General features: G+C 51.2%; 58 protein-coding genes, 1 tRNA gene and 1 pseudogene. 34 read left to right on the top strand and 26 right to left on the bottom strand.

From position 1 onward, the window contains the following. The 3 genes and pseudogenes from Q397_RS0116125 to Q397_RS0116110 all read right to left on the bottom strand — a co-directional run. Positions 1-940 (bottom strand): annotated as a pseudogene (locus tag Q397_RS0116125) (IS3 family transposase); the annotation flags it as partial. 422 nt (positions 941-1,362) lie between these two features. Further along, on the bottom strand, positions 1,363-2,568 hold the full coding sequence (locus Q397_RS0116115) for a tyrosine-type recombinase/integrase (protein WP_028880296.1): 1,206 nt from the start codon (positions 2,566-2,568) through the stop codon (positions 1,363-1,365). A gap of 186 nt (positions 2,569-2,754) precedes the next feature. Next, positions 2,755-3,645 (bottom strand): YicC/YloC family endoribonuclease, encoded by an 891-nt coding sequence (locus Q397_RS0116110; RefSeq protein ID WP_028880295.1) that lies wholly within the window; start codon positions 3,643-3,645, stop codon positions 2,755-2,757. A gap of 69 nt (positions 3,646-3,714) precedes the next feature. Here Q397_RS0116110 and Q397_RS0116105 point away from each other — a divergent pair, with 69 nt between their 5' ends. Both Q397_RS0116105 and Q397_RS25045 read left to right on the top strand, forming a co-directional pair. Beyond that, complete coding sequence (locus tag Q397_RS0116105) at positions 3,715-4,467, top strand: SDR family NAD(P)-dependent oxidoreductase (protein WP_038014389.1); 753 nt, start codon at positions 3,715-3,717, stop codon at positions 4,465-4,467. 2 nt (positions 4,468-4,469) lie between these two features. Continuing rightward, positions 4,470-4,838 (top strand): cereblon family protein, encoded by a 369-nt coding sequence (locus Q397_RS25045; RefSeq protein ID WP_038014356.1) that lies wholly within the window; start codon positions 4,470-4,472, stop codon positions 4,836-4,838. On the opposite strand, the gene Q397_RS0116095 is transcribed toward Q397_RS25045, so the two are convergent. The 9 genes from Q397_RS0116095 to Q397_RS0116055 all read right to left on the bottom strand — a co-directional run bounded on the left by Q397_RS0116095 (position 4,799) and on the right by Q397_RS0116055 (position 13,152). Further along, the gene (locus Q397_RS0116095; RefSeq protein ID WP_028880293.1) at positions 4,799-5,626 is read right to left on the bottom strand and encodes a metallophosphoesterase family protein; all 828 of its coding nucleotides are present in this window, start codon (positions 5,624-5,626) and stop codon (positions 4,799-4,801) included. The genes Q397_RS25045 and Q397_RS0116095 overlap by 40 nt on opposite strands. Then, positions 5,623-7,005 carry a sodium:solute symporter family transporter gene (locus tag Q397_RS22995; RefSeq protein WP_038014353.1) on the bottom strand — a complete coding sequence of 461 codons (1,383 nt, stop codon included), beginning with the start codon at positions 7,003-7,005 and terminating at the stop codon, positions 5,623-5,625. The genes Q397_RS0116095 and Q397_RS22995 overlap by 4 nt, the downstream gene beginning before the upstream one ends. A gap of 119 nt (positions 7,006-7,124) precedes the next feature. Beyond that, a complete protein-coding gene (gene mltG, locus Q397_RS0116085; RefSeq protein ID WP_084149090.1) occupies positions 7,125-8,165 on the bottom strand; it encodes an endolytic transglycosylase MltG in 1,041 nt (346 codons plus the stop codon). Between the two features lie 9 nt (positions 8,166-8,174). Beyond that, on the bottom strand, positions 8,175-9,434 hold the full coding sequence (fabF, locus tag Q397_RS0116080; protein WP_028880291.1) for a beta-ketoacyl-ACP synthase II: 1,260 nt from the start codon (positions 9,432-9,434) through the stop codon (positions 8,175-8,177). A gap of 107 nt (positions 9,435-9,541) precedes the next feature. Continuing rightward, positions 9,542-9,775 carry an acyl carrier protein gene (locus tag Q397_RS0116075; protein ID WP_028880290.1) on the bottom strand — a complete coding sequence of 78 codons (234 nt, stop codon included), beginning with the start codon at positions 9,773-9,775 and terminating at the stop codon, positions 9,542-9,544. 156 nt (positions 9,776-9,931) lie between these two features. Next, positions 9,932-10,672: a 3-oxoacyl-[acyl-carrier-protein] reductase gene (gene fabG, locus Q397_RS0116070; protein WP_028880289.1), complete on the bottom strand. Its 741-nt coding sequence runs from the start codon at positions 10,670-10,672 to the stop codon at positions 9,932-9,934. A 24-nt stretch (positions 10,673-10,696) separates the two neighbouring features. Continuing rightward, positions 10,697-11,638: an ACP S-malonyltransferase gene (fabD, locus tag Q397_RS0116065; RefSeq protein ID WP_028880288.1), complete on the bottom strand. Its 942-nt coding sequence runs from the start codon at positions 11,636-11,638 to the stop codon at positions 10,697-10,699. 111 nt (positions 11,639-11,749) lie between these two features. After that, positions 11,750-12,544 (bottom strand): ABC transporter permease, encoded by a 795-nt coding sequence (locus Q397_RS0116060; protein ID WP_028880287.1) that lies wholly within the window; start codon positions 12,542-12,544, stop codon positions 11,750-11,752. Further along, complete coding sequence (locus tag Q397_RS0116055) at positions 12,541-13,152, bottom strand: ABC transporter ATP-binding protein (RefSeq protein ID WP_028880286.1); 612 nt, start codon at positions 13,150-13,152, stop codon at positions 12,541-12,543. Before Q397_RS0116055 ends, Q397_RS0116060 begins: the two co-directional genes overlap by 4 nt. Positions 13,153-13,259: 107 nt before the next feature. Between Q397_RS0116055 and Q397_RS0116050 the strand changes: the two genes are divergently transcribed. Then, positions 13,260-13,448, top strand: coding sequence for a hypothetical protein (locus Q397_RS0116050; RefSeq protein WP_028880285.1), 189 nt, complete (start codon positions 13,260-13,262; stop codon positions 13,446-13,448). 16 nt (positions 13,449-13,464) lie between these two features. Here Q397_RS0116050 and Q397_RS0116045 read toward each other — a convergent pair whose 3' ends face one another. Then, on the bottom strand, positions 13,465-13,953 hold the full coding sequence (locus tag Q397_RS0116045) for an Lrp/AsnC family transcriptional regulator (protein WP_038014349.1): 489 nt from the start codon (positions 13,951-13,953) through the stop codon (positions 13,465-13,467). 110 nt (positions 13,954-14,063) lie between these two features. On the opposite strand from Q397_RS0116045, the gene Q397_RS0116040 reads away from it, so the two are divergent. Further along, positions 14,064-14,681 (top strand): LysE family translocator, encoded by a 618-nt coding sequence (locus Q397_RS0116040; protein WP_028880283.1) that lies wholly within the window; start codon positions 14,064-14,066, stop codon positions 14,679-14,681. 93 nt (positions 14,682-14,774) lie between these two features. Then, positions 14,775-15,248 (top strand): PaaI family thioesterase, encoded by a 474-nt coding sequence (locus Q397_RS0116035; RefSeq protein ID WP_028880282.1) that lies wholly within the window; start codon positions 14,775-14,777, stop codon positions 15,246-15,248. Between the two features lie 15 nt (positions 15,249-15,263). Here Q397_RS0116035 and Q397_RS22990 read toward each other — a convergent pair whose 3' ends face one another. Both Q397_RS22990 and Q397_RS0116025 read right to left on the bottom strand, forming a co-directional pair. Then, positions 15,264-16,409: a methyl-accepting chemotaxis protein gene (locus tag Q397_RS22990; RefSeq protein WP_038014346.1), complete on the bottom strand. Its 1,146-nt coding sequence runs from the start codon at positions 16,407-16,409 to the stop codon at positions 15,264-15,266. A gap of 2 nt (positions 16,410-16,411) precedes the next feature. Then, positions 16,412-16,984 carry a PAS domain-containing protein gene (locus tag Q397_RS0116025; protein ID WP_240475091.1) on the bottom strand — a complete coding sequence of 191 codons (573 nt, stop codon included), beginning with the start codon at positions 16,982-16,984 and terminating at the stop codon, positions 16,412-16,414. Positions 16,985-17,394: 410 nt separating this feature from the next. Here Q397_RS0116025 and rpsF point away from each other — a divergent pair, with 410 nt between their 5' ends. From rpsF to rplI, 4 genes are read left to right on the top strand one after another with little or no spacing between them, the layout of a single operon-like run. After that, complete coding sequence (gene rpsF, locus Q397_RS0116020) at positions 17,395-17,808, top strand: 30S ribosomal protein S6 (protein ID WP_028880280.1); 414 nt, start codon at positions 17,395-17,397, stop codon at positions 17,806-17,808. Next, positions 17,808-18,041 (top strand): 30S ribosomal protein S18, encoded by a 234-nt coding sequence (gene rpsR / locus Q397_RS0116015; RefSeq protein ID WP_028880279.1) that lies wholly within the window; start codon positions 17,808-17,810, stop codon positions 18,039-18,041. Before rpsF ends, rpsR begins: the two co-directional genes overlap by 1 nt. Positions 18,042-18,089: 48 nt before the next feature. Next, positions 18,090-19,037 carry a DUF2232 domain-containing protein gene (locus Q397_RS0116010; protein ID WP_028880278.1) on the top strand — a complete coding sequence of 316 codons (948 nt, stop codon included), beginning with the start codon at positions 18,090-18,092 and terminating at the stop codon, positions 19,035-19,037. Between the two features lie 21 nt (positions 19,038-19,058). Next, a complete protein-coding gene (gene rplI / locus Q397_RS0116005) occupies positions 19,059-19,643 on the top strand; it encodes a 50S ribosomal protein L9 (protein WP_028880277.1) in 585 nt (194 codons plus the stop codon). Between the two features lie 101 nt (positions 19,644-19,744). Here rplI and Q397_RS24405 read toward each other — a convergent pair whose 3' ends face one another. Beyond that, the gene (locus Q397_RS24405; protein ID WP_051610173.1) at positions 19,745-20,224 is read right to left on the bottom strand and encodes a carboxypeptidase-like regulatory domain-containing protein; all 480 of its coding nucleotides are present in this window, start codon (positions 20,222-20,224) and stop codon (positions 19,745-19,747) included. Beyond that, entirely contained in the window at positions 20,221-21,006 is a 786-nt protein-coding gene (locus Q397_RS0115995; protein ID WP_051610171.1) for a DUF4198 domain-containing protein, read from the bottom strand. The genes Q397_RS24405 and Q397_RS0115995 overlap by 4 nt, the downstream gene beginning before the upstream one ends. A gap of 408 nt (positions 21,007-21,414) precedes the next feature. On the opposite strand from Q397_RS0115995, the gene Q397_RS22980 reads away from it, so the two are divergent. The 14 genes from Q397_RS22980 to Q397_RS0115925 all read left to right on the top strand — a co-directional run bounded on the left by Q397_RS22980 (position 21,415) and on the right by Q397_RS0115925 (position 35,427). Then, the gene (locus Q397_RS22980; protein ID WP_038014343.1) at positions 21,415-21,951 is read left to right on the top strand and encodes a sugar dehydrogenase complex small subunit; all 537 of its coding nucleotides are present in this window, start codon (positions 21,415-21,417) and stop codon (positions 21,949-21,951) included. 2 nt (positions 21,952-21,953) lie between these two features. Beyond that, positions 21,954-23,705 carry a GMC oxidoreductase gene (locus Q397_RS0115985; protein WP_051610169.1) on the top strand — a complete coding sequence of 584 codons (1,752 nt, stop codon included), beginning with the start codon at positions 21,954-21,956 and terminating at the stop codon, positions 23,703-23,705. A 4-nt stretch (positions 23,706-23,709) separates the two neighbouring features. Beyond that, a complete protein-coding gene (locus Q397_RS22975; protein ID WP_051610167.1) occupies positions 23,710-25,197 on the top strand; it encodes a multicopper oxidase family protein in 1,488 nt (495 codons plus the stop codon). A 64-nt stretch (positions 25,198-25,261) separates the two neighbouring features. Continuing rightward, a complete protein-coding gene (locus tag Q397_RS0115975; RefSeq protein WP_276202114.1) occupies positions 25,262-26,929 on the top strand; it encodes a replicative DNA helicase in 1,668 nt (555 codons plus the stop codon). Further along, positions 26,913-27,977 carry an alanine racemase gene (gene alr, locus Q397_RS0115970; RefSeq protein WP_028880273.1) on the top strand — a complete coding sequence of 355 codons (1,065 nt, stop codon included), beginning with the start codon at positions 26,913-26,915 and terminating at the stop codon, positions 27,975-27,977. The genes Q397_RS0115975 and alr overlap by 17 nt, the downstream gene beginning before the upstream one ends. 5 nt (positions 27,978-27,982) lie before the next feature. Beyond that, positions 27,983-28,756, top strand: a complete 774-nt coding sequence (locus Q397_RS0115965; protein ID WP_028880272.1) for an MlaE family ABC transporter permease — start codon at positions 27,983-27,985, stop codon at positions 28,754-28,756. Then, positions 28,753-29,526: an ABC transporter ATP-binding protein gene (locus Q397_RS0115960; protein WP_028880271.1), complete on the top strand. Its 774-nt coding sequence runs from the start codon at positions 28,753-28,755 to the stop codon at positions 29,524-29,526. Before Q397_RS0115965 ends, Q397_RS0115960 begins: the two co-directional genes overlap by 4 nt. A 90-nt stretch (positions 29,527-29,616) precedes the next feature. Further along, positions 29,617-30,165 (top strand): hypothetical protein, encoded by a 549-nt coding sequence (locus tag Q397_RS0115955; protein ID WP_028880270.1) that lies wholly within the window; start codon positions 29,617-29,619, stop codon positions 30,163-30,165. 38 nt (positions 30,166-30,203) lie between these two features. Then, the gene (locus Q397_RS25040) at positions 30,204-30,368 is read left to right on the top strand and encodes a hypothetical protein (protein ID WP_156950751.1); all 165 of its coding nucleotides are present in this window, start codon (positions 30,204-30,206) and stop codon (positions 30,366-30,368) included. A gap of 104 nt (positions 30,369-30,472) precedes the next feature. Next, positions 30,473-31,099 carry a hypothetical protein gene (locus tag Q397_RS25035; protein ID WP_051610164.1) on the top strand — a complete coding sequence of 209 codons (627 nt, stop codon included), beginning with the start codon at positions 30,473-30,475 and terminating at the stop codon, positions 31,097-31,099. A 22-nt stretch (positions 31,100-31,121) separates the two neighbouring features. Beyond that, a complete protein-coding gene (gene radA, locus Q397_RS0115940; RefSeq protein WP_028880269.1) occupies positions 31,122-32,507 on the top strand; it encodes a DNA repair protein RadA in 1,386 nt (461 codons plus the stop codon). Between the two features lie 32 nt (positions 32,508-32,539). Further along, a complete protein-coding gene (locus tag Q397_RS0115935; RefSeq protein ID WP_028880268.1) occupies positions 32,540-33,217 on the top strand; it encodes a CvpA family protein in 678 nt (225 codons plus the stop codon). Between the two features lie 15 nt (positions 33,218-33,232). Beyond that, positions 33,233-34,714, top strand: a complete 1,482-nt coding sequence (gene purF / locus Q397_RS0115930; protein WP_038014340.1) for an amidophosphoribosyltransferase — start codon at positions 33,233-33,235, stop codon at positions 34,712-34,714. 5 nt (positions 34,715-34,719) lie between these two features. Next, complete coding sequence (locus Q397_RS0115925; RefSeq protein WP_028880266.1) at positions 34,720-35,427, top strand: SDR family NAD(P)-dependent oxidoreductase; 708 nt, start codon at positions 34,720-34,722, stop codon at positions 35,425-35,427. Positions 35,428-35,499: 72 nt separating this feature from the next. Here Q397_RS0115925 and Q397_RS0115920 read toward each other — a convergent pair whose 3' ends face one another. Together Q397_RS0115920 and Q397_RS22965 are read right to left on the bottom strand one after the other, a co-directional pair. Continuing rightward, positions 35,500-35,775: a hypothetical protein gene (locus tag Q397_RS0115920; RefSeq protein WP_028880265.1), complete on the bottom strand. Its 276-nt coding sequence runs from the start codon at positions 35,773-35,775 to the stop codon at positions 35,500-35,502. A 181-nt stretch (positions 35,776-35,956) separates the two neighbouring features. Continuing rightward, positions 35,957-36,706: a FadR/GntR family transcriptional regulator gene (locus Q397_RS22965; RefSeq protein ID WP_051610163.1), complete on the bottom strand. Its 750-nt coding sequence runs from the start codon at positions 36,704-36,706 to the stop codon at positions 35,957-35,959. A gap of 130 nt (positions 36,707-36,836) precedes the next feature. Between Q397_RS22965 and Q397_RS0115910 the strand changes: the two genes are divergently transcribed. Together Q397_RS0115910 and Q397_RS0115905 are read left to right on the top strand one after the other, a co-directional pair. After that, positions 36,837-37,649 carry an N-formylglutamate amidohydrolase gene (locus Q397_RS0115910; protein ID WP_028880264.1) on the top strand — a complete coding sequence of 271 codons (813 nt, stop codon included), beginning with the start codon at positions 36,837-36,839 and terminating at the stop codon, positions 37,647-37,649. Positions 37,650-37,657: 8 nt separating this feature from the next. Further along, positions 37,658-38,794 (top strand): carboxylate-amine ligase, encoded by a 1,137-nt coding sequence (locus Q397_RS0115905; protein ID WP_028880263.1) that lies wholly within the window; start codon positions 37,658-37,660, stop codon positions 38,792-38,794. A 3-nt stretch (positions 38,795-38,797) separates the two neighbouring features. On the opposite strand, the gene Q397_RS22960 is transcribed toward Q397_RS0115905, so the two are convergent. Beyond that, a complete protein-coding gene (locus Q397_RS22960; protein ID WP_156950750.1) occupies positions 38,798-39,883 on the bottom strand; it encodes a response regulator in 1,086 nt (361 codons plus the stop codon). Positions 39,884-40,071: 188 nt separating this feature from the next. On the opposite strand from Q397_RS22960, the gene Q397_RS0115895 reads away from it, so the two are divergent. Further along, positions 40,072-40,317 (top strand): DUF2312 domain-containing protein, encoded by a 246-nt coding sequence (locus Q397_RS0115895; RefSeq protein ID WP_028880262.1) that lies wholly within the window; start codon positions 40,072-40,074, stop codon positions 40,315-40,317. Between the two features lie 73 nt (positions 40,318-40,390). Here the strand turns inward: Q397_RS0115895 and Q397_RS0115890 are convergent, their stop codons facing one another. The 4 genes from Q397_RS0115890 to Q397_RS0115875 form a co-directional block, all read right to left on the bottom strand. Then, a complete protein-coding gene (locus tag Q397_RS0115890) occupies positions 40,391-41,677 on the bottom strand; it encodes an MFS transporter (RefSeq protein ID WP_051610160.1) in 1,287 nt (428 codons plus the stop codon). A gap of 140 nt (positions 41,678-41,817) precedes the next feature. Next, positions 41,818-42,753, bottom strand: coding sequence for a proline dehydrogenase family protein (locus tag Q397_RS0115885; RefSeq protein WP_028880260.1), 936 nt, complete (start codon positions 42,751-42,753; stop codon positions 41,818-41,820). A gap of 180 nt (positions 42,754-42,933) precedes the next feature. Beyond that, on the bottom strand, positions 42,934-43,059 hold the full coding sequence (gene ykgO, locus Q397_RS0115880) for a type B 50S ribosomal protein L36 (protein ID WP_028880259.1): 126 nt from the start codon (positions 43,057-43,059) through the stop codon (positions 42,934-42,936). Positions 43,060-43,168: 109 nt separating this feature from the next. Beyond that, positions 43,169-43,245, bottom strand: a tRNA-Val gene (locus Q397_RS0115875). A 222-nt stretch (positions 43,246-43,467) separates the two neighbouring features. Between Q397_RS0115875 and Q397_RS0115870 the strand changes: the two genes are divergently transcribed. The 5 genes from Q397_RS0115870 to Q397_RS24390 all read left to right on the top strand — a co-directional run bounded on the left by Q397_RS0115870 (position 43,468) and on the right by Q397_RS24390 (position 49,213). Next, the gene (locus Q397_RS0115870) at positions 43,468-44,367 is read left to right on the top strand and encodes an N-formylglutamate amidohydrolase (protein WP_051610159.1); all 900 of its coding nucleotides are present in this window, start codon (positions 43,468-43,470) and stop codon (positions 44,365-44,367) included. Between the two features lie 3 nt (positions 44,368-44,370). Then, entirely contained in the window at positions 44,371-44,925 is a 555-nt protein-coding gene (locus Q397_RS0115865; RefSeq protein WP_028880257.1) for a GNAT family N-acetyltransferase, read from the top strand. Positions 44,926-45,020: 95 nt separating this feature from the next. Next, complete coding sequence (locus Q397_RS0115860) at positions 45,021-45,884, top strand: phosphate/phosphite/phosphonate ABC transporter substrate-binding protein (RefSeq protein ID WP_051610157.1); 864 nt, start codon at positions 45,021-45,023, stop codon at positions 45,882-45,884. Then, complete coding sequence (locus Q397_RS24395) at positions 45,869-47,755, top strand: ATP-binding protein (RefSeq protein ID WP_051610152.1); 1,887 nt, start codon at positions 45,869-45,871, stop codon at positions 47,753-47,755. Before Q397_RS0115860 ends, Q397_RS24395 begins: the two co-directional genes overlap by 16 nt. Before the next feature lie 84 nt (positions 47,756-47,839). Continuing rightward, the gene (locus Q397_RS24390; RefSeq protein ID WP_051610149.1) at positions 47,840-49,213 is read left to right on the top strand and encodes an ATP-binding protein; all 1,374 of its coding nucleotides are present in this window, start codon (positions 47,840-47,842) and stop codon (positions 49,211-49,213) included. Between the two features lie 94 nt (positions 49,214-49,307). On the opposite strand, the gene Q397_RS24385 is transcribed toward Q397_RS24390, so the two are convergent. Continuing rightward, a complete protein-coding gene (locus Q397_RS24385; RefSeq protein ID WP_028880255.1) occupies positions 49,308-50,291 on the bottom strand; it encodes a DNA-binding response regulator in 984 nt (327 codons plus the stop codon). Positions 50,292-50,428: 137 nt separating this feature from the next. On the opposite strand from Q397_RS24385, the gene Q397_RS0115840 reads away from it, so the two are divergent. Genes Q397_RS0115840 through Q397_RS0115830 form a run of 3 tightly spaced genes read left to right on the top strand, consistent with a single transcriptional unit; the run spans position 50,429 to position 53,372 of the window. Then, complete coding sequence (locus Q397_RS0115840; protein WP_028880254.1) at positions 50,429-50,974, top strand: response regulator; 546 nt, start codon at positions 50,429-50,431, stop codon at positions 50,972-50,974. 42 nt (positions 50,975-51,016) lie between these two features. Continuing rightward, a complete protein-coding gene (locus tag Q397_RS0115835; protein WP_028880253.1) occupies positions 51,017-52,222 on the top strand; it encodes an HDOD domain-containing protein in 1,206 nt (401 codons plus the stop codon). A 16-nt stretch (positions 52,223-52,238) separates the two neighbouring features. Continuing rightward, a complete protein-coding gene (locus Q397_RS0115830) occupies positions 52,239-53,372 on the top strand; it encodes a response regulator (RefSeq protein ID WP_028880252.1) in 1,134 nt (377 codons plus the stop codon). Positions 53,373-53,567: 195 nt separating this feature from the next. On the opposite strand, the gene Q397_RS24760 is transcribed toward Q397_RS0115830, so the two are convergent. Beyond that, positions 53,568-53,757 (bottom strand): transposase (locus tag Q397_RS24760; RefSeq protein ID WP_205618845.1); only part of this gene is annotated, 190 nt, incomplete at its 5' end.

The following is a 53,757-nucleotide window of genomic DNA, read 5'->3' as shown; positions in this document are numbered from 1 at the left end:
CAATTGCCACGGCGGCTCATAGAATGTTCTAAATTGTGTGCTTTTAGAAATGATGCCCATTCAATGCTGGTAAACTGTGAACCTTGATCTGAATGTATGACAACTTTATCCGCAGGTTTTCGCCGCCACACAGCCATCAATAATGCCTGCAAAACAAGTTCTGTTGGTTGCCTGCTTTGCATAGACCAACCGACAACTTTTCTTGAATAAAGATCAATAACGACAGCGAGATAAGAATACCCCTCTGTCGTCTTAATATACGTAATGTCCGTTACCCAAAATCGATTGGGTTCCTGCACATCAAATTGGCGATCAAGTGTATTGTCAACCACGACAGATGGCTTGCCACCACATTGACCTGGCCGACGTTTATAACCAATCTGGGCGGATATCCCAGCCATACGGGCCAGACGAGCAACACGATTGGGACTTATGCATTCGCCCAGATCACACAGGTCATCATGTAATTTACGATAGCCGTAAACTTTGCCACTTTCTTCCCAAGCTTGCTTGAGTAATGCCGTTTGGCGTTGATCTTCAAGGGCTCTTTTGCTCAGTGGTGATCTTAACCACGCATAAAACCCGCTTGGGTGGACATGCAACATTCGGCACATGCTTCGAACCATAAAATCGCAGCTATGAACCTTGATAAAGGCGTACTTCACTTGGCATCTTTTGCGAAGAACGCCGTGGCCTTTTTTAAAATGTCACGTTCCTCAGTAACGCGAGCCAATTCTTTCTTTAGGCGGCTAATCTCAAGGGATTGATCTACAACTTCTTTGATGACAGGGGGGGATTTGGAAAAACGCTTACGCCACTGATAGAGCGAGTGCGTACTGACACCTAAGCGCTTAGAAACTTCCGCAACTGAATAGCCACGTTCTGTAATCTGCTTTACAGCGTCAATTTTAAAGTCATCGGTGAAATGGGATTTAGACATTAATAAACTCCTTGCCTCATTTTGTAACCGACAAGGTGTCTAGAAATCTAGGGGCTATTCATGTTTTCTAGTTTCATATCCCCCCCACCACAAACACGACTTTAGCAGGTGTGATATTACTAGTATCACCTCTCAATGGAAACACCTTAAAGAAGAAAATGAAAATACTATTTCCTCCTTAATAAACAGAATGGCATTACCCCTATTTTCAAGGAGCTACAGAAATAGACCGTTATGCAGCGATTTGTTTTGCTTGCTGCAATTTTGTTTTGGCGTTATAACGCCGTTAGCCATATTGCCCTATCAAATGTCAACTGACGCCAAAAGCTCCTCGAGAAATTCTTTCTTGATAACCATCTTCTGACACCTCCAAATTGGAGTTTACAGGATGGCCACTTACACAGGAAACCGGACAGGCTCGGTTAAAACTCAAACCCCTTAGTAATGATCAGCTCCAGCTTCGCACTAATCCGCGATAACGCCTCTCTTCGTTCATCCAAATAGTCATAGCGATCATAAATACCCTCAACCCCTTTTAATTTATGGTTCAGGCAGCGTTCGGCGATGTGACCGGGGATGCCTTCGCTTGCGAGTAAGCTGCGGAAGGTCCGTCGTAGATCGTGGACGGTGAAATGATCGACGGACAGCTTACCTTCTTTGAACAGCTTTTGAATGGCGGCATTGAGGGTGTCGTGGCTGATGTGTTGTGCGCTTTTGGTTGTTCTGCGGTTGGGGAAGACATATTCAGAACCGAAAGAACGGACCTTTAATTCTTCAAGCCACTGAACCACAGGGTCAGCCAGCGGAATGGTGATCGCTGCTTCTGTTTTGCTGCGCGCTTCCGGGATTTTCCAAAGCTTGTTCTGAAAGTCGAATTCATCCCATTTGGCGGCAATGAGTTCGCCTTTACGCACACCAAGGCAAAGCAACAGTGCAGTTGCCAGATAGTTTTCACGGGTGAACTGCACAGAGTTTTCGCGAAATGTGGTGAAAACGGATTTGAGTTCATTCAGAGTGAGGGCACGACTACGGCTTTTTTCAAACCCACCTGCATCATTGACGCTGAAAGGCTCCGCAGGGTTATGGGTGAGCAGGTCAAGTTTAATGCCGTGGCGGAAAAGCTGTTTACAATACATCAGGGCATCGTTCGCAATACTTGGTCTGTCACTTTTGGCAATTTTATTGAGAACGGCGCGAATATCGCGGGGCGTCACTTGGTTTAGGGAGAGACTGCCGATCAGAGGCTTAACCTCCTTGTGATACACTCTCTCTGGGATTTTAGGGTGTTTTAAGCGTCTTGCGCAATCTTCCAGCCAATCTTTCGCCAGATCATCCACCGTATTGAACGTACCGATTTCAGCCCGATGGCGTTCAGCTAAGGGGTCAACATCGTTTTTGCAATCTTCTTTGATCTGTGCGGCACGGGCATAGGCGTCTGCTAGCGACATTGTGGGGTAATTGCCAAGGGTCATCTCTCGGCGTTTACCAAAGACGGTGTAGCGAACGATCCAGCTTGAGGTGCCGACACTGCTGATACGAAAGTAGAGACCTGCCCCCGCAGCATGCCTTCCGGGCTTTCCAGACTTTGAAAGAGATTTGATTTTCGCTGCTGTGATCTGCATCGCCATGACAACACCTATTCAAAATTGGTGACAAGAATAGATATTATAAGGACGATACGATATTTTGTCACCGATCTTGTCACCACTTTATCGAAACATGGTGACAAACGATGAAACAGAATGAACAGGTGAAATTTAGTTAAATCGTTGTTTTATATATACTTATAAAACTTCGTGACCCACCATGAACGATCACTCTATATTCTGCACCTGCTCTCTAAACTGTTCGATGACCGCTTTCAGATCCAAGCCGATGCGGGTGAGGTCTACGTCTTGGGCTTTAGAGCAGAGTGTGTTGGCTTCGCGGTTGAATTCTTGACAGAGGAAATCGAGTTTGCGGCCGCACGGGCTGCCTTTAGCAAGCAAATCGCGCGCGCCATCGATATGGGCGCGCAGGCGGTCGAGTTCTTCGCGCACATCAGCTTTGGTCATCAGAACCGCGGCTTCTTGGGCGATGCGTTCTTCATCCAGTTCCGGCAAGTCTGCCATGACGTCTTTGAGTTGGCGTACCAAACGCGCTTTAATCGCGGCGGGTTGGGCGGCGGCGCAGGCTTCCACCTTGGTGCATAAGTCTGCAATCTCACTTAAGTGTGTATCCAACACTTCTTGCATGCGCGCCCCTTCACTGCCGCGATGTTCCAACAAGCTTTGCAGCGCATTTTCTAACGAGGACAGGATCACTTTTAAGACATCGGCGCGTTCTTCTTCGCTCTCGCTTTCCTCAATCGGTTCGATCACACCGCGCAGGCCCATCAGGCCATCAACGGAAGGCGCAGATACTGTTGGGATATCTTTCTGAATGTCCTGCATCACCCCGACCAGTTGCTTTAACAGTTCATGGTTGACGCGATAGCCCGCCTGTTCCTGATTATGGCTGACATTTAAGCTCACCGACATATTGCCGCGCGTGAAAAGTTTGCCAAACGCATTGCGCACCGGCAGGTCCAAGGCATCAAAGCCGGACGGCAGGCGCATGCGGATGTCCAATCCTTTGCCATTTACGCTGCGGACTTCCCATGTCCAACTATAATTCCCATACTGTCCGCTGGTGCGGGCAAATCCGGTCATTGAATGGATGGACATGTGCTTAATGCTCCTGTGTGGAAGATAAGATTTGACTTTGCTTATACCTTTCTTGCTAAGCTGTTGTCCATGAAACATATCCTGATTACCGGCGCTTCAAGCGGAATTGGTCATGCCCTCGCCCTTGAATATGCAGAACCGGACACAAAGCTCTCCCTGACCGGGCGCAACAAAGACCGATTGGACGAGATCGCAACCCTCTGTCGCGCCAAAGGGGCACTGGTTGAAACCAAACTCATCGATGTCATGGACCGTGCCGCCATGACAGACTGGTTACTGGCCATTGATGGCGCGGAGCCGCTGGACCTTGTCATCTCCAACGCCGGAATTTCCGGAGGCTCAAACGGAGTGGAAAACTGGGAAGAAAGCACCCGCGATATCTTCGCAGTCAATCTAGCTGGCACCCTCAATACCATTTTGCCGCTCATCCCGATCATGATCAATCGCAATCAGGGGCAAATCGCGCTCATGAGTTCGTTGGCCGGCTTTCGGGGGCTTGGCAGCTCCCCGGCTTATAGTGCCAGTAAAGTTGCGGTCAAAGCCTATGGGGAGGCCCTGCGCCTGCGCTATCAGGAGACAGGGCTAAAGGTAAATGTCATCTGTCCGGGCTTTGTGGAAAGCCGCATAACAGAAAAAAACAATTTTAAGATGCCTTTTTTGATGAAAGGTGATAAGGCTGCGCGTATAATTAGAAAAGGTATCGCCCAAAACAAGGCGATTATCGCTTTTCCCTTCCCTATGGCGACTGCTGTCCGACTGTTTAGTCTGATGCCCTTGGGATTGGTTCAGCTATTGTCCAAATATTTACCGTCTAAAGAATAGCCATGCCCTTTGATGCCCAAATAAAACGCGAAAATGAAACAGACCAGAAAAATGGCAACCATTCTCTGTTCTGTAAGACCTGTCAGTGCAAAATCACCCACCCCAATCAGCAGATTAGTATGCGTGGCGACCATGAGCATACGGTCTTTAACCGGGCGGGCGAGTTGTTTACCATTGGGTGCTTTAAAACGGCATCCGGCTGTATCGAGACGGGTCGCGCCAGCAGTGAATTTTCGTGGTTTCCGGGCTACAGTTGGAAAATCGCGCGGTGTACAAATTGCGGCATCCAGATGGGCTGGCATTTTGCGGGTGATGGCCCGATCAACAGCTTTTACGGATTAATCCTCAACCGATTGACCGACAGCCGCTGACCTGTCTGTGCTTTTTCCTTTTCCGGCAACACATCCAGACTGGGCCATAGCCCTGTAGATAGCGCCTGGGCGTACCCTTGCGCCAACCCTTGATCACGCATCTTGTCAGCGGCTTTTGCATACTCGTACTCAAGCTGATGAAAGCTCACGTCCAGCCCCTGTTCATCCGGGGTCAGGATCGCATACCATGTGCGCGGTTGCCCGTCATTGGCGGGCATGCCGATAACACCGGCATTGATCCAATATTGACCGTTCGCTTGATGCACAAAGGGCACCCCGCAATGTCCGGCGAGGATAACATCCACATCCGCGTTATAAAGCTCCTCCTCAATCTCTTGCTTTTGGGAGGCAAAGAGAAACCGATTGATCCGATCCACCCCGCCATGAATGGCCCGCAGCTTAAACGGTGTGTAACGCACCTCAATCAAGCGCGGGAGCTGGCGCATCCAGACCCGGTCGTCTTCGGTTAACTGAGCTTGGGCATGAGTAAACCATTGCTTGGATAGCAGGTCACACGTCGTCCCTTCTTCAAACCCGCAGCCACAGTCGTCTGCCCCAAGGCCCAGACTTTCCTCACAGTTGCCCATCACCACGGGGACCCCCCAGTCGCGAATTTCATCCACACAGGCTTTCGCATCGGCGCAATAGGCCACCACATCTCCGGTACAGAGGCAATGATCCGGCGCAATGCCGCGCACCGCCGCCATATCGCGCAGGGCTTTTAAGGCTTCAAGGTTGGAATAGGGACCGCCGAAGACCAGCAGCGGCCCTTTGAGTCTAAGGATCATGCGTTACCTGCTTTTACCCGTTGGAGGGAGCCAAGCGCAAAGCTTGTCATAGCCACCCCGAGAACGCAAAGGCAGATCATCAGAAGCTTGGCATATTTATGCTCCAAGCCCAGCAAAGGTGTGATCAGCGACAGATGACCGCCTGCCTCCATCATATAAAGCGCGCCACCGGCAAGGGCGGTAAAGAAGCTGAGGACATAGGCCCATAAGGCCGTTTCACGCTTCCACATAATGTTGAAGAAGATCACCGGCGTTAAGAACATAGAGGCCGTGCCGCTGACCGCAACAGCCGCAAACAGATCTTTCTGCCCCAAAAACAGGAAGAACAGACCGCCTAATAAAAACAGCGCCATTACGATGCGCCCGTTGCGCACGGTCTTGTCCATAAAGCCCATCTGATCGACAACCAGTTTGGAGGAACTGGAGAACGTCGAGTCGAGCGTGGAAACCGCCGAGACAATCAAAGCGACATTAAAAATAATCATCGCAGGTTCCCCCAACAATCGGGTCAGGGCGACGACCATGGCTTCACCACTTTCTTTGTTCAATCCCGCAAAGATACCCAACAGGCCAAACAGGATAATCGCAACAACCGAAATCGCACAGGCGTATTGGAAGCTTTTGCGTGTGGTCACCCGATCTGCCAAGAAACCACGATCCATCATCACCGGATCGTGCATGGGATAGCTCCAGACCTGCAACAAGGCCACCGCCAGCAAAATCCAGCCGGGTGCGGAAAAGTCTGGGCTGGAGGATAAGATCGCCCCCACATCAAACGTGCTTTCCACACTCATCACCCCGACCAGAACAATCAAGCTCGCGATCAACAAAAGCGTTTGAAAAACATCGGTACGCAAGGAGGCCCGCAAGCCGCCCATCATGGAATATACCAAGGTCAGCACAGCAAGCGCGATGATGGACAGCGTATAGCCCGTACTGCCCGCCACGCCAAAAATGATGCCGATCACCAAGAGGTTGGCAAAGACCTCGCTCAGCAGGCGCACGCCGACCAGAATGTTATAGCTCAGAGTCCCCACGCGCCCGTACCGGTCAAACAAACAGGCCTGAATGCTATCGTAGCCATGTTCAAAGCGCACCCGATCAACGATGTAGCCGCCCGTTAAAAAGCTCAGATAATAGGCCGCATAGGCCAAGGTGCCCGCGATCCCATAGTAAAAACCGAGGATCGCCGCATTCATCAGTGAACGGGCAAAAATCCACGTGGTCACCTGGGACAACGTCAGGGTCCACAAGCCTGGAGCCTGGCCAAACTCATCAAAGCCTTTAAAAAAGCCATCGGTTGTTTTCACCCGTGGTGACAGGATAAAACTGATCACCGCCATCGCAACGACTAACGCTATTAATACGGTTTCTGACATAGGACCCTCTTGTAGATGTATCTGCGCTCAGCTTATCTATCAGCGTGATCAAAAACCAATCACAAGCCCGTGAACAAAAAAGGGAGACGCTGATGCCTCTCCCTTAAATCTGTTTGCCCCTACTTGCGCGACCGTTCGATCCGCCGCCATTTTGCGACATTGCGATTATGTTCCTGCAAACTATTGGCAAAGGCGTGCCCGCCCGTACCGTCTGCTACAAAATAGAGCGCCTTGGTTTCCAGCGGGTTCAAAACCGCCTCAATCGAGGCGCGGCCTGGATTACTGATCGGGGTCGGGGGCAAACCGTAGATCGTGTAGGTGTTATAGGCTGTGGGGGTTTTTAAATCCTTTTTTGATAAAGGGCGGCCCAAGTCCGATTGCCCCAAGGTAATCCCATACGCCACCGTCGGGTCAGTCTGCAACCGCATGCGTTTGTTCAACCGATTGATAAAGACCCCTGCCACCATGCCGCGCTCTGAACTGATCGCCGTTTCTTTTTCAACAATAGAGGCCAAGATCAAGGCCTCCTGCTTTGTTGCTAACGGTAATCCCTCTTTGCGGTTTGACCATAACGCATCCAGCGTCGCCTGCATGGCATCCTGCATATGGTCCAATATATCGGCACGCTTGGCCCCACGGGCATACGTATAGGTTTCCGGCAGCAAGCTGCCTTCTGGCGGGATGTTCGTAATCACCCCGTCCAGACCGTCATGGGCATTCAACAAAGCCACGATCTCAGCCGAGGTGAGGCCTTCCGGCAAGGTGATACGGTGAAGCACCGTCTTACCTTCTTCCAGAATATGGGCGGCTTGCTCTGGTGTAACTTGGGCCGGGAACAGAAATTCACCCGCCTTCAAACGTTTATCCAGCTTGGCAACCCGCAAGGCAAGGCGAAAGGCCAAGGGGTTCTCAATCACCCCTTCCCCATGCAAGAGGTTGGCAATCTTGGCAACGCCACTCCCTTGCGGAATGACCACCACTTTATCTTCCTGCAACACCCACGACTGGGTGAAGTTTTTCTTCAACCAATACGCCCCGCCGCCTGCGGCAAGACCTATGATAACCAGAAACCCCACAAGAAAAGCCGAAACCTTCTTAATCGAAGATTTCGGCTTTTTTGTCTGTTTCTGTTTCTTAGGAGCTTCTTCAGCTTCAGACATGAAACATCCTTAGTCCACGGACTTGAACACCAATGAAGCGTTTGTGCCACCAAACCCGAAGGAGTTGGACAACGCAATATTAACTTTGCGCTCTTTTGCCTGCAGCGGCGCCAGATCCATGTCACAGCCCTCAGACGGGTTGTTCAGGTTCAGGGTTGGCGGCACGACATTGTCGCGGATGGACAGCAGAGAGAAAATGGCTTCAACCGCACCGGCTGCACCCAACAGGTGACCGATGGCAGATTTCGTCGAAGACATTGTCGGATTCTTGTAGTGAGCGCCCAACATACGCTTAACCGCACCATGCTCAATCTCGTCACCCAACGGTGTGGATGTGCCGTGTGCGTTGATGTAGTCGATATCTTCCGGATTGATGCCCGCGCGTTTGATAGAGGCCTGCATCGCACGGAAACCACCGTTCCCGTCAGACGCTGGTGCGGTGATGTGATACGCATCGCCAGACATGCCGTAGCCAATGACTTCGCCATAGATCTTGGCACCACGGGCTTTCGCACGCTCATATTCTTCCAAAACAACAACGCCAGCACCTTCGCCCATGACAAAACCGTCACGACCTTCGTCCCACGGACGAGACCCCGCAGTCGGATCATCATTGTAAGATGTAGAGAGCGCTTTTGCCTGCGCAAAACCAGCCATGCCCAAACGGCAACAGGCAGCTTCTGCCCCACCGGCAACCATTACGTCCGCGTCATCCAAGGCGATGATACGTGCCGCATCACCGATCGCATGCGCCCCTGTTGCACAGGCCGTCACAACTGCGTGGTTCGGACCTTTAAAACCGTACTTGATGGACACATGACCAGACACAAGATTGATCAAACTTGCCGGAATAAAGAACGGTGATAAACGACGAACACTGTTGGTTTCGACCGTCACTGCGCCTTTAGAAATTTCAGGCAGACCACCGATACCAGAACCGATCATGACACCTGTGCGACACAATGTTTCTTCATCGTCAGATTGAACACCCGCATCTTCAACAGCTTCAATTGCGGCTGCCAGACCATAGACAATAAAGTCGTCCATGCGACGTCGTTCTTTCGGCGTTACATAATCGTCGAAATTAAACAGACCTGCGCCTTCACCGAGTGGTACTTGACCGGCAATTTTGGCTGGAATGTCGGAAACATCGAAAGATTCGATGGCATTAATACCTGATTCGGCATTCAAAAGTTTTTCCCAAGTCGGTTTAACACCATTTGCCAATGGTGACACCATACCCAGGCCTGTAATGACAACACGTCTCATGTCAGATCATAATCCCTAACGTCTGGATTGATAGGCTTATAAACAAGAATGAGCGCAAACCGAACAACGGCCGACGCTCACATCTCGTTTTAACGCACTTGAAGGAATTAGCCGTTTGCTTCGATGAAGTCGATGGCGTCCTTAACAGTCAAGATTTTTTCAGCAGCATCGTCCGGAATTTCACAACCGAATTCTTCTTCGAACGCCATTACCAGCTCAACAGTGTCCAAGCTGTCAGCGCCCAGATCGTCGATGAAAGAAGCGTTTTCAGTTACTTTAGCTTCTTCAACGCCGAGGTGTTCAACTACGATTTTCTTTACGCGCTCTGCGACATCGCTCATCTTAATAATTCCCTTAACGGTATTGGTACTAGGTCCGGCCCTTTGCCCGACCTCTCTATAAAACTGTTCCCCGACTCCTTAAAAGAGTCAGGATTGTGGTTTCGTAGCACACTTTTTAAGCAGGTGAAAGCCCTAATTGAGAGGCTTTCGACCCATTTAAATCATCGCCATGCCACCGTTGATATGCAAGGTCTGACCTGTAACATATTGCGCTTCATTACTTGCCAGATACACAACACCGGATGCAATCTCGTCCGCTTGGCCCATACGCCCTGCCGGAATCATGCCCAACATGGCTTCTTTAACACCATCAGACAGCTCGTCCGTCATGGCTGTTGCGATATAGCCCGGTGCCACACAATTAACGGTTACACCACGGGACGCCACTTCTGCCGCCAATGATTTGGAATAGCCAATCATGCCCGCTTTAGACGCTGCATAGTTTGCCTGACCTGCATTCCCCGTTACCCCAACGATGGAGGTAATGCCGATGATACGGCCCCAACGTTTTTTCATCATGCCGCGCAAAACCGCCTTGGACAGTTTAAAAGCGGCTGTAAGGTTAACGTTAAGCACAGAATCCCAATCTTCGTCTTTCAGACGCATCGCAAGGTTATCACGTGTCAGACCTGCGTTATTAACCAGAATGTCCAGCGATCCCATAGCTTCTTCAGCTTGTTTCGGCAAAGCCGCCAAGGCTTCGTCATCAGACAGGTTGCACGGCAGAATATGCACACGCTCGCCACCGATTTCTGCCGCTACTTTTTCCAACGCTTCAACGCGTGTGCCGGTCAGGCCAACGGTTGCGCCTTGGGCATGCAGTGCTTTTGCAATCTCGGCACCAATACCGCCGGATGCACCTGTCACCAATGCGCACTTACCTGTTAAATCAAACATATCTATTCACCCTATTCTTTATAATTACAGAGACGCCAAGAAAGACTCGATATCCGCCGGACCGTTCACCGCAACCCCTGTCAGGGAACGATCAATACGACGCGCCAGACCGGACAGGACTTTCCCTGTCCCCAATTCGACCAATTGCTCAACACCTTGGTCTTTCATGTAAAGGACACCTTCGCGCCAACGAACGGAACCACAGACCTGCTCGACCAGCAGTTTGCGGATTTCTTCCGGGTCCGTCACTTGTTCCGCCGCCACGTTTGCTACAACCGGCACGCTTGGCGCGTTGATGATGACATCCGCCAAAGCTTCCGCCATCGCATCTGCGGCAGGCTGCATCAAGGCACAATGGAACGGTGCTGAAACAGGCAACAGAACGGAGCGTTTCGCGCCCTTTTCTTTGGCAATTTCAATGGCACGATCAATCGCAGCCTTAGCACCGGACAAAACCACTTGGCCCGGTGCGTTGTCGTTTGCTGCTGTACAGACTTCACCTTGCGCCGCTTCTTCAGCAACCGCTTGCGCATCTTCCAAAGAAAGACCGAGGCAAGCTGCCATCGCGCCTTCACCAACCGGCACAGCCGCTTGCATGGCTTTACCACGTACTTTCAGCAAACGTGCCGTATCCGCGATAGAGAAAGCGCCCATTGCTGCCAGCGCCGAATATTCACCCAAAGAGTGACCGGCGACCATGGCGCAGTGGTCTGCCAGATTGATATTGCCTTCTTTTTCCAGAACGCGAGACACGGCAAGGGACACCGCCATCAAGGCCGGTTGCGCATTTTCGGTCAGGACCAACTGATCGTCCGGGCCTTCGAACATGATTTTTGACAGGTTCTGGGACAGAGCCTCATCAACTTCTTCAAAAACTTCACGTGCGACCGAGAATGCTTCAGCCAAATCTTTACCCATGCCAACAGCTTGAGAACCTTGACCGGGAAATACAAATGCGCGGGTCATATATGAAACGCCTTCTAGAATGCAAATACAAATTGTTTGGACCAACAAATAAAGCCTTGCCGCTATCTGTCAAGCAACAACACACGATATGACGACTTTTTTGCCCTTCTTTTACATTTTTATGGACAGCCGTTCCAAGCGCAAGCGATGACGCTCATCTGTCAGACGGTAAACGCCCAGAATAACCGCGCTGACCGTGCCAATCGCCGTGCCCCCTGCGATGAGAAACATAATCAGGGCTTGGTATTTTGCCGCCTCGATCGGGTCGGCCCCGGCCATCAACTGTCCGGTCATCATACCGGGTATAAACACAAGGCCCGCCGCCGACATGGAATTAACGATTCCGATCAAGCCCGTATGGAGGGATTGGCGAATGACCGCCTGGCAGGCTTGGGTGCGGGTATGCCCCAAGGCAAGGCGAGCTTCAATCGCATCGCTATTTTGTTTCAGGGCATTTGCCAAGGTGGACAGGCCAATGCTGATCCCCGTCATGGTATTGCCCAGCACCATCCCCAGCAACGGTATGGTGTAGCGCGCATCATACCAAGGGTCCGGCTTTAACTGCACAAACAGGGAAAAAACGGTAACAATCCCTGCCGCCATACAGATACTACCCGTTGCGATCCCATAGCCCCACCAGCCTTCCATGGGGCGGGTCTGTCGGGCCACCACTTCATAGCCGGCAAATGCAACCATGACCAACACAGCCAAAAGCGTCCAAAGCGGCATATCGGCGGCAAACAAAAACCGCAACACATAGGCCATCAGACTAAGCTGAACGGCCATACGCACGCCAGCGATCAACAGACTAAAGGGGGAGCCTGCTTTATATATAAGTGTCACTGCCCCATGCACCAGCAACAACAGGCTGCCGAGCGCCAATTCCATATAGCCGATCTCGATCACGACCGTACCTCCGACACGCGACGGTTATAGATTTGCCACTGCCGTTTGGCAAAACGATCCACCTGACGCTCATCATGGCTCACAAACAAAACCGCAACCAGTCCGGCCTTTAAATAGCTGGACAACACCTCTTCCACCATGATCTGGTGGGCCTGATCCAGCGCGGCGGTTGGCTCGTCCAAGAGCAGATATCGCACACGGCCTTCCGTCACATCTTCCAGCGCCCGGATCAAGGCAAGCCGTTGCGACTCACCTGTTGAAAGCCGTGCCACCGGCGCATCAATCAATTTTTCATCCAGATCAAACAGGGGCAGAATATCGCGCAACCAATCCAGATCGTTAAAATGATCCACCACGCGATCTTCCCACCATGCGGGTTTAGCACCAACGAAGGTGATTTGTCGCCGCCAGTCCGGTGCCGCCATGTCATTACGCTCACACCCGTCCAGCACCAAACGCCCCTGATTGGGCAGTAAATCCGCAAGGGCTTTCAAAAATAAGGATTTGCCCATCCCTGATGCGGCAGTCAGAGATACACAGTCGCCCGCTTGCAGGCATAAGCCCTGTGCAGAAATCCCTTTGACCTCCAGATTTTCAATCATCAGCATCGTATCTTCCTGCCTTCGCAAAGACTTGCATTTATCCTATCACATGAATACTTTAGTATTAGTACATATATTTTTAAATAAGTAAGCAAAATCAACTGGAGAGCGCTATGAAATTCTTACCCCTGTCAGCACTGCTTGGGGCAGCCGTTTTGGTATCAGCCTGTCAAACAACCGTCAGCTCACCAAGCGTCAAAGTCAAAAGCCCGTCTGGTGTAGAGATTGAAGTGAAAGATTCCGACAAATCCGGCGATGGCAAATTCTGTCCACCGGGACAGGCGAAAAAAGGCAACTGCTAATCAGCCCCCTTCCTTTCTACCTGCCCAACGGCAAACTTGAGGTTTCTTTCACCTCATTGACGGAAATCTGGGACTGGATCGCATTCACACCGGGGATAAGACGCAAAGCATTTATCCGTTCGCCAAATTCATCAAGGTCGGACGCAACCATTTGCACTAAATAATCCACACTCCCCGTGATGCAGTGACACATAACGATCCAGTCCAATTCCTGCATTTTTTTTTCAAATTCCATGGTCGGGTCCATATTGTGCGTTTGAAATGTGACATTCACAAACGCCACCACCCCAAACCCGAGCTTGCGCCGATCCAAGACCGCCCGATAGCTCGAAATCAGCCCATTTTCTTCCAGCCGCTTCCAACGCCGCCAGCACGGTGTCTCACTCAGGTTCACCGCTTGAGCAAGCTTGGTATTACTGATCCGGGAATCTTCCTGCAAGATGCGCAGGATCTTCAGATCGACCTCATCCAGCTCTATAGGGGTTTCTTTTTCTTTATGTATCATTTTTAGAGACTTCTTTCAAAAATCCTAAAATATAGGGCAATATAAAAAGGATATTCCTGCTTATAGAAAATAAAATCAATATCTCTTTTGATTTTACAGGAAGACAGATCATGGAACTCCTTCACGGCCTGCTGGTTATCACGACCCTCCATGTGTTTGCCATTGTCTCGCCCGGGCCCGAATTTTTACTCATCTCACGCCAGACGTTGGAACACGGCAAAAAGATCGGGCTTTTTTGTGTTCTCGGCAGCTTGCTCGGCAGCATTATCCATATCGGCTATTCCTCGTTCGGATTGGCACAAGTCCTCTCCCAATCAAAAAACGCCCTCCTGTTCATCCAACTGGCAGGCGGGGGCTACCTGATCTATCTAGGCCTTGGCGCCATGCGTGCACGCCCCAAACAATGCACAGATTCCCAACTCCCCTTGCTTTTAGAGAACTCACGTAAATCCCTGAGAAAAGGTTTTCTGTGCAACCTGCTTAACCCAAAGGCTATTCTGTATTATCCAGCCGTCTTCACCTTTGTTCTATCAAGCGATATTTCCAACGGGGAGATCACCATCTATGGCTTATGGATGATGTCCATCCATGCTCTCTGGTTCACCTTTGTCGTGCTGATCCTGTCCAAACCACGTATCAACCAGCTGTATGGACAATATAGCCATTGGATCGACCGTATTTTAGGCGTCGCCATGGTCCTTTTAGGGCTAAAAGTGATCTTCCTTTAAACATTAGGGACTTGCGATATATCAATGCAAGCCTTATGGATGACTGTCATCTTTTGACTTTAAAACCTTATAAAAAACAGAACAGGAAACCTCATGTCACAGATTGCCTTTCAAGATGCCTACCCCGACGATTTCAGCCATTGTTATGGCTGCGGAAAAAACAACCCGATGGGCCATCAACTAAAAAGCTATTGGGAGGGGGAGGAAACGGTTGCGACCTTCACACCAAACGAAGAACACACAGCGCTGCCCGGCTTCGTCTATGGGGGCTTGCTTGCCTCTCTGATTGACTGTCACGGCACAGGTTCAGCCTCTGCTGCGGCTTACAAGGCTGAAGGTCGTCCCTTGGGGAGCGAGCCTGCGTTACGTTTTGTCACAGGTAATCTCAATGTTGATTTTCTCGCGCCCACACCTTTAGGCGTCCCCCTCCAGCTAAGAGGGACGATCCGAGAAGTCAAAGAAAAGAAAGTGATTGTGGATATTACCATCTACGCGAACGACAAAGCCTGTGTCAAAGGCTCTGTCATCGCTGTAAAAATGCCGGCCTCAATGTTGCCGAGCGCCTAACGAAGGCAAAAGGCGTTAGACGACTTTACGTGCCATTTCCATAAAGCGTTCGACGCCTTTTTCCAACTCTGCCGCTTTCGCACCCAAGTCAGCGGCGACCTCTTCCACCTGTTGTGAAGCTGCTTTTGTCTGCTGGGCCCCTGCTGACACATCATTGATATTGTAGGTCACTTCCTTAGTGGCTTCCGATGCCTCAATAATATTGCGTGCAATTTCACCGGTCGCGGCGGTCTGTTCTTCCACAGCGGAAGAGACCGAGGCATTGGCAGAGGTCACATAGTCAATTTCCTTGCCGATTTGCGTAAAGCCGTTGCGCGTGATTTCCGTCGCCGACTGAATTTCTTTTACTTGCAAGGCAATTGTATCTGTGGCCTTCACGGTCTGATTTGCCAACTCTTTGACTTCAGTCGCAACAACCGCAAAACCTTTACCGGCTTCGCCTGCGCGCGCGGCCTCGATGGTCGCGTTCAAGGCCAGCATGTTTGTTTGGTCCGAAATTTCGTTGATCAATCCGACCACATGACCAATTTCTTCCGTCAAGCCCATCAAACGGGCCACATGCCCGCTCATCTCATCCGAACTTTCCTTGGTCTTTGACATGGATTGCGCGGTTGAGGACACTTGCGCGCTGATCTCATTAATCGATGCGGACAATTGTTCAGATGCCGACGAGACGGTTTGCACGTTCACGCTGGCTTCTTCAGATGCAGCGGCGACCGTCATCGCTTTCTCCGACGTTTCCGTCGCAATCCGCCCCATGCCACGGGCAAAATCCTGTAATTGCTGGGAAATATTGGCAACCGCACCAACGATGGTATTCAGATCACCTTCAAAATCGTCCAGCACTTCCTTAAAGCTGACGACTTTACCCGCCATCGTATCAACCGCCCTGTTCACCTTTTCGCTGGCTGTCTTATAGTTACCCAACATGCCATCCATCACGATCTTGCGCCAATATTCGTTATTCGCCACATGTTCCGTACAGGCTGCTGCTTCGCGCAGGTAAGCGTCATTTCGATCAATAACATCGTTGATAAGAGTGAGAAGTCGATCCAGATCCGACCCATTTCGAATATCGGAAATTCGAACCTCGAAATCTCCCTTCAAAACCTGTTCTAGCTCCACAATTGCATTCTTGATTTGCTGTGATTGACCGAACATCGCTATTCTCCCAAAGTCATGATGAAATGATTGTACTTCTTCCCACTCGCGCGGATAACTTCCTCAAGTCTTTGAGAGGACTTTTCCAGCCCTTCCTTTTTTGTTGGCGCATTGCGCTCAATTTCCAGCAACTCTTTGTAGAGGGGGCGAATAACCCCATCCAAGACGTCCCGATTCGGAACCCTTCGGTTGCTATGATAGCCCACAATATTTCCAGATGTATCAAAACTGGGGGTCACATGGGCCAAAACCCAGTATTCATTCCCCTTTGATGACCGATTGACCACATAAGCAAAAATCTCTTTTCCACTGCTAATCATACTCCAGAGCAGTTGAAAAATACATTTTGGCATATGGGGGTGACGAATGAAGTTATGGGGCTTGCCCAGCGCCTCACTTCTTTTAATCTCCGCCATTTTTGCGAACGTCTCGTTCGCATAGGTGATAATGCCCTTCAGATCTGTCTTGGAAACAATAACCTCATCAGACGTAAAAAACAATTCCTTCCCCGTAATGACCGAACCCGCTTCTGTCATTCCATCCTCCACACTTTCTACCAATACGATCACACTCATAAACGCTTACCCCTCGCAAAGCGTGACCTTTTACTTCAATCGTCTCGTATCTTACAGTAATCTAAATCAACCTGCAATTTAAACCATCTAAAGAATATTAATTATAGGTAATTACCCTTATTCATCTTTCAAGATGAAAAACGCATTAAATATGAATTAAATAAAATTTTACAAAAAAACCTTTTAATCAAACAACTTCATCGCCTTATGGTGGCGCGAGCTGGGTTTTGTGACAATTTGATGAACCTGTCCAGCTTTATTTAATCTCCTTGCATTTGCGCAAAATAAATGTATATTCCCGCCTTTCGAACTGCCTCCTTGCCGGGTCCGCTTAGGACTTGGCTATGCCACAAGGGATGATCGTGGTGATCCATCTCAAAGGCTGAGACAATCCATAGGGAGTTAAAACTATGGCGTTATACGAAAGCGTATTTATTGCGCGTCAAGACGCTTCAGCTGCCCAAGTTGAGGGTTTGCAAGACACACTCGCTACTCTAATTGAAGAGAACGGCGGGAAAGTCACGAAGCGTGAATATTGGGGCCTGCGGAACATTGCTTATCGCATGAAGAAAAACCGCAAAGGTCACTACGTACTGTTCAACATCGATGCACCGGCTGCTGCCTTGAACGAATTTGATCGTCAGCTTCGTCTGAACGAAGACGTTCTGCGTCACCTCGTTATCCGCGTTGAAGAACACGACGAAGAGCCGTCAATCATGATGCAAAAAGGTCGCGATCGCGATGACCGTCCGCGTCGTGGTGGTGATCGCCCTCAGCGTGATGATCGTCCGCAACGTGATTTCAAAAAAGGGGGAGATGAATAATGGCTGGTCGTCGTCCGTTTTTCCGTCGCCGCAAATCCTGCCCGTTCACGGGTGAAGGTGCGCCGAAGATTGACTATAAAGATGTGAAGCTGCTGTCACGCTACACATCAGAACGCGGTAAAATCGTTCCGAGCCGTATTACTGCTGTTTCTGCAAAGAAACAACGTGAACTGTCCCGTGCGATCAAACGCGCCCGTTTCCTGGGCCTGATGCCGTACGTCAGCAGCAACTAAGTTTGACTTGGTTTATGGGGGTTTCCCCATGAATAAGGAGCGTCAAAGATGCAACTCGGTGAAGGTGATAACCTCTCTTTAAATATGAAGGTCATTCTCTTCGCCGTGGGAAGCGGTGCCTTAAGTGCCCTGTTGGCTTTATCGCTGATTACAGGGTCCGGTCTGGCTCTCCTTCTCGCATACTTGGCTCCCTTCCCGTTATTTTTGACGGGATTGGGTAACGGAGGCAAACCGGCAGCCATTGCCGGTTTTGCAGGAATTGTATTTGCCACATTGATCGGTGGTCCCTACGCGGGCTCGATCTTTGCGATTATGAATGCCTTTCCCTGCTGGCTGTTTGTTCGGCTGGTTCTCACGTCCCGCACCCGAAACGGTGTTGAAGAATGGTTTCCGATCGGAAGCGCTCTTGTGACACTGTCGGGATACGGTAGCGCTCTGTTCGTTCTTGCTTTGGCATTTTTGCCAGTGGGGACGGACGGAATTGCACAGATGGTCAAAGATTTCCTGACTTTGGTGCTCAATACCGTCGCAGCTTCGCTTGATGCGGAGCAAAAAGAAGGGTTCGTCACTCAGATGGCACACTTCTTCCCCGCGATGGTCCTGATCTCCTGGAAATTAATGACCGTCATCAACGCAATACTGGCACAAGGTGTTTTGTCCAAATCGAACAAAGCGCTGCGTCCCTCTCCGGTTTACGGCGAGTTGACTTTGCCGGATTTTGCGTCCTGGGCCTTTATCGGCTGTGCAGCCTTGACGGTATTGACAAGCGGAGACATCGCGTATGTCTTTCGCAACATAACCGTCGTCATGGCAATACCGTTTCTGGCGTTGGGCCTGACTGTGGTCCATCAGCTTGTGCGACTGACACGTTTTGCCGGGGCATTGTTGTCTGCTTTTTATTTGCTGTTACTATTATCCATATGGGTCGCAATACCTGTTATTGGATTAGGATTAATTGAACAATGGATCGGTTTGCGTAAGAAATTCTTGCGCTAACACCATCACAGGAGAAGACTAATGCAAGTTATCCTGCTTGAACGCGTGGAAAAACTGGGCCAGATGGGTGACCTCGTCAACGTCAAGCCTGGCTACGCTCGTAACTATCTGCTGCCGCAGAAAAAAGCGATGCGTGCTTCCTCTGAGAACGTAAAGTTCTTTGAAGCACAAAAAGCTCAACTCGAAGCCGCTAACCTGAAAGCCAAAGACGAAGCTGCCGCTGTTGCAGCTAAGATGGAAGGCCTGAAGGTTGCCATCATCCGTCAGGCTGGTGACATGGGTCAGCTTTACGGGTCTGTATCTACACGCGATATCGCTGATGCAGCTACTAAAGCCGGTTTCACAATCTCTCGTCAGCAAGTTAACCTTGACCGTGCACTGAAAAACATCGGTTTGCACGACGTCTCTGTTAAACTTCACCCAGAAGTAATTGTAACAATCGTTGCAAACATCGCTCGTACTGAAGAAGAAGCTGAGATCCAGGCTCAAACCGGGTCTGCTATGGTTGCTTCTGACGAAGAAGACGATCTGGTTGAAGAAGTTGCTGAAGACGCTGCTGAAGAAGTAGCGGTAGAAGAAGTGACTGAAGAAGAAGTTTCTGAATAAGATCTTCCCTTCTTACCGATAAAAAAGGCACATCCGTAACCATGTGGATGTGCCTTTTTTTTATGAGCGGACCAGTCTGTCAATTTAGGTAGAATGTGCCCTCAGACCTGTGCACTGCGACGGCGTTTTGAAAGCCATAGCGCCACAATCGTTAGGTTCGCAATCAAGCTCAGACCGAACAAAGCACGCGGCCACACGCCGATTTCCGATCGCGCCGGTGCAGGCGCGACCGTTACCGTCTGCTGGTCGCTGATCTGGAGAGGGACCCGCATCACGTGCCCCTGTCCATCATTGACCGAAACAACCCACTCTCCGGCCGGTTTCAGGTTGTGACCAGCCAGCGCGAAACGCCCCCGGCGATCCGTGCGCGCTGATTGAAAAGTGCGATTATCCGGATCGCTCACCTTGACCGTTGCAAAGGCCATTTGTGTGCCGTCAGAATATTCAAAGGCGAGCACAATTACCCCATCCGGGCCATCCTGTGTCCAGTTGACACCGTGAGCATGCGCCGTCGAAACAACGCCTCCCCACAAAATCCCAAGCACCCCTAACAGGCGCAAACACGCGCTGTAGTGGCTCATTTTTCAACGTTGAACGACAGGATGGAGCGCAGCACGTCACGATCAACGCCGTCCACTTTGCTCTGAGGGTTATGTTCAACGCGCACAAACCAAAGGCCCGGTGCCGAAATACGGACTTTCGCCATGCCCTGTGCACTTTCATCACCATAGGTTTCCGTCGCATACGCATAACTGCTCGGCGTGTCGGTAAACCCTGCGTAAGTCGCAAGAACCTGCGTCGCAATCGGACGTCCCTCATGCAACACCTGAACGCGCAGGTCTTCCCCCACCCGAATATCGGACGGCGAGTCCAGTGGCACGATTTCCAAAGTATGGTTCAGGGGTTTGTCGAACGACGCCCCTTGCGTCGAGGTGCCAACAAAATGTTTGACGAATTTTTCATAGCGATTGGCAAAAACTGCATCAGGATAATCCGCGCGCGTCCCTTCTTTCATCCCTTCCGGTGTGTTGGACCAGATCTGCCCCAATCGGTGAGCAACCAGCCAGCCCCAAGACTCAGGGGCGTCCACCTTCCCCTTCAGGCTGAGACCGTCAAGCGCAAGCGCGATATCTTTCCGTTGATCTGCACCTGTCAACAAATAGGTGTCAACATTGGCAGGGGTCTCCGCTTCCTCCGGCTTCGCATATACATGGGTCGATTCAACAGAAAAAGCGAGTGTGCCGTTTTCAACCTTTTCAGGGACGATCACAACCTCATGAGCAGACGCCGAAGTGGCCCCCGCAAAGGCAGCGACAACGCCCAGCATCAGCGAGAGAGATTTAAGGTGGCGGGAAAATTTCATTTTTATCAATTCCTTATCCGATTGAGAGATGTTTACTTTTCATACTTAAAAGAAAGTATTACGAATTTTAAAAACATCATACTTTTTTAAAAAAGGAAGACAAGCCCAAAATGACACCCTGATTTCAATTATCCAGACTTCTGCACATTCAATGGATTTCAGTCTTGCAACGCTCCCCGGAGTGTCAGAAAATTTGACGCTTTTGGGAGGCCTCATCTCCAATTCTATTCAAAAGCACACTCGGCTATGGCTTTATACTCTTATTACGAGATATTAGAGGTTAATTATCTAAATTTTAAATTTAAAAAAACTTGCCTTTATTTGATTAAACCATACCATTACCCCAATAAGAATAATAAAGCTTCCCACCGAGAAGCAAAAAACAATTGAAGGGGAAAGGGGACTGATATGACAGAGCACTCCCGTCAAAAATTCAAGGTGACACGTCGTCATGTGATTGGTGGTTTAGCTTCAATACCGTTTGCGGCATCGTTTACACCCACTTTCGCATTGGCGGATGCACCGGAAATCAACAAATTCATCTACGCCTCTTCCATCTTGTGTGGCATCAAGTTGGATAAAAGCTTCATCGCTTTGGCACATCAGATTTGGGGCGCGCTTACGTTAGGCGCAACCGACAAAGAAAAACGTAGCTGGCGACGGATGATCAACCAGATCAGCACGTTACCCGCAAACGCCAATTCGCAAAAAATCAACAAGGCTTTACGCATGGCTGGCCGCGGCGCAAAAGAACAAGCCCGCCTGCTGGCAAAAGTCTGGTACACCGGCCGGATCAAACGCAAAATCGGCCCCAAACAGTCAACCTTTGAAGTGATAAACTATGACGACGCCCTTGTCTGGCTCGCTTGCGATTTCACCAAACCACCTGTGACCTGTGGCGGTCACTTTGGCTATTGGCAGCATCCATTCACGGGGAAGGTCTGATTATGTTTTACGATAAAGACACATATACCGAAACGCATACAAAAGAAATTGAAGCCGATGTGGTCATCATCGGTGCGGGCCTGTTCGGTGGATTGATGGCCTATGAACTTTCCAAAGCAGGCTTCAGCGTCGCCATGCTCGATTCCGGTTCCGTCGTGGACCGTGCGGAATCGATCCGTCGTTTCAAGGCCAGCCCGCTGAAAAACGGCAACTCCGCCTACAAGCATGAGCCCTATGCCCCGATCCCGCCGGAAACCGATCCGTTTGAATATTACATTCAAGACGGCGAAGGCATCACGGACCCGCTAAAACGCGTTGAGTTTGGCGCGTTATACCTGCGCAATGTGGGGGGTACATCCTGGCACTTTACCGGTCATGCCGAACGCATGTACCCCGAAGATTTCCGCCTGAAAACCGCCTATGGACGCGGGGAAGATTGGCCGATTTCTTACTCTATGCTGGAACCTTACTATGCCAAGGTGGAGCAAGAATGGGGCGTCTCCGGAAATGATACGGTCGTTGCCCCGACCAAACACCCCTACCCGCTGCCCTATACGCCGCTGACCTATCTGGACCAACAGGTCAATGTCGCCGCCGAAAAACTGGGCGATTCCATTGGCCCGATGCCGCACTGTCGCAATGCGGTGCCCTATGATGGGCGTCCGCAATGCTGTGGCAACGCAAGCTGTCGCTTCATCTGTCCGGTTGGGGCAAAATATGATGGCAGCGTGCATGTATTTAAAGCCGTGGATGAAGGCGCAGACCTTTATTCCAGCCATGTGGTCCGTCATATCGAAGTCAATGCCGACCAAAAGATCGACCATATCCAGTTTAGAAACTATACCGACCCCGACAATCCGGTTGACGGGATCGCACGGGGCAAGACGTATATCCTTGCCGCCCACGGGATCGAAAGTGCGCGCCTGCTGCTCATGTCCAAAAATGACAATGTGCCCAATGGTGTCGCCAACTCCAGTGATCAGGTTGGGCGTAACCTCATGAGCATGGTGGGCATGAACATGGGCGGCTATGCGCCGATGCCAGTCTACCCTTATCGGGGTCCAGTCAACGCCACCGGATCTTTCTGGCAATTGCGTAACGGCGATTTCCGTAAAGATTTTGCCGGAATTGCAACCATCATTATCAATGGCGGTTTCGACCCGACCAACGGCCCACTGGACGAAGCCGACACTGCGGTGGATAAAGACGATCTCTTTGGCCCGGAACTGCGCGATCGCGTCCATACCAACACAGCCGCGCAAGTTTACTTCGACAACTCTGTGGAAGTTCTGCCTAATCCTGAAAACCGGGTGACCGTGGATTACGATCATCTGGATGCGACGGGCCTGCCGCGTCCCAAGATCGACTATAAGATCGACGATTACACCCTTGAAGGCGTCTATGTCTCGTGGAAGCGGGGCTGGGATGTCCTGCATGCCATGGATGCGCGACAGGATAAACCCAACGGCAAAAAATTGCCCAAGCCAACCCGTAAATACTTTAACGAACTGGTCAAAAAAGACGGCATTAAAAGTGGTGCCGCTATGATCGCTGGGACAACCCGTATGGGTCTGGACCCTGCCTCTTCCGTTGTCGACACCTACTGTCGCAGTCACGACCATGACAACCTGTTCATTGTCGGGACCGGCTGTTACGTCACCAGCGGGTCGGTTTCACCTTCTCTGACGGCTGCGGCCATCAGTGTGCGTGCCGCCGAATTTATTGCCAACACCTATACGGGAAGCAAGGGGTAAGATCATGTCAAAAATCAAAAACACCTTTCTAAACATGCCCCGTCGGCGTTTCCTGCAAACCATGGGTGGGGCAGGTGCAACGGCCTTTGGCCTTGGCGCTTGCGCCATGCCCGGTGGGTTTCGCACCTCTGGGCAAGACCTGATCGACCCGCCTGTGGAAAAATCCCACGATGGCTTCCTCGACACACGGGTCACAGCGCAATATGGCTCCTACCAACTTGGTGGGAAAGATGTTTACCTGCGATCCTACAACGGCAACCCCTGTGGCAATACGCTGGACTTTAAAGCGGGGGACACGGTTCGACTAAAGCTCGTCAACAATCTGCCGTTTGAACCCTTTTCTGATGTATGTATCGTAGAGCCGGGGCAAGAAAATACGCCGCGCAGCTTCAACGCCACCAACATGCATGTGCATGGGCTGCATGTCTCCCCCAAATCACCAGCGGATAACATCTTGCTGACGGTGAATACAGGCGAAGACTATCAGTATGAATATAACATCCCGCCGAACCATCCGCCGGGGACATATTTCTACCATGCTCACGTCCATGGTTCGACCGCTATTCAGGTCGCCAGTGGCATGGCAGGCTGTATCATCGTGCGCGGGGATTTAGACGAAACCCCGGAGATCAAGGCCGCAAAAGAACGCGTGCTGATGATCCAGACCCAGCGCTTTGATGATAACGGGCGCTGCGAAAGCTTCGGTATCCTGAACAATGAAGACAAGACCTTCATCAACGGGCAGGACAAGCCGACCATCCGCATCAAAAAAGGCGAAGTGCAACGCTGGCGCATCGTCAATGCCAGCCATATGATGCCATTTGATCTGCGCATTGAAAGCTTCCGTTACACCACTTCCATGCCCATGACGCTGTTGTGTCGTGATGGCAACCCGCTGCCCCACACCACAGAGATTGAACATCTCCAGATGGTTGCGGGGAACCGGGCGGATGTGTTGGTGAAAGGCTTTGATCCGGGCACCTATTTCCTCAGCGGGGGCGATTCCAGCGGGATCATTGCAACCGTGATTGTGGAAGATGACGCCGTGCCGGATATGAGCCTTTATGCTGGTCCTTTACCACAAGTCCCGGAACTGACCCCGATTGCAGAATCGGAAGTCACCTATGGTCGTCGTCTGGAATTTGGATTTGCCTATGGCGAACAACCCAAATTCACCATCAACGACGAACCCTTCTCCTGCGAAACACCGTGGCGTATTCCGCTGAACAGTGTGGAAGAATGGGAAGTCTATAACCATACGGCCTACCCCCACCCCTTCCACATCCACGTCAACCCGTTTCAGGTCATCTCCGGCGGGAATGTCGCGCCGGGCACATGGATGGATACCCTTGAATTCCCTGCCTTTGAACGGATCAAATTCCGCACCCGTTTCTTGGACTTTACAGGGACATTTGTCTTCCATTGCCACAACCTCATGCACGAAGATATGGGCATGATGCAAGCGGTGGAGGTCTTTGATCCAAAGGCCTAATTATTGTGGTGGGAGAGATGACAAAGATATTCCCTAAACGGACATTCATGTTATAAATCCCACCATGACAAATTCTGATGACGATATCCCGTTTGGCGGGGCAGACGAACCGCCACTCGCTAACCCTGATGACTATGCGGCAGGCCCTGAAGATATGGGGCCTGACGCGCCTCCTATGATGGACGATGACATGGGCCCGCCACCGCCAGCTGTTGCGGATATCCCGTCTGAAGCGCCCAAATCCTCGACTCATTGGTTACCGGCTAAAAGCCCCAGCACCATTGATCTGGGTGGCATCCGCACACCGCCCTGTAACTTCGAGGCGGAAAAAGCCCTAATCGGTGCCTTGATGGCAAACAACAAGGCTTACGATAAGGTATCGGAATTTTTGCGGCCTGAACATTTTGCCGACCCGATCCATACCAAAGTTTTTGCCGCCTGTATCGCCTTGATGGAACGCGGACAGATCGCGGACCCGATTACGCTCTCCAACTTCTTCGAACGTGATGAACAACTGGCGGAGATCGGCGGGAATGAATATCTCGTGGAACTCGCAGCCTCCGCGGTGACCATTATCAACGCGGCAGAATACGGGCGTATTATCTATGACCTGTATATCAAGCGTGAACTGATCCACCTCGGCACGGAAATTGTCAATAACGCCCATAGCGGCGAGATTGAAGCCACTGCCCACGACCAGATCCAGTCTGCGGAACAATCGCTCTTTAACCTCGCCTCCATGGGGGAAGTTGAAGGCGGGTTTATTAGTTTCCGCGACAGTTTGATGGAAGCCATCCACCAAGCCCAGATCGCGCACCAGCGCGGCGGCGGCCTTGCCGGTGTAACCACGGGCCTGCGTGACCTTGACCGCGCCCTTGGTGGTCTGCACCGTTCTGACCTTTTGATCCTTGCGGGTCGTCCCTCCATGGGGAAGACCGCACTTGTCACCTGTATCGCCTATAACGCAGCCTATGCCCACAAACGCTCCCAAGGTAAAGAAGGCGGCGTTGTCGGCTTCTTCTCCCTTGAGATGTCGGCTGAACAGCTGGCGGGTCGTATTTTGTCACAAGCTTGCGCGGTCAACTCGTCTGCCATGCGAAAAGGCGAAATGTCTAACGAGGAATTTGAGCGCACGATTGCCGCCTCTCAGGAACTGTTAGACACGCCCCTTTATATAGATGATACACCGGGCCTGACCATTTCCGCCCTTCGCACACGGGCACGCCGTCTCAAGCGCCAACACGGCCTTGATCTCATCATCGTTGACTATTTGCAGCTTGTGCAAGGTAGCCCGGAAACCAAGAACAACCGTGTAAACGAAATCTCGGAAATTACCCGGGGCATGAAGATGCTGGCGAAGGAACTGGACGTGCCGGTGATTGCCCTGTCTCAGCTGTCGCGTGCCGTGGAACAACGTGAAGATAAACGCCCGCAGCTGTCTGACTTGCGGGAATCAGGCTCTATTGAGCAGGATGCCGACGTGGTTATGTTTATTTATCGTGAATTTTACTACCTTGACCGATCCGAGCCCACAAAACGTGACAGTGAAGGCGATGATAAATTTGCCGAACGCTATCAGGACTGGGAGCGCCGCTGCGAAGAAATGGTCAACCGGTCCGAAGTGGTCATCGGTAAACAGCGTCACGGTCCCCTAGCCAACATCCCGCTTTACTTCCGCGGGGAATTCACTCAGTTCGGCGATTTGGATATTGAACATGTCCCAGATTACTAATTCGGTTCACACCGCCGGTGCCATCCTCAGCATTGATCTGGATGTCATCAAGTCAAACTATCAACGTCTCTGTCAGGAACTGGGCGATGTGCCCTGTGCGGCGGTGGTCAAAGCCAATGGGTATGGCCTTGGGGTTGGCCCTGTGGCAACGGCCCTGTGGCAAGCAGGCGCACGCACCTTCTTCGTTGCCCAAATTGACGAAGGGATCGAGCTGCGCGCCGTGTTGCCGGATGCGGATATCCATATCCTCGTCGGGTTCCTGCATGGCAGTGACGACGCCTTTAGCCAGTTTAACCTGATCCCTGTGCTCAACAGCCTTGATCAAATTGATCGCTGGAAGGGGCGCGGGCGCTGTGATGTACATGTCGATACGGGCATGACCCGCTTAGGTCTGGCCCCTGATGAGGTCGATCAAATCCCGAACGGGCTGGATATTGACGTCTTGATGACCCATTTGGCCTGCGCGGATGATAAGGACCATCCGCTGACCCATCAGCAAATCCGCACCTTCCGACAGGTGCGCGATGTGGTTGCGCATAAACGCGCCAGCCTCGCCAATTCCTCCGGTGTGTTTATCGGGCCCGAAGCGCATTTTGATCTGGGACGCCCGGGCTGTGCCCTTTACGGCATCAACCCGACCCCACATCAGGAAAATCCCATGCAGAATCCGGTACGCTTGCAAGGCAAGATCGTACAAGTGCATGAGATTGACACCCAATCAAGCGTTGGATATGGTGCAACCCATGCCTTAAAAGCAGGACAGAAACTGGCAACCATTGCGGTTGGCTATGCGGATGGATATTTGCGCAGCCTCAGTTCCAAAGGGGTTGTCTATATCGGGGAACAAGAAGTTCCCGTGGTGGGTCGAGTCTCCATGGACCTGATTTCCATCGATATCACCGGACTGGACTGTGAAGCAGGGCAATTGGTTGACTTAATCGGGCCACATAACCCGCCGGACTGTTTGGCGGACCTATGCGGCACCATCGGCTACGAAATTTTGACCAATCTGGGCAGTCGGTACAAGCGGATTTATAAAGGCGAATAGGCGACATGAACTTCCTTCAACATATCGGGCACTATGTCCTGAAGTTTTTTAAATCCGTCGGCGCGCTTGTGCTGTTTACGTTTACAGCCCTGTCCCACTGTCTGCGCCCGCCGTTTTATCCGCGCCAAATCCTGCGCCAGATGATCGAGATCGGTTATTTCTCTCTGCCCGTTGTCGGTCTGACCACGGTCTTTGCAGGCATGGTGTTGGCGCTGCAAAGCTACACCGGTTTTTCGCGCTTTTCCGCGGAAGGGGCAATTGCCAACGTGGTCATCATCTCCATTACCCGCGAACTGGGCCCCGTTCTTGCGGGCCTGATGGTGACAGGCCGCATCGGTGCCTCCATGGCAGCGGAACTGGGGACCATGCGCGTCACGGAACAGGTGGATGCCCTGACGACCCTTTCAACCAACCCCTTTAAATACCTCATCGCCCCGCGCCTGATTGCAGGCGTCTTGATGCTGCCCTTCCTCGTATTTATCGGGGATATTATCGGGGTCTTTGGCGGCTATCTGGTGGCGGTCTATCAGCTGGGCTTCAACGCCTCCAACTATATCCAAAGCTCATGGGAAGCCATGGTTGCAATGGACGTGATCTCCGGTCTGGTGAAAGCAACGGTCTTCGGCTTTATCATTTCACTGATGGGCTGCTATCATGGCTATACGTCCAAAGGTGGTGCGCAAGGCGTGGGGAAAGCAACGACAGACTCCGTTGTCTCTGCCTCCATTCTGATCCTGTGTTTCAACTTCATTCTAACCGTACTGTTCTTTGAAAAATGACCGATACACCGAAGATTAAAATCCGCGATCTACATAAAGCCTTCGGCTCCAAAGTGGTGCTGGACGGCCTTGACCTTGATGTCATGCCCGGTGAGTCTGTTGTCATCATCGGCGGATCAGGCACAGGTAAATCCGTGACCCTAAAATGTACGCTCGGCCTGTTAGAACTCGACAGCGGCAACATTGAGGTGGACGGCGAAAGTGTCGTCGGCCTAAGCGCACGAGATCGTGAACGCGTGAACCATAAATTCTCCATGCTGTTTCAAAGTGCCGCCCTGTTTGACTCCCTGCCCGTCTGGGAAAATGTCGCTTTTGGCCCCATAGCGGATAAAACCATTACCCGCAAACAAGGCAAAGAACTAGCGATTGAAAAACTTGCCCAAGTCGGCATGCCGCCGGAAGTCAGCGACCTTTTCCCCAGCGAATTGTCCGGCGGGATGCAAAAACGCGTCGGTCTAGCCCGCGCCATCGCCGGTGATCCTGAGATTATCTTTTTTGACGAACCCACAACCGGTCTTGACCCCATCATGGCAGATGTCATCAATGACCTGATCGTCAAAGTCACCAAAGAACTAGGCGCAACAGCGCTGTCCATCACCCACGATATGGCAAGTGCGCGCAAAATCGCGGACCGCATCGCCATGCTTTATCAAGGCAAGATCATCTGGCAAGGCCCCGCTGCCACCATTGATGACTGTGACAACGACTATGTCCAACAATTCATCAACGGACGCGCTGATGGACCCATCGAAATGGCTGTGCGAAAGTAAGCATACATCACAACCAATGCAATGAATACTTGTGCAATGAGTACGACCTAAGCTAGTTTCCCTGAAACTAAAATCAACTTGGGTCGTCTTATGAAAAAAATACTTAGCTTACTCGTTTTAATCTTTCCGCTGTCTGGCTGTATCCATCAAGTCGGACAAGCCTTGGAAAAACCATTCGTCGGCGTGTTCTCGCCCGAACTCCAAAATATTTCTCTGGAGTCCAACACACCAGTTCCCCCTGAAAAAGCGGTCATTCTCGTCGGGACAAAATATACATTCTTCTTTGACCCCTTAATTGGCCCCTCCGGCTATCATCATATTCCGGGCGAATTTCGCTTTTTAAAAGACAAAATCCTCACCGGGTCAACCGACAGCCAAATCAACATTTGGACGACCCACAGCAATGACACCGACAACTTTTACTACGACATATATGTGGTCGATCCCGGCGAATATCATTTATCTAAAATGAAATTCAAACGACACCGCAGCATGACGACAGTAGAAGCCCAACACCACGGCTTAAACCAGTCCACAAACCTCCCTGAATATCTCAGCTTTAAAGTTGCCGCTGGTGATGTGGCCTATATTGGCAATATAGAAGCCAAGTTCCATACCCCATTGCGGGCTTTGATTTAAAAAGATCCGTCGCGTACAAGCAGTTCTTGAATATTCAAGTGACAGACAATTATGAAGGTGCGGTTGCTTATCTTAAGAAACTCCACCCCAAATTCACCTCCAAAGTTGCAAAGAAACTCGCCATTCGCGGCCCACATACAGCCTATTCCATGGCCATGAAGGTCAAAGAGGCACTGCTCCTAAAAAAAGAAGCTGAAAAATAGATCCCTTCTATAGAATTGATTTAAGGCTGCTTTTTCCTCATACTCCTGAAAAGTTATATCCCTGTGAAAGCAGGGATCTTTTTCTCAAAAGGAGGAATAAAATCGTGAAAAAGGTCGCCCCTCTTGCCCTCGCCGGCCTCCTGTTTGGCCTCTCCGGCTGCATGACCACGTATCCGCTTGGCTTTTCGGAAAATGAATGGCTGGCCCTTACTCCGCAACAGCAGTTAGACGCACGTCAAGAACAAGCCCGTCTTGATGCGGACAAGCGCCGCGAAGAACAGGCACGCAAAGAGCGCGAAGCCGAGGCGAAGCGTCACTATCAAGCAAACATTCAAAAACGTTATCAAACCGCGCGCTACGGCGATGTCGTACAGTGTATTTTAAAAGACACCGTGGTCGATTTTAAACCCGGCTGGCGCGAAGCTGAACCCGTTGCCTTCAACCTTGTGAAAGGGGAGCAAAAGGAAATCCAGCTGCACTCCCGCCCCCGTGGTAAAAAAACGGATCTATGGGTCCACCTTGATGGCCAAGGATTAAACTTGTCGCTCTGTCGCGATCAATCCAACAATCGCCGCGACACATGCAGTACCATCGTCGCCACCACCCAGCAATTCAGCCGTGGTTACACCACACAAATACAGGTTTCTGATTATCTGCGCACAAACATCTATTGCTCTTTGGCCCCCACACGTGATTTAAACCGTATTCTGCTTCTCAACACCAACGACTGACAGACCAAAGGCCCAAGCTTCCATGGCAAAACAAAAAACCACCTTCGCCTGCCAATCCTGTGGGGCGACCTACAACAAATGGCAGGGGCAATGCACCGCCTGTAACGAATGGAACACCTTGTCAGAAGAAGTCGTGCCGGAATCCGTGCCCAAAGGCATGGGCGCGACCAAGGGACGCCGCATTGAATTTGTCCCCCTTGAAGGCGAAGAAAAAACACCCCCGCGCAAAGTCACCGGCATCAGCGAATTTGATCGCGTGTGCGGGGGCGGCCTTGTGCCGGGGTCCGTCATTCTGGTGGGCGGTGATCCGGGGATCGGGAAATCCACCATCCTGCTGCAAGTCATGGCATCGCTCTCGAAAAAATACGACTGCGCCTATATTTCTGGGGAGGAAGCCATCGACCAAGTCCGCCTGCGTGCGCGCCGTCTGGGCCAAGAAAAATCTAAAGTACAACTGGCCTCAGCCACCAATGTGCGCAACATCCTGACCACCTTGGCCGAAGATAAACCCGACGTGGTGGTTATCGATTCCATCCAGACCCTTTATATCGATACACTGGACAGTGCACCGGGCACAGTTTCACAAGTGCGATCTTCCTCCAATGAATTGATCCGCGAAGCCAAAAAACATGGCTATGTGCTGTTTCTCGTCGGCCACGTGACAAAGGAAGGCACCATCGCAGGCCCGCGCGTCCTGGAACATATGGTCGATACCGTTCTTTACTTTGAAGGCGATCGCGGACACCAGTTCCGTATCCTGCGCGGGGTGAAAAACCGTTTTGGCGCCACCGACGAAATCGGCGTCTTTGAAATGACCGAAGCTGGCTTACAAGAAGTCCCTAACCCGTCGGCCCTGTTTTTATCGGACCGCAAGGGCGATGTGACCGGATCGTGCGTTTTTGCGGGAATCGAGGGCTCACGCCCCATGTTGGTGGAAGTCCAAGCCCTGTTGGCCCCTTCTGCCCTTGCCACCCCCCGCCGTGCAGTTGTGGGGTGGGACTCATCGCGCCTTGCCATGATTATGGCGGTCTTTGATACCCGCTGCGGCCTTGGAATGGGCGGCCATGATGTCTACCTCAACATAGCAGGCGGCTTGAAAATTAATGAACCGGCTGCGGATTTGGCCGTTGCTGCCGCGCTTGCCTCCTCCCTAAGTGGGGTCGCTGTGCCGCAGGAAACAGTCATTTTTGGTGAAATCGGGCTCTCCGGCGAAGTCCGTGCCGTAGGCCAGACGGAATTGCGCTTGAAAGAAGCCGCCAAACTCGGTTTCACCCGCGCGATTATCCCAGAACGTCAGAAACGCGGTAAAAAAGAGTCGGATAAGAGCCTAAAAGACCTTGGTATCGAAGTTTGGGAGATCGGACATGTACAAGAACTGTTGTCTTTCTTCCCAATGAAGGATAAATAAGTCCTAGATTTTTGGAGCGGAATATAACTTTTATGGAAAACCTCCCGATCAGCATCACCGACATCGCCGTTGGCGTGATACTGCTTTTATCTGGCCTCTTGGCGTTATCGCGCGGGTTTGTGCACGAAACACTTTCAATCGGGTCATGGGTGGGTGCGGCTTTTGCCGGTCTATATGGCTTTCCTCATGTCCGCCCCCTTGCACGCGATCTGATCTCGAACGAACTGATGGCAGATATCGTTGCTGGCGCAGGCACATTTATTGTCGCCTTGATCATCCTGACCATCGTCACCAAATTAGTTGCAGAACAAGTGCAAGGCAGCGCCCTTAATCCGCTGGATCGCAGCCTTGGCTTTGTATTTGGACTGCTGCGCGGGATTTTTATCGTTTGTCTGCTCTATACCGCCATTGAATGGATGATGCCCGCAAACAAGCAACCAACCTGGCTGCGTGACGCCAAATCCATGCCACTGATTGAACAGGGATCGGCGTTCCTGAAAGGCCTTGTGCCTTCCGATGCCAGTGACAAAATCGCCAATGAAGCCGAAGACCTGCGGGATAAATCAAATAATGCGCTCGAATTGAAAAAAACCTTCGATAAGATGCTGACCCCCGATGCGAAATCGGATAAAAGCACCACCAGTGACCCCCAAGGATACGATCAACAGGAACGTAAAGACCTCGATCGCCTTATCCGCAACGCCCAGTAATGAGCTTTGAGAAACATGACCGATATTGACCATATGACTACCAACCCCTTCGACGACGACAAACTGCACGAAGAGTGCGGCGTCTTTGGCATCTTCGGGCATAAGGAAGCTGCTGCCCACGTTGCACTGGGCCTACACGCCCTGCAACACCGCGGACAAGAAGCCTGCGGGATTTTCTCTTACGATGGCGCGCAGTTCCATTCCCATAAAGCCATGGGTCTTGTGGGGGATAACTTCTCCGACAGTGCGGTGATGAGCCAGCTTAAAGGTTCCTCCTCCATCGGGCATGTCCGTTATGCGACAACAGGCGGCACCGTCATTCGTAACGTCCAGCCGCTGTTTGCTGAATTTGAATTTGGCGGCCTGTCCATCGCCCACAACGGCAACCTGACCAACACACAAGCCGTGCGCCGCACACTGGTGCGCCGTGGCTGTATCTTCCAATCCGACATGGATACGGAAGTCATTGTTCATCTGGTCGCTGTCAGCCTGTATGCCACCGTTGAAGATCGCCTGATCGATGCCCTGCGTCAGATCGAAGGGGCCTATTCACTGGTTGCGATGACCAAAAACACCATGATCGGTGTACGTGATCCCCACGGTGTGCGCCCGCTTTGCTTGGGTAAACTGGATGACAGCTATATTCTCGCCTCTGAATCCTGTGCCTTTGACATCATCGGTGCGGAATTTGTGCGCGATGTGGAACCGGGTGAAGTCATCATCATCAATCAGGACGGCGTCAAATCCATCAAGCCGTTTGGCGACAACCCCAGCCGCTTCTGCGTCTTCGAATATATCTATTTCGCCCGTCCCGATTCACAGATTGAAAACCGCAGCGTCTATGAAGTGCGTAAAGCCATCGGCGCAGAACTCGCCCGTGAAAGTGGTGTGGATGCGGATATGGTTGTCCCGGTCCCCGACTCCGGCGTCCCGTCTGCTATTGGTTATGCCGCTGAAGCCTCTATGGCATTTGAGCTGGGCATTATCCGTAACCATTACGTCGGTCGTACCTTTATTGAGCCGACACAGGATATCCGCCACCTTGGTGTGCGCCTGAAACACAATGCCAACATCCGTAGCGTCAAAGGCAAACGGATCATTCTGGTCGACGACTCCATCGTGCGCGGCACCACCTCCAAGAAAATCGTTGATATGATGCGCCAAGCCGGTGCTGCGGAAGTCCATATGCGGATTTCCAGCCCACCAACAGCCTGGCCTTGTTTCTACGGGATTGATACCCCACGCCGTGAAAAACTGCTGGCTGGTACCCATAGCGTTGAACAAATGGCTGAAATCATTGGTGCTGACAGCTTGGCCTTTATCTCCATCGATGGCATGTACCGTGCTGTTGGCGAAGCCAAACGCAATGACGCCAACCCGCAATTCTGCGATGCCTGCTTCACCGGTGAATATCCGACGCGCCTGCAGGATCACGAAGACGATGTTGCCGCCCAGCGCGAACCGTCTTTGCCATTGCTTGCTGAACAAGGGAAATAATCCATATGACGAAAGCACTTGAAGGCCGCGTTGCGCTGATCACAGGCGCATCACGCGGCATCGGTCGCGCCGTTGCCTTGCGTTTTGCCCAAGAAGGCGCGCATGTTATTCTGGTTGCCAGAACCATTGCTGCCCTTGAAGAAGTCGATGACGAAATTCAGGCCCTCGGCGGTTCCGCCACATTGGTCCCCATGAACCTGCGTGAATTTGACAAGATCGATCAAATGGGCCAGGCGCTCTATGATCGTTTTGGCAAAATTGACATTGTCGTGGGGAATGCCGGTTTCTTGGGGGATCTCACCCCCATGGCACACCTGAAAGTCAAAATGTGGAACGAGGTTATGGACGTCAACGTCACCGCAAACTGGCGCTTGATCCGGTCTATGGAACCATTGCTCAAACAATCTGATGCGGGTCGTGCGATCTTCCTGTCCAGTGGCACAACCAAAGCACCGCGCGCCTATTGGGCGGCCTATGCGGTTTCTAAAGCCGCTTTGGAAAACATGGTGCAAACCTGGGCGCTTGAGCTGGGTAAAACCAATATCAAAGCCAACCTGATTGATCCGGGGGCCACACGCACACGCATGCGCGCCCAAGCCTACCCCGGTGAAAACCCGGAGACTTTGAAAGAGCCGGAAGCGCTGACCGATTTGTTTGTGGAACTCGCCAGCCCGTCTTATGATAAGTCAGGCGAGATTGTTCGCTACAGCTAAACACCGAAAAGGGTCTCAATCGAGGCCCTTTTTTTTAATTTTCGTAGCAAGAAAAGAAAGAGACGCCGCGTCTTAATTCGCGCGTGTGCCTTCATCCACCGTGTCCAGCAGACTTTCAAAATCAACGGCGACCGCAAGGCCCCATTCATCGACACATTTCGCCAGATAACCCTGCCCGTCCTTTTTGGTCATACGCACGGTTTTCTTATCGCGACCTTCAATGTCGAGACTTAAAATATCCAGACCGTCCCGGTTGGTGACGCGCACCCACTGGGTCCAGTTTTTATTTTGTTCAAAGCGGGCCTGAAACAGTGCCAGCTCGGCGTCAGTAAATACGAGTTTCGCCATAGTCATCCTCCTGCATGACAGTCGAACCTATTGGAACTCCCTAGAATGCAGCAGTGATGTTACAATGGCTCTCAAGGCCGTGCTGCATTGCAAAACCTTATGCGGCAACGCAGCACACTTCAAGCACAAAAAAGTATTAAATGAACTTATTACGACAGTTCAATGACTTAACGATGACGAATTATTCGTCAGTAGCAGTCGCGGAATTCAACCGCTCGCGTTCATTCTCGTATGAATCGAGAACCCAGCTCAGGTGGGAATGCATGGCTTCTTTTGCCGCTTGTGGGTCACGTGACTGGATCGCCGCAAAAACATCTTTGTGCTGTGACAAGGCCAGACCGTCTTCGCTTGGTTCCTGAAACAGATCATACTGGTGGAATTGAAGACTGGACGCGATAATGTCGCGGATCACATCCATAATATGCATATAGACCGCACTGCCAGACGCTTTGCCCAGCAGATAATGGAAGTTAAATTCCTGCGACGCCTTATCTTTAGCCGCCGACGTGCCTTTTTGCTTTTCAAGGGCCGCGCCCAGCTCTTTAATCTGTTCATCACTGGCGCGTTCTGCGGCGCGACGTGCCGCCCAAACTTCCAGCAAGGCGCGAATTTCAGCCAAGTCGTGCAGGTTTTGTTCTTGTACTTTTGCGAGTTCACCCAACGGCGAGGTCATATCACCGGCAGCGGCCAAGATACGGGTGCCCCCGCCTTGAACGGCTTCAAGGAACCCCTGCGCCTTCAGGCTTTGCAGCGCCGCGCGGACAGATACACGGCTGACGCCCATTTTTTCTGCCAGTTGGCGTTCCCCCGGCAGGCGTTCACCGGGCGAGAGATGACCGTCTGCGATCATTGCCATAATGCGTGCGGCGACCCGATCCGACAATAATCCGGTTTTCCCCTTGGCAGTCTCGGAAGCTACTTTTTCTTCCATGGCAAATCTCCTTTAGTCTCATCCCCAATTAGGGGTATCATATAACTGCTTTTAGGGTTGATTGCAAAACAGACCTGCGTTTTTTGCATTATTTATGCATCTTGTATTTGAATCTTGTATAGTCGGACACATGAAAAACGAAAACCAAATCTCATACGATCCGCTTTTAGGTGACGATGATCCCGCCCCGTACAAAGTTCTGAACCATGATGGTGACACGCCGCTGTTGTTGATTTGTGATCATGCCAGCAATCGCGTGCCCAAAAAGCTCGCAAAATTGGGGCTGGATGACACCCAACTGGGCTACCATATCGGCTGGGACATCGGTGCGGCGGGCGTCACGCAGTATATTTCTGAGAAGCTCAATTCTCCTGCGGTCCTGTGCAACTATTCCCGACTGGTGATTGATTGCAACCGCCAGCCCGGTGATCCCACCTCCATTCCACAGGTCAGTGACGGTATTGTCGTTCCCGGTAACCAGAATCTAAGCGAAGAACAACAAGTTCAGCGCACCGAAGGCGTGTTCTGGCCTTATCATCATGCCATCACTGAAGTGGGCGCGCACCTGTGGCGCAAAGGCAAAGCCCCCGCCCTGTTTTCCATCCATAGCTTTACGCCGGAACTTATGTCGCGCCACGAAGACCGCCCCTGGCATGTGGCAATTTTGTGGAAACGTGATCCCCGCCTTGCCGCGCCGATGATTGAAATTCTCAGCCGTAAGACAGGTTTGCGTGTTGGCGACAATGTGCCTTATTCCGGTTGGGAAGATGCCTATTGTATCGATATGCACGGCGCGGCGCCCGGCCTGCCCTATTGCGCCATCGAAATTCGCCAAGACCTCATCAACACCGATGACGGGGTGCGCGAATGGGGCGAAATTTTGTGTGATGCGTTGAGCGAGATCATGCAAGACACTTCCATTTTTGACGTGAAACATTATTGAGGCCACCCATGTCCGTTTCCCAACCCAGCTGGACCATCGGCATTGAAGAAGAATATCTTATGGTCAACCGTGACACCGGGGAACTGGCAACCGACTCTATGAACGGCGTCATTGAAGCCTGTCAGGCAGAACTCAAAGATCTGGTTCGCCCGGAATTTCTCCAATCCCAAATCGAGGTTGCAACCGATGTCTGTAAAGACGTCAAGGAAGCCCGCGCGCAATTGGCCTACATGCGGGCCAAGGTCGCCGAGATCGGGGCCAACTATAACCTTGCCCCTATCGCTGCCTCCACACACCCCATGGCGGAATGGGATCAACAGGTCCATACCGATGCCGAACGCTATCACAATTTTGCCAATGATATGCAAGCGGTCGTGCGCCGCCTGATCATTTCGGGGATGCATGTGCATGTGGGGATTGATGATGATGACCTGCGCATTGACCTGATGAACCAGGTGTCTTACTTCCTGCCGCACCTGCTGGCGCTCTCCACCTCGTCTGCCTTTTGGCGCGGGCGTAAAACCGGCTTGATGTGCTATCGCCTGAGTGTGTTTGACGAGCTGCCACGCACCGGCCTGCCGGAACTGTTCGACACCTACAGCGAATATCGAAAACACGTCAGGGCATTAATTAATGTGGGGGTGATCAAGGATGCGACCATGCTGTGGTGGGATGTGCGACCGGCGCATAAGTTCCCCACCCTTGAGATGCGCATTACCGATATCTGCACCACGCTGGATGATGCCATTGCTGTGGCTTCTTTGTTCCAATGCCTGTTGCGTATGCTCCATCGTCTACGCCGTGCCAACCAACGCTGGCGCACCTACCGGACCATGCTGATCAACGAAAACCGCTGGCGTGCGCAACGCTACGGATTGGATGAAGGGTTAGTCGATTTTGGTAAATCCCAGATCGTTGCCTTTGACAGCCTGTTAGAAGAACTGTTCGAGATGCTGCAGGAAGATGCCGAGGCGCTCAACTGCACAGAAGAACTCTTGTCCTTGCGCACGATCCTGAAACGCGGCACCAGCTCGCACCGTCAACTTGCCATCTTTGAAGCCGCAAAAGAAAACGGCGCAACAGACCTTGAAGCCTGCCGCACCGTTTCAAAATGGTTGATGGAAGAAACCGTCAACGTAACCTAGCTGTTACCAACCGGGTTCGTCTTCTTCCAATTTCAAGACCTGCCCGGTTTTTTCCTTTACGGCAACTTGCAGACCTTGCAGCAGTTCACGGCCGATCGCACCGCCATCGCCCATGATCTTCTCGCGCAGGACGGCGCGCATGGCATCAATGTGCGCTTTCACCACTTCAACAGCCGCATCGGTTTCTTTACAGCCTTCCATGGTGCATTCGTACAGCATCTTACCGAAGACGGAGATCAGCGGATAGCCAAACGTCCCGCCTTGGCCCCGCAATTCGTGCGCCAACAGGTTGATCTTGTGGAAATGCTCACCGCGTGCCCCCGGTGCCAACAAAGCTTCTGTACAGAGGTTGGACAGCTGGGACAGATATTCCAGCGCCCAGTCGGTAAAGTTCGCAGACGAACGATCCAGTTCCGCTTCGGCTTGTTCCAGCAAATCCTGCGGCAACGCCCCGCCGCCTTTCATCCCCATGCCACCGACTTTTTCTTTCAGGCGGTTGGGTAGACGGAAGTACCAGACACCACTATCTTTCTTGGCTTTCTTCTTTTCACCGGAATAAACGATCGTGATATCATCTTCTGTCGCTTCGCGGCGCTCGACCCCATTGGGTGCTGGCTCTCTGCGGCGGCGGCGATCAGGGCCATGATAGTTGTGGGTGGTGACAAACTGACGGGGATAGTCGATCAGCTCCATCAAGCGCTTATACACACTATCGACCGAAAACGGCTTGGCGAGGAATTCGGATACGCCCATATCACGCGCGGCATTGACATAGTCGTTATCCGCCGCCCCACTCATCATAATAAAGGGCATAAAGCGGTTGGGCGATTCTTTGGCTGCACGGACCCAGCGTAACAACAACAAACCGTTTGCAGGTGACATGATGAGATCGGAAATAATCAAATCCACCCCACCCGGATTATTCGGCCCCCCCGCCGCTTTCAGGAAATCAATCGCCTGCACCCCATTTTCGCAGGTAACGAGTTTACGAATTTCAAATGATCGCAACAGATTCGACAACGTATCGCGAACGAACGCATTATCTTCAACCAACATGACCGAAAGTCGGTCTAAATGGTAGGTACCCACTATGCTCACCCCGTATTTTTCAATATATCCATATATTTCTGCAACAATCGGCTGAATGAAGCAAGCGAAAGCGAACCTTATAGGCTTATTTCTCTGACCTTTTTCGTGTTTACAACCTTGCAAGTGAGCACAAGGCTGGCTATCTTCTGCCCAACTTGATTGACCAAGAACTCATAAAGGATAGACCCATGACCGAAGTTGGTGGCATCGCAGGCGATCACCTGCGCTCATTTATCGAACGTATTGAACGTCTCGAAGAAGAAAAAGCGGCCCTGTCCGCCGACATTAAAGACGTTTATGCCGAAGCAAAAGGCACCGGCTTTGATGTGAAGATCATGCGCCAGCTGATACGTCTGCGCAAAATGGAAGACCATGACCGTTCAGAGCAAGAAGAGATTCTGGACCTTTATAAACGTGCCCTCGGCATGGAATAGAGGCTGAACTTTCTACATAAAAAAAGGCACTGTGCGATCGCTTCAGTGCCTTTTTTGTTGTCTGCGCCAGTCTCTATGCAGAAGCGGATGCTCTGCTTAACGCCCACGGTCTGTCATCGATCGGGATATGGATCAGGGCAGAAATCGCACCGACCCCAACACCGACCCACCAGACCAGGTCATAAGACCCATAGTGATCGTACATATAACCGCCCAACCACACGCCAAGGAACCCGCCCAATTGGTGGGAGAAGAACACAAAGCCATAGAGGGTGCCCATATATTTCAAGCCGTAAATCTGCGCAACCAGCCCAGATGTTAACGGCACGGTCGCCAGCCATAACGAGCCCATCAGGATGGAGAAGACAATCACGCTGCCCGGTGTCATTGGCATCAGAATAAACCCCGCAGCCACGATGGTACGCAGCCCATAGACGATGGCCAACAAGTATTTGCGGGAATAGACGTTCCCCAGCCAACCGGCCAATACCGTGCCGCCAACGTTGAAAACACCAATTACCGCGATGGATAGCGCGCCAAGCGCCGAACTGGTGGTAATGCCCATGGAATGGATCAGGCTGCCCGGTGAAACAGCCGCGCAGACCTCCGTAATAAAGGCCGGAAAATGCGCGGTAATAAAGGCCAGTTGATAGCCGCAAGCAAAGAAGCCGATAAAGATAAAGATGTAGTTTTTATCACGCCCCGCCTGCATCAAAACCGTGCTGAGGGCCAGACCCGCATCATGGTCTTGTGCCCCATGTCCACTGGGCCGCGTTGGTGCTTTAATAAACGGCAAAGCCAACAGCAACAGCGCGACGATCCCGCCAAACACCATAAAGACGGACTGCCACGGCATAAAGCCCAACAAAAATTCGGTAAACGGGGGACCGACGATTTGACCGGCAGACCCGGCCGCTGTCACAATCCCCAACGCCATAGAACGATGCTTATCCGATGTGGCACGTCCCACAATCGCCAAGATCACACCAAAACCTGTCCCTGCAATCCCGAAGCCGATCAGAACTTCAAGGAATTGGTGCTGCCCCGCCGTCACCGCGTAGGACGACAGGATAAGCCCCGCCACATAAAACGCGATGCCCATGACGATGGCTTTGCGGTCCCCGAACTTTTCCGCAATGGCACTAAAGATCGGCTGCCCAATCCCCCAAAACAGGTTCTGGATCGCAATCGCAAATGAAAACTCTGCACGTGGCCAGTTAAAATCCTCGGCAATCGGAATTTGGAAAATACCAAACGACGCCCGAATCGCAAAACTGACCAATAAGATAAAGCCCCCTGCCAGAAGTACCGGCGTCACCAACCGGTCTGGCCTTTGAATATCAGAAGCTGTCTGTGTCATCTATTCAGCCTTAAAAAATGTTTGAAAATTTGAATTACTCCAAACATAAAGATATTCGCGACATAAAGAAACGTTGATATGTCATCTTGTGACAAACACAGAATTCAGGATTCTTGAAGTATCGATACAATCCGCACTGCTCAGGTTTGCGTGCGGCGATAAAAATATGTCCACCATTCCCTGCCATAAGGCACCAGAACACGGACCCTATAGCCCTCATCGCGCAGTTTGCGCTTGAGCTTGTTATTCACCCCATACGGAATTTCGAACTCGAAACTGGATGCGCTCCAGCCCTCCAGATTCGCCATCATGATCACCTGCTCTGCCATTTCATCGTCTTCTAGGGCAAAGACAGGCAGAACCTGCTGGATCATGGCTTCTTCGCACAACAACAGCCGCGCCAGCTTCATGTAGTTATCCAGCACCAATTCAGGATCATCAAAATAGCGTGCATCCACCACCCCATGCGGTAACAAAGACAAACGCACGTTGCCCCCTTGGGAAATGATGGTCTTTACGTCTTCTTCACTGCGAGCCAGCGCCGCCGGGATTGTTACGCAAGACGCCACTGAAGAACGGTGCAGTCTGCCATAAAGCGCCAAGATCTGTTGCATGGGGACACGTTCGCTCGCATGGATCATCAGAAGGTTGCGTTCCCCCTCCCCATGACCGTCGCCATAGCCCTGACGGTCTTCCACATCCCGCGCGGACACCCGATTCCTGAAATTGCGCGCGATTTGACGACAGTGATTCTCGCCGCTTTTGTCAGACTTGAGATACCCCATCTCTGACGGCATCAGGCTCAGACAGACTTCCAGACGTTCTTCATCCAGAATCTCCAGTGTCTCAATCACCGTTGAAACATTATCTTCGATATCTTCAATCTGGGCACTGGGTTTGCCTAAATGGTGCAAACAGGAATGGTAGCCCATTTCCGATAGTTTGACGGTAATCTCGATGGCTTCTTCAACGGTTGTCGCCGGCACAAGCTTTTTGGCAACGCCATGCATCAACGGCGTATTCTGTGCCAAAAACCGGACCATACTTGATCCCGCCAGTTTCTTTTTAAGACCCATAGACTTAACTCAGCGCTTCTTGTTGTTTCCTCTAGGGTACGTGGCTTGACTGTCATCTGCAAGGAAATGCGACATCTGCCACCTGAAACACAGAGCCTTTGACTTGAGGACAAACAAAAAGCCGCATCCCCCAAAAGGGAAGCGGCTTTTTGTAAAGTCGTCTAAAAAGACGCGCTATTCTCAGCCCTGGCGAGCCTTGAAACGCGGGTTCTTTTTGTTGATGACGTAAACGCGGCCACGGCGGCGCACGACACGGCAGCCTTTTTCACGCAGCTTTGCTGACTTCAAAGAGTTGCGAATCTTCATGATCTCGTATCCTCAAAACGTTAGCCCATCAGCTCAAGATGAGCGGAGCCGGGAACATACGGAGATCACCTTATTGAGTCAATAAGGAAAATCCCCAACTTAAAATAAATGGTGGGTCGTACAAGATTTGAACTTGTGACCTCTGCCATGTCAAGGCAGCACTCTAACCAACTGAGCTAACGACCCATTTTCAACACCGTGTCTGGAGAAGCTGACTTCGGCCTCACTTCCGCGGTGGGGCGCTTTATAGCGAGCGCTGAGAGGACGTGCAACAAAAAATTTTTATTTTTTACAAACTTACTGCCTCTCTCGGTGGTTTTGAGGATGGAAAACCACTTGCGCGTCCCCTCCTTACGCGCTACTCAAACTTATAGGACACAGTTTTTCCATAGAGAATTGGCAGGTATAATGACGGCTTCAACCCCAGAAGCACCCTTTATAGATAGGACGAATGCCCCCAAACAGATGCAGCCGCTTACGGTGTTAAAACCGGCCAAGCAGACCGCACCTGTCCTCTATGCCTCGCCTCATAGCGGGAATCAGTATCCCGTCGATTTTGTCGCCAATGCCAACCTTGATCCACTCTCCCTCAGACGATCCGAAGACGCCTTCGTTCATGAACTCTACGATTCCTGCATCCAGTACGGCAGCCCCTTGTTGCATGCCAACTTCCCGCGCGCCTATGTAGATGCCAACCGCGAACCCTATGAGCTGGACCCGAATATGTTCAGCGGCCCCTTGCCCTCCTACGTCAATGTCGACTCGTTACGTGCCCAAGCCGGGCTTGGCACCATTGCGAGAATTGTGACAAACGGGGCGGATATCTATCGCGAAAAACTCTCTTTTACAGAGGTACACCAAAGGATCGACGGCCTTTACCACCCCTATCACGCGACGTTGAGACATCTTATTGAAACAACGCGCACTCAGTTCGGTGCCTGCCTGCTGATTGATTGCCATTCCATGCCCTCGCGGGTTGAGGCAACGAGCGCAAAAGGACGTATCCCCGATATTATTCTGGGGGATCGCTTCGGGACCAGTTGCGCAGAATGGGTCAGCGATTTTGCGCAGGTTATCTTGGAAGATCAAGGATTCTCCGTCATGCGCAACCGCCCCTATGCCGGCGGCTTCACCACAGATCATTACGGCAACCCCGCCCAACGGGTCCATGCGCTGCAAATTGAACTCAACCGCGCGCTTTATATGGATGAAGAAACAATCACCCGTCTAAACGCCTTTAACGATATTAAAAACAGGCTGGAAGGGTTCATTCAACGGCTCAACACCCTTGATCCAGAGGATTTATAACAGATGTCTTCCCTCATCGTGCGCCCCGCCACCCAATCGGACATACCGGCGATTGTCGATATTTACACCTACTACGTCACCGATACAGTTATCACCTACGAAGAAACCGTCCCTGACATCACCGAGATGACGCGACGTTTCGAGGCCACTTTAAAACTGGGGATGCCCTATCTCGTCGCACAAGTTGACGGCGTGGTGCAGGGCTATGCCTATGGCGGTGCCTTCCGTGAACGCATCGCTTATCGCTATTGCGTTGAACATGCCATCTACCTGTCAAAAGACGTCAAAGGCCAAGGAATCGGCAGCTTGTTAATGGAACACTTGCTAACAGAGTTGGAAGCTGCCGGTATACGACAGGTCATCGCCGTCATTGGCGATCTGACGAATCATGCGTCTGTCGCCCTCCACAGTAAATTCGGTTTTGAGAAAGTCGGTATCCTGCCTGCCAGCGGCTATAAGTTCAATCGCTGGATCGACACCATCCTCATGCAACGTTCCCTTGGTGCAGGCGCCCAAACACCCCCTGTCGGTGACGGTCTGAACCTGCGCGCAAAATAAAAAATACATGTTCCCATATGGGGATATCCCCCCATTTCAATTCCCCCATACTGACATCACGTTAATTGTAACCATGTTCATGGGGGATGACTTTCATGCCGTACATCAAAACGCTGCGAATCCTGTTCGCAGGCTTACTCCTGACAGGGATCATTCAGCACGCATCTCCGGCGCGCTCCTCCCCCCTATATTTTGGGATTGTGCCACAGCAAGCCGCCAGCAAACTGGCGCAAAGCTGGGTCCCCTTTATGGCGGAACTCTCCAAACAAACCGGCCTGGATATCCGCTTCGCCACCATGAAGGATATCCCCACCTTTGAGCGATGTTTGGCAAAAGGTGCGTATGACATTGCCTACATGAACCCCTACCATTACACCGTCTTTAGTGAAAAATCAGGCTACAGAGCCTTTGCCCATCAGTCCGAAAAAAAACTCAAAGGACTGATCGTCGTCAAAAAAGATGCCCCCTATGAAAACCTGCAAGATCTGAATAATCTTGACCTAGCCTTTCCCTCACCTGCGGCCTTCGGCGCCAGTCTGTTGCCTCGTGCAGAAATGAAAAAACGCGGCATGACCATAACCCCCAACTACGTCAAGTCCCATGACAGCGTTTACAAATCGGTCGCAGCGGGCCTCTTTCCAGCAGGGGGCGGGGTCAAGCGCACCTTTGCCAACATTCCCGAAGAGTTACAAACGCAGTTGCGCGTCATCTACACCACATCCGACTATACCCCCCATGCCTTCGCCGTCGGCCCCCACATGGACGAGGAAAAACGCCTGCGCTTGCAAACAACTTTTCAACATCTCTCCCAAACACGCCCTGATCTATTGGCTCAAATCGGCATGAAAGGCTTTGTTAGTGCGGAAAACAGTGCCTGGGACGATGTGCGGGCGCTCGGCCTGTCACAAGAAGAAACTGAGATCATTCAGGACGGAAGTGTCAAATGTCGTTTAGACTAAAAATCGTCCTTGGGATTGCCCTGATCGAGGTTATTCTGCTGAGTATCCTTGTCGTCAGCGGCTTAAGATACCTTCAGGAATCCAACGAAACACAGTTGGTCAACCGGGCCCAAACCACCGCACAGCTTTTCGCCACCATGATCAGTGACGCCGTCATTTCCATGGACATCGCCACCATTGATGAAATGATCGCCAAGACCCTAACCACAAAGGAAATCACCTACATCCGGGTTATCCATGCCGGCGGCAGCATCATTTCCGAAGGCGGCAAAGAAGAACACCTTCAGCGCCCTTTCAAAGCCGATCTCAATATCAAAAGCAGCCACAATGATCAGACTTTTGATGTCGCCCATAATATCTACGAAGGATCACAGCTTTTTGGGCGTGTCGAACTGGGCCTTGATATTCAAAAGCTGGAAATTCTGTTAAGTGCTGCCAAAAAGAATATGTTCAGCGTCGCCCTACTTGAAATTGTCCTCGTGGGCATTTTCGGTCTTCTGCTCGGTGGCATTTTAACTCGCCAGTTGGTGTCCCTGCAAGCGGGTGCCGCACGTGTCGCCGGTGGCGAATTGGGCCACATCATCAAGGTCACCGGCAAAGACGAACTGGCCCAAACAGCCCACAGTTTTAACGAAATGTCGCAATCGCTTGCAACATATGCTCAAAAACTGGAAGAAGCCCGCCTGCGGGCAGAGGACCGCCGTGCCCGTGCCGAGACACTCCTACAAGACGCTATGGCAAACCTCAGCCAAGGCGTTGCCATTTCCAATAGCAAAGAAGAAATCGTGCTGATCAATGAGGCCTATGCCCAGATGCACAACATCTCCCCCCAAGAGCTTGCCCGTCTGCGCACCCGATCGGATATGGAAAACACTCATTACGCCAACGCCTTCTGTCCCATCGACGAACAGGCTCCGCCGGTCGGTGTCATGTCTCTATCCGATGGCTTGCATATTCTACATACCCAACATCAGTTATCCGGGGGCGGCATTGCATGGGTTGATACGGACGTCACCCCGATCATTGAAGCCGAAAAGAAAAACCGTAAACTCGAACGTGACCTGCTTCAGACCCATAAGATGGAATCTATCGGCACGTTGGCTGGCGGCATCGCCCACGAAATCAATACTCCGATCCAGTATATCGGTGACAACCTGAACTTCCTGCAGAGCGCCATGGGCGATATCATCCAGACCTTGGACACATACGAAAAAGTCGTCACCGAGATCAAAGAAAAGAAAATTGCGATCACGACCTTGGCAGACTGTGAACATCAAATAGCCGGAGCAGACCTTGAGTTCCTCAGAGAGGAAGTTCCGCTGGCCATCAGCCAATCCAGTCAAGGCGTAAATCAGGTTGCCCAAATCGTTTTGGCGATGAAGGAGTTTTCTCACCCCAGCGCAAAAGAACTGTCACTGGTGCAGTTAAACCGGGTGATTGAACGTGCCGCCACCGTCTGTCGTAACGAGTGGAAATCCGTTGCTCAACTGAATATGCAACTGGATGAAAATCTGCCAGATGTCATGGGGCTGGAAAATGATCTCAATCAGGTGCTGTTAAACCTGATCGTCAACGCCGCCCATGCCATCAAGGACGCTGCCCTTCAAGATGGGCAAATCACCGTCAGAACATTTGTCAAAGAAAACCAAGTCGTTCTTCAAGTTCAGGATAATGCAACCGGTGTCCCGGATGAACTGAAACACAAGATTTTTGACCCGTTTTTCACCACCAAGGACGTCGGCAAGGGGACAGGGCAAGGACTGGCCATCTGCTATGACATTGTCGTTGGTAAGCATAAAGCCGCCTTCAACGTGCTGGATGCCACGGATGGTGGCGCGTTGTTTGAAATTATTTTTCCGACGATGACGTAAGCCTGTCCTCAAATGGGGATAGTGCCCAAACCGTCCATCAACAATAGTTGAAAGCAGGACGGTCTATGACTGAGGTATACGCGCATGACACAGGATCTAACGCAAGAACTGACACTGTTGAAAAAGAAACTGGCTCGTGAAACCGATGCCCGTAAACAAGCTGAAAACCTTTTAGAAGCAAAGGCATTTGAGCTTTATGAAGTCAACGAGACCCTGACCAATTCCATTCGCAAAGCCAAAAACAACTCCTCTCGCCTGAACGCCATCATGAACTCCATCCCCGACGGAATCATCACGACCGACAAAGATTTGAACATGCTGGATATCAACAATGCCGCCGAGAAATTCCTCAAAAATTCCCGCATTCGTCTGATGAAAAACTCCCTGCTGCCCTACGTCTGTCCCGACCAAACCAACGCCTATCAAGACCTGTGCAACAAAGCGATCAACGACGGGATCAGTGGCATCGAAGAGTTTGATTTTAAAATTACCGAGGATGAAATCATCGCCACAGAAGTAAAGATCAGCGTCTTTGAACATGATGACGAGTATTTTTTACTTCACCTGATCCACGATATCACCCGCAAAAAAGAACGCGCACAGGAACACAAACAGCTGCAAGAAGAACTTGCCCAATCCGCCAAATGGGAAGCTGTCGGCCAACTTGCTGGCGGTATCGCCCACGAAATCAACACACCCTCACAATATATCGGCGACAACCTGCATTTTCTCAATGAAAGTCTGGCCCAGATCTTCACCCTTTTACAAAATGCACTGATCCTGAAAAAACAATCTACTGCCGATGGGAAATATGCCGATCTAAACCAAAAATTGGACCAGCTCATTAAAGAGTATGATCTGGCCTACCTGATCGAAGAAGTGCCCGAGGCGGTCAAGCAGTCAAGTAACGGTATCAAACAGATTTCGCGGATCGTAGGGGCCATGAAAAATTTCTCCCACCCGGGCGCGAAAGACAAGGAGCCTTTTAATATTAACTCCTCCCTTGAGACCACCCTGACGGTTTCCAGAAACGAATGGAAAAATGTTGCAGAAATCGAAAAGAACTTTGACGAGAACCTGATCCCGGTCAATTGCATCCCCGGCGCAATCAATCAGGTTTTTCTCAACCTAATTGTCAATGCCACCCACGCCATTGCTGAAAAATCCAGTGAAATGGGGAAAATCACCATCACGACCCGAAACAGTGCAGATGGCATTGATATCTATTTTAAAGACACCGGCTGCGGCATTGCGCCCGAACACCAGAAAGATATTTTCAATCCCTTTTTTACCACCAAAGAAGTCGGGAAAGGCTCTGGTCAGGGGCTGTCCATCGTCCGTGACATTATTGTCAAAAAACACAAAGGCACCATCGATTTTCAAACCACGCCGGGGCAAGGCACCACCTTCCACATTCACCTTCCCGAACATCCCAAAGAAGGCTCCCCGCCCTGTTGACCGTTCTGTTTACGGATGATGACCCCAAAAAAAAGGAAGGGACCAATCCCCAAACACCCCCTATAGTTGGGAGGATTATTTTAACACCTCCTGACTAGCTTGCCATGTAAAGCGCAGGCGTCAATAAGACCGATCGGATCAGTTCCGGTTGGCTTTTGGTGTTGGTTTTAAAAAAGACCCGCTTGAGATAGGTGCGCGCCGAACTCTCCGTAATCTGCATTTTTTCCGCCGTTTCCTGCAACGAGAACCCCTGAACAATAAAATGCAGGATACGGGCTTCCGACGGCGGCAAGCTATAAATGGACTGTAAAATATCAACACTCGGCGCCACATGCCGCGATGGATCGGCTATCAATAACATCACCCTATTTGCATCGCCCCCTTTGGTGCGCGATACGATAATTGAAACCGCCCGACCTATTTCATCATCCATCAATGAAATGGCGCGATCCTGCTTTTCCGTCTCCTTCAAACAAGCCAGAAATTCGTCACGATACCGCGGGTTCACGGTGCGCAAAAACCCGGCTGCATCCACACTCAATGTTTTTTGGGTGGCGCAGACTTCGACGGCAAACTGGTTCATGTAGACCACGCGGGCGTTCTGCTCACAAATCGCAACGCCGATCGAGAGTTTGTCCAACACCTCATCCCCAAAAGCTGGCTTCATGACGCTCTCGGACGTCTGCCGTCTTTCTTCACGCCGATGCACACATTCAACAATACCTTTTTCCAGAATATCCATGGCACAAGGTTTGGTGAAAAAACGGACAACCTGCGTCGAATTGATCACGTCGGCGGCTGTCGTGAGATCTGCTGCACCGGTGAGCATCACAATCTGGGTACCGGGATCAATCTCATTCATCTCTACGGCTAAACCGATACCGTTCAACACCGGCATCATAAAATCGGTAACAACCACATCAAACGATTTTAATCGGTGCAGCTCAACAGCCGCCACCGGGTCCGTCTCAAAGACCATCTCCCAATCGCGTTGATGGGAAGGGGCCAGACTCCGCCTAATCCCTTCGAGCAGCAAAGGCTCGTCATCCACAAACAAAATTCTCGGCTTCACACTCATGAGGTCTTCACCTGTAGTTCAAAAAACCATGAACAACTCTACCCTATTTTTTTAGGCTTGTCCCCATATGGGGATAGGTCACTCACCCTTTTATCAGCAAAATATCACATAATTCTAAAACTCAGGAGGTGGCAGACATGCCAGATAAAATCAGCATCATGTTTCTAGATGATGAAATTGCCGTTTTGGATGGGCTGCGCCGCCAGTTACGCCCCTTTCAATCTGTCTGGGACATGCGCTTTGTCTCATCCCCCGTCGAAGCTCTAAAGACATTTGACACCGCCCCCGTGGATATCGTTATCACCGATTTGAAAATGCCCCATATCTCCGGCGATACGATTGCCAACCTCTTTGGGAGTATGCCCAAGCCCCCCGCGATCATCGTTCTATCCGGGCATTCTTCCTACGCAGAACTTTGCGACAAAATTACCGTTCCGTTTGAATATCTCAGCAAGCCCTGCGACCCCATCCTGTTGGTCAAAACAGTTTCCAACATCATGTACAATGCCCCCTCGCGCATATCTGAACTTTATGACGAGGTTTTGCAGATCGTTGTCGAAAAACTACGCGAACATAACTTGCTCAAGATGGAAGACCTCCCGATTGAGTATACAACCCTGCTCGGCATTAGAAAGGTATCGCAATATTTGGGCGAAATGACATTTGAATATAAAGAAAATTAACTCAAACATAGGCCAACACTGATGAAGTCGGAGGATATAACAATGACAAATAAACCTCATATTCTCTTCGTCGATGATGAAGAGCTGATCCTATCCGGCCTAAAACGGGGTATGCGCCGTCACCGCGGTGAATGGGACATGTCCTTCGCCAGTTCCGGTGCAGACGCGTGCGACATCATTGCGGCCCGACCCACTGATATCATCATTACGGACATGCAGATGCCGCAAATGGATGGTGCCGAACTTTTAGAAATCGTGCGCAAAAAGTCACCTGATACCGCCCGTGTAGTCCTGTCTGGTTATGCCAAGGATGAGGTCATCCTGAAAGTCATCGGCCCGGCCCATCAATATCTCGCCAAACCATGTGACTTTCGACAAATCGAAGATACAATCACACGCATCCTTCGTCTGCGGCACTGCATTGAAAACGAAGCAATACGCACGGCAATTACTGGCAAAACCAGCTTGCCCTCCCTCCCCACCATTTACCAAAACCTCTTGAAGGAACTCACCAACGAGTATGCAACGAACAAAAGCATCGCCGCCATTTTAGAACAGGATATTGCCCTCAAAGCCCAAGTCCTGAAGGTTTGCAATTCCGCCTTTTTTGGCCTCCCGCAAAAAGTAACGAATCTGGAAACCGCCGTCAGCCTGCTGGGGCTGAATACGTTGCGCAGCATGACCCTGCTGAACGGCGTTTTCTCTTCGCTTGATGCCAAAACACAACAATGTAAATCACTACAGCGGCTTACGGCCAATTGCCTTGATCTGGCAATCATCGCGGCCCAAATCGCCAAAATCTCAAATTTTGACTCACCGATTGTTGATCTGGTGACTTCCGCCGGCAGTCTCTCCCACATCGGCTCCCTGCTGATCGCTGCGACGTGGCCAGCGGAATTCCAAAAAGCCGCAGCCCTCTGTGAACGTAACCCCGGCATCAGCATTGACTATTTTGAAAAACAGGTCATTGGAATTGATCACGGTCTAATGGGTTCTTACCTCCTCGGCCTCTGGGGATTTCCCCTGCCTTTATGCGAAGCCGTTGCCTACCACCATACCCCCCACCTTATTGAAAATCGCAACCACCCCATCCTTGCCTGCCTACACATCGCCCAATATGCAGCGAAAGCAAAAGCACATAACGAACTCACCCTTGATAACCTCAACGACAAACTCGATCTGACCTTTCTCGATCACCAGAATATTTCCCTCACACAGGATATGCTCGACCAACTGAGTGAGAATTAACGAGAGGAGACGCCCCATGACACACCGTCTACTATTGATTGATGATGATGAAAACCTCCTCAAAGGTTTGATGCGCCAGTATCGAAAACGCTTTGACCTTGTCATCGCCACCTCGGGACAAGACGCCCTCGACCTCATAAAGCAAGACCCGACGATCAGTGTCGTTGTCTCCGACATGCGTATGCCGGGCATGGATGGCCTTGCGACCTTAAAAGCCATTCGCGACATCAATCCCGACATCATTCGCATGATGCTGACAGGAAATGCCGACCAACAGACAGCCGTTGATGCTGTCAATGAAGGGGCCATTTTCCGCTTCTACAACAAGCCCTGCGACAATGAAATTCTCGCCAAAGGCATTGAAGACGGCTTCAAACTCTATGACACCCTCACCGCTGAGAAAATACTGTTAGAAAAGACCTTGGCAGGCACGGTCAAATTTTTACTCGACCTGCTTTCCTTCTCAAACCCGGAAGCGTTTGCCCGATCAGCAAAGGTCCGTGGCTGGTGCAAGAAGCTGGCAACCCCACTGGAAATCAAAGAAACATGGCGATTGGATTTCGCCGCCATGATGCTGCCGCTTGCCGACCTGATCCTGCCTCAAAACCTGCTCATCCGCAAAGAACGTGGCGAGCAACTCAGCGAGGACGAGCTGGAAAGCCTGCGAATGGCCCCGCTCACCATCCAGCAAATGTTGAAACAAATTCCCAGGTTGGAGGATATTGCCGACATCGTCGCTTTTGCGAATGCCAGCCACACCGATATGGACGTTCACGCCCTCCCCTTGGAAGCCAAAATCTTACGTATCCTCAGTGACCTCTCCAAACGGACCGCAAAAGATCAACCGCAGGAAAAATCTTTTCAGGCTCTCGTCAAAAACATTCAGGATTACGATGAAGCTCTCTTTGCAAAAATCCAGAAAATCCTGCTGGAAAGCAAGGGGCCGGAAAAGAAATATGAAACCATGGTTGTCGGTCTTGCCGGTCTGCGCCCCGGTCATACCTTGCTCAGCGATATCTACACCGAAGACGAGCGCATGTTGCTGTCCCACGGCTGTATCCTCAGCCCCACTCACATTCAAAAACTCAAAGCGATCGCACGTTCAATCGGGATTTCAAAAGAGATCACCGTCGCCAAGATAGGCTACTGATAAATTAACCCACATATAGTTAATAAATAAATTCCACACCCACCTATTGTACGGACAAAAAAAAGGCTCTCACGAGGAGAGCCGCAGATCTCTGACAAACCCCGTCAATTTTGGCGGGGTTTGTTATTTTCTATAAGGTTGTGTTTTTTGTTCTGTTGGACATTTCTTTAAGCAGGTTGCTCCACTGCTTCATTTTCAGGCATATGTGGGCGTTCCAGTGGGTAAATATCGCCATAAAAACCTGAGACGGGCTAAGATGAGGGCGATTTTCTTGATGTTTTGGGCGGTGGCTGCCATCAAGCATTGCTCTTTCACTTTAGTCAGGCCTCTCAGACGGGCATAGCGGTGCCCATGTAGTTGTTTGGCATCAGCAAAACTGCGTTCC

Origin of the sequence: Terasakiella pusilla DSM 6293, assembly GCF_000688235.1 — a bacterium.
Lineage (GTDB): Bacteria > Pseudomonadota > Alphaproteobacteria > Rhodospirillales > Terasakiellaceae > Terasakiella > Terasakiella pusilla.
The sequence above is the reverse complement of the archived record's forward strand: the minus strand, read 5'-3'. Positions and strand labels throughout refer to the sequence as shown.

Coding starts and splice junctions, on each gene's coding strand:
- Q397_RS0116115 (WP_028880296.1), bottom strand. CDS start 2,568: ATGGCGATGCAGATCACAGCAGCGAAAATCAAATCTCTTTCAAAGTCT.
- Q397_RS0116110 (WP_028880295.1), bottom strand. CDS start 3,645: ATGTCCATCCATTCAATGACCGGATTTGCCCGCACCAGCGGACAGTAT.
- Q397_RS0116105 (WP_038014389.1), top strand. CDS start 3,715: ATGAAACATATCCTGATTACCGGCGCTTCAAGCGGAATTGGTCATGCC.
- Q397_RS25045 (WP_038014356.1), top strand. CDS start 4,470: ATGCCCTTTGATGCCCAAATAAAACGCGAAAATGAAACAGACCAGAAA.
- Q397_RS0116095 (WP_028880293.1), bottom strand. CDS start 5,626: ATGATCCTTAGACTCAAAGGGCCGCTGCTGGTCTTCGGCGGTCCCTAT.
- Q397_RS22995 (WP_038014353.1), bottom strand. CDS start 7,005: ATGTCAGAAACCGTATTAATAGCGTTAGTCGTTGCGATGGCGGTGATC.
- mltG (WP_084149090.1), bottom strand. CDS start 8,165: ATGTCTGAAGCTGAAGAAGCTCCTAAGAAACAGAAACAGACAAAAAAG.
- fabF (WP_028880291.1), bottom strand. CDS start 9,434: ATGAGACGTGTTGTCATTACAGGCCTGGGTATGGTGTCACCATTGGCA.
- Q397_RS0116075 (WP_028880290.1), bottom strand. CDS start 9,775: ATGAGCGATGTCGCAGAGCGCGTAAAGAAAATCGTAGTTGAACACCTC.
- fabG (WP_028880289.1), bottom strand. CDS start 10,672: ATGTTTGATTTAACAGGTAAGTGCGCATTGGTGACAGGTGCATCCGGC.
- fabD (WP_028880288.1), bottom strand. CDS start 11,638: ATGACCCGCGCATTTGTATTTCCCGGTCAAGGTTCTCAAGCTGTTGGC.
- Q397_RS0116055 (WP_028880286.1), bottom strand. CDS start 13,152: ATGCTGATGATTGAAAATCTGGAGGTCAAAGGGATTTCTGCACAGGGC.
- Q397_RS0116050 (WP_028880285.1), top strand. CDS start 13,260: ATGAAATTCTTACCCCTGTCAGCACTGCTTGGGGCAGCCGTTTTGGTA.
- Q397_RS0116045 (WP_038014349.1), bottom strand. CDS start 13,953: ATGATACATAAAGAAAAAGAAACCCCTATAGAGCTGGATGAGGTCGAT.
- Q397_RS0116040 (WP_028880283.1), top strand. CDS start 14,064: ATGGAACTCCTTCACGGCCTGCTGGTTATCACGACCCTCCATGTGTTT.
- Q397_RS0116035 (WP_028880282.1), top strand. CDS start 14,775: ATGTCACAGATTGCCTTTCAAGATGCCTACCCCGACGATTTCAGCCAT.
- Q397_RS22990 (WP_038014346.1), bottom strand. CDS start 16,409: ATGTTCGGTCAATCACAGCAAATCAAGAATGCAATTGTGGAGCTAGAA.
- Q397_RS0116025 (WP_240475091.1), bottom strand. CDS start 16,984: ATGAGTGTGATCGTATTGGTAGAAAGTGTGGAGGATGGAATGACAGAA.
- rpsF (WP_028880280.1), top strand. CDS start 17,395: ATGGCGTTATACGAAAGCGTATTTATTGCGCGTCAAGACGCTTCAGCT.
- rpsR (WP_028880279.1), top strand. CDS start 17,808: ATGGCTGGTCGTCGTCCGTTTTTCCGTCGCCGCAAATCCTGCCCGTTC.
- Q397_RS0116010 (WP_028880278.1), top strand. CDS start 18,090: ATGCAACTCGGTGAAGGTGATAACCTCTCTTTAAATATGAAGGTCATT.
- rplI (WP_028880277.1), top strand. CDS start 19,059: ATGCAAGTTATCCTGCTTGAACGCGTGGAAAAACTGGGCCAGATGGGT.
- Q397_RS24405 (WP_051610173.1), bottom strand. CDS start 20,224: ATGAGCCACTACAGCGCGTGTTTGCGCCTGTTAGGGGTGCTTGGGATT.
- Q397_RS0115995 (WP_051610171.1), bottom strand. CDS start 21,006: ATGAAATTTTCCCGCCACCTTAAATCTCTCTCGCTGATGCTGGGCGTT.
- Q397_RS22980 (WP_038014343.1), top strand. CDS start 21,415: ATGACAGAGCACTCCCGTCAAAAATTCAAGGTGACACGTCGTCATGTG.
- Q397_RS0115985 (WP_051610169.1), top strand. CDS start 21,954: ATGTTTTACGATAAAGACACATATACCGAAACGCATACAAAAGAAATT.
- Q397_RS22975 (WP_051610167.1), top strand. CDS start 23,710: ATGTCAAAAATCAAAAACACCTTTCTAAACATGCCCCGTCGGCGTTTC.
- Q397_RS0115975 (WP_276202114.1), top strand. CDS start 25,262: ATGACAAATTCTGATGACGATATCCCGTTTGGCGGGGCAGACGAACCG.
- alr (WP_028880273.1), top strand. CDS start 26,913: ATGTCCCAGATTACTAATTCGGTTCACACCGCCGGTGCCATCCTCAGC.
- Q397_RS0115965 (WP_028880272.1), top strand. CDS start 27,983: ATGAACTTCCTTCAACATATCGGGCACTATGTCCTGAAGTTTTTTAAA.
- Q397_RS0115960 (WP_028880271.1), top strand. CDS start 28,753: ATGACCGATACACCGAAGATTAAAATCCGCGATCTACATAAAGCCTTC.
- Q397_RS0115955 (WP_028880270.1), top strand. CDS start 29,617: ATGAAAAAAATACTTAGCTTACTCGTTTTAATCTTTCCGCTGTCTGGC.
- radA (WP_028880269.1), top strand. CDS start 31,122: ATGGCAAAACAAAAAACCACCTTCGCCTGCCAATCCTGTGGGGCGACC.
- Q397_RS0115935 (WP_028880268.1), top strand. CDS start 32,540: ATGGAAAACCTCCCGATCAGCATCACCGACATCGCCGTTGGCGTGATA.
- purF (WP_038014340.1), top strand. CDS start 33,233: ATGACCGATATTGACCATATGACTACCAACCCCTTCGACGACGACAAA.
- Q397_RS0115925 (WP_028880266.1), top strand. CDS start 34,720: ATGACGAAAGCACTTGAAGGCCGCGTTGCGCTGATCACAGGCGCATCA.
- Q397_RS0115920 (WP_028880265.1), bottom strand. CDS start 35,775: ATGGCGAAACTCGTATTTACTGACGCCGAGCTGGCACTGTTTCAGGCC.
- Q397_RS22965 (WP_051610163.1), bottom strand. CDS start 36,706: ATGGAAGAAAAAGTAGCTTCCGAGACTGCCAAGGGGAAAACCGGATTA.
- Q397_RS0115910 (WP_028880264.1), top strand. CDS start 36,837: ATGAAAAACGAAAACCAAATCTCATACGATCCGCTTTTAGGTGACGAT.
- Q397_RS0115905 (WP_028880263.1), top strand. CDS start 37,658: ATGTCCGTTTCCCAACCCAGCTGGACCATCGGCATTGAAGAAGAATAT.
- Q397_RS0115895 (WP_028880262.1), top strand. CDS start 40,072: ATGACCGAAGTTGGTGGCATCGCAGGCGATCACCTGCGCTCATTTATC.
- Q397_RS0115890 (WP_051610160.1), bottom strand. CDS start 41,677: ATGACACAGACAGCTTCTGATATTCAAAGGCCAGACCGGTTGGTGACG.
- Q397_RS0115885 (WP_028880260.1), bottom strand. CDS start 42,753: ATGGGTCTTAAAAAGAAACTGGCGGGATCAAGTATGGTCCGGTTTTTG.
- ykgO (WP_028880259.1), bottom strand. CDS start 43,059: ATGAAGATTCGCAACTCTTTGAAGTCAGCAAAGCTGCGTGAAAAAGGC.
- Q397_RS0115870 (WP_051610159.1), top strand. CDS start 43,468: ATGACGGCTTCAACCCCAGAAGCACCCTTTATAGATAGGACGAATGCC.
- Q397_RS0115865 (WP_028880257.1), top strand. CDS start 44,371: ATGTCTTCCCTCATCGTGCGCCCCGCCACCCAATCGGACATACCGGCG.
- Q397_RS0115860 (WP_051610157.1), top strand. CDS start 45,021: ATGCCGTACATCAAAACGCTGCGAATCCTGTTCGCAGGCTTACTCCTG.
- Q397_RS24395 (WP_051610152.1), top strand. CDS start 45,869: ATGTCGTTTAGACTAAAAATCGTCCTTGGGATTGCCCTGATCGAGGTT.
- Q397_RS24390 (WP_051610149.1), top strand. CDS start 47,840: ATGACACAGGATCTAACGCAAGAACTGACACTGTTGAAAAAGAAACTG.
- Q397_RS24385 (WP_028880255.1), bottom strand. CDS start 50,291: ATGAGTGTGAAGCCGAGAATTTTGTTTGTGGATGACGAGCCTTTGCTG.
- Q397_RS0115840 (WP_028880254.1), top strand. CDS start 50,429: ATGCCAGATAAAATCAGCATCATGTTTCTAGATGATGAAATTGCCGTT.
- Q397_RS0115835 (WP_028880253.1), top strand. CDS start 51,017: ATGACAAATAAACCTCATATTCTCTTCGTCGATGATGAAGAGCTGATC.
- Q397_RS0115830 (WP_028880252.1), top strand. CDS start 52,239: ATGACACACCGTCTACTATTGATTGATGATGATGAAAACCTCCTCAAA.